The following is a 53,580-nucleotide window of genomic DNA, read 5'->3' as shown; positions in this document are numbered from 1 at the left end:
GAATGCCAGCACCACGCTGGCGGGCTTCCCCGGCGAGCGCTTCGCCGGCCGGGTGATCGCGATCCTGCCGACCACGCAGGCCGACAGCCGCACGCTCACCGTGCGGATCGAGCTGCCCAACCGGGACGGCCGGTTGCGGCCGGGCATGTTCGCCAGCGTCGCGCTTGGCGGCGATGCCAAGCCGGCGCTGCTGGTGCCGAGCGAAGCGGTGATCCGCACGGGCAGGCGCACGCTCGTCATGCTGGCCGCAGGCGACGGGCGCTATCATCCCGCCGAGGTCCGCATCGGCCGCGAGGCAGGCGGCGAGACCGAGATCCTTGCCGGCCTGTCGCCCGGCGAGAACGTCGTCGTCTCGGGGCAGTTCCTGATCGATTCCGAGGCGAGCCTGTCGGGAATCGAGGCGCGGCCGATCGGCGGCGGTGCGGCATCGGCGACCATCGCCGCGCCGGCGTCGAAAGCCACGCTGTACGAGACGACGGGCAAGATCGAGCGGATCACGGCCAATTCGGTGACGCTCAGCCACGAGCCCGTTCCCGCGCTCGACTGGCCGGCGATGACGATGACCTTCGCGCTCGCCAATCCGGGCATCGCGCGCGGCTTCAAGGCGGGTGACCGGGTCCGGTTCGGGTTCGACCGGCCCCGGCGGGACCGACGCTGCGGCATATGGCGAAGGTGGCGGGCCAGTGATCGCCCATCTCATCCGCTGGTCGGTGAGGAACCGCTTCTTCGTCGTGCTCGGCATGCTCGCGCTGGTCGGCGCGGGCCTGTGGGCGGTGCGCTCGACCCCGATCGACGCGCTGCCCGATCTTTCCGACGTGCAGGTCGTGATCCGCACTTCCTATCCGGGTCAGGCGCCGCAGATCGTCGAGAACCAGATCACCTATCCGCTCACCACCACCATGCTGTCGGTGCCCGGCGCCAAGACGGTGCGCGGCTATAGCTTCTTCGGCGACAGCTTCGTCTATGTGATCTTCGAGGACGGCACCGATCTCTACTGGGCGCGCAGCCGCGTGCTCGAATATCTCAACCAGGTCCAGGGTCGGTTGCCGGCCAGCGCCCGCAGCGCGCTCGGGCCGGACGCGACCGGGGTCGGCTGGGTCTATGAATATGCGCTGGTCGACCGCACCGGCCGGCACGATCTCTCGCAGCTTCGCGGGTTGCAGGACTGGTTCCTGCGCTACGAGCTGAAGACCGTGACCGGCGTGGCCGAAGTCGCCAGCATCGGCGGCATGGTCAAGCAGTACCAGGTGCTGCTCGATCCGGTGAAGCTCGCGGCCTACGGCGTAACCCACGCCCAGGCAGTGCAGGCGATCAGCCAAGCCAATCAGGAAGCCGGCGGCTCGGTGCTGGAAATGGCCGAGGCCGAATATATGGTCCGCGCCTCGGGCTATCTGAAAACGCTCGACGATTTCCGGGCAATCCCGCTCAAGACTGCGGCGGGCGGCGTGCCCGTCCGGCTCGGCGATGTCGCCACGATCCAGGTCGGCCCCGAGATGCGGCGCGGCATCGCCGAACTGAACGGCGAAGGCGAGGTCGCCGGCGGCGTCGTTATTCTTCGGTCAGGCAAGAACGCCCGTGAGACCATCGCGGCGGTCAAGGACAAGCTCGCCGATCTCAGGAAAAGCCTGCCGCCGGGCGTCGAGGTGGTCACGGTCTATGACCGCTCGCAGCTGATCGATCGCGCGGTCGAGAACCTCACCCGCAAGCTGGTCGAGGAGTTCATCGTCGTCGCATTGGTCTGCGCCCTGTTCCTCTGGCACGTCCGCTCGGCGCTGGTCGCGATCCTGACCTTGCCGCTCGGTGTGCTGGCCGCGTTCGTCGTAATGCGGTTCCAGGGGGTGAACGCCAACATCATGTCGCTGGGCGGCATCGCCATCGCCATCGGCGCGATGGTGGATGCGGCGGTCGTCATGATCGAGAACGCCCACAAGAGGATCGAACGCTGGGAGCAGGATCACCCGGACAGACATCTCGATGGCGAGATGCGCTGGATCGTCGTCACCGAGGCGGCGGCCGAGGTCGGGCCGGCGCTGTTCTTCAGCCTGCTGATCATCACGCTGTCGTTCATTCCGGTCTTCACCCTGGAGGCGCAGGAAGGCCGGCTGTTCGCGCCGCTCGCCTTCACCAAGACCTATGCGATGGGCGCGGCCGCGATCCTGTCGGTGACCCTGGTGCCGATCCTGATGGGCTGGCTGATCCGGGGCCGCATTCCGGCCGAGCAGGCCAATCCGGTCAATCGCTGGCTCACCAATATCTACCGGCCCGCGATCGACTGGACGATGAAGCGGCCCAAGGCAGTGCTGCTGATCGCGGCTCTGGTGTTCGCCACCACGGCCTGGCCGCTCAGCCGGCTCGGCGGCGAGTTCATGCCCAATCTCGACGAGGGCGACCTGCTCTACATGCCCTCGGCGCTGCCGGGCCTCTCGGCCGCCAAGGCGAGTGAGCTGCTCCAGCAGACCGACCGCCTGATCAAGACCGTGCCCGAAGTCGAAAGCGTGTTCGGCAAGGCCGGCCGCGCCGAGACCGCGACCGATCCCGCGCCGCTCGAAATGTTCGAGACGACGATCCAATTCAAGCCCCGCGACCAGTGGCGGTCGGGCATGACGCCCGAACGCCTTGTCGACGAGCTCGATCGCCGGGTGAAGCTTCCGGGTCTCGCCAATATCTGGGTGCCGCCGATCCGCAACCGCATCGACATGCTCGCGACGGGCATCAAGAGCCCGATCGGGGTCAAGGTGTCGGGCAGTGACCTCGCCGAGCTCGACCGCATCGCGCATGATGTCGAGACCGTGGCCAGGAGCGTGCCCGGCGTCAGCTCGGCGCTCGCCGAGCGGCTGACCGGCGGACGCTATGTCGATGTCGACATAGACCGCGCCGCCGCCGCGCGGTTCGGGCTCAACATCGCCGACGTCCAGGCCATCGTCTCCGGCGCGATCGGCGGCGAGACGATCGGCGAGACGGTCGAGGGCCTCGCCCGCTATCCGATCAGCGTGCGCTATCCGCGCGAATTGCGCGACAGCCTCGAAAGGCTGCGGGCGCTACCGATCCTGACGCCCGCGGGCCAGCAGATCACCTTGGGCACCGTGGCAAACGTCTCGATCGCCGAGGGACCGCCGATGCTCAAGACCGAGAATGCCCGGCCTTCGACCTGGGTCTACGTCGATGTGCGCGGGCGCGATCTTGCCTCGGTGGTCGGCGATCTGCAGCGTGCGGTGGCGAAACAGGTCAGGCTCTCGCCTGGGGTCAGCATCGCTTACTCTGGCCAGTTCGAATATCTCGAGCGCGCGGTCGACCGCTTGAAGCTGGTCGTGCCCGCGACGCTGCTGATCATCTTCGTGCTGCTCTACCTCATCTTCGGCCGCTTCGACGAGGCGGCGCTGATCATGGGGACGCTGCCGTTTGCGCTGACGGCGGCATCTGGACGCTTTATCTGCTGGGGTTCAACCAGTCGATCGCCACGGGGTCGGGTTCATCGCGCTCGCCGGCGTCTCCGCCGAGTTCGGGGTGGTGATGCTGATCTATCTCAAGAACGCGCTGGCCGAGCGCGGCGCACATCCGGACGCTGCCGAGGTCGAGGCCGCCGTGCGCGAAGGCGCGCTGCTGCGCGTCCGTCCCAAGGCGATGACGGTGGCGGTGATCCTGGCCGGCCTGCTGCCGATCCTGCTGGGATCAGGCGCGGGTTCGGAGGTCATGAGCCGGATTGCCGCGCCGATGATCGGCGGCATGCTGACCGCGCCCTTGCTCTCAATGTTCGTCCTGCCCGCCGCCTACCTGCTGTTGCGCCGGCCCAAGACCGATCCCATCCCTCAACCCGTTTCATCATGAAGGAGAAGACGATGAACCATGCACGACTGACCATTGCCCTCGGCCTCGCCGCCCTGACTGCCGCGTGCGGCAAGAAGGCGGAGGCCCCCGTTGCGACTGAGACCAACGAGGCGGCGCCCGCCGCGACCATGAGCGGCGACATGGGCAACATGTCGATGGCGCCTGACGCGAACGCCGCGATCAAGGCCAAGGGCCATGGCACCGTCACCGCGATCGACAAGGCGGCAGGCACGATCACGCTCGATCATGGTCCGATCCCGGAGGCCAAGTGGCCCGCGATGACGATGGCGTTCAAGGCCGCGCCGTCGATCACCGATGCGGTCAAGGTCGGCGACAAGGTCGATTTCGACCTCTCGCTCAAGGGCAGCGATGGCGAGGTCACCGCGATCGCAAAGCAGTGATCCGCTAAGTTCGACCGGAAAAAGCTGGTTGCGGCGCCGCTCCCGGGCGGCGACGCCCGTGCCGGCCGTCTGCCTGGCTGTGCGCCCGGTCGACGGTTGCGACCGGCAACGCCCAATGCCAGCGGCGTTTCCCTGCGCGATCACCGACAATTTGAGCACGCTTCGCGGATCGCACATTGAACGTGCAAGCCGCCCTTGCTCGCGATAGCCTGAACGGCAAGGAGCCCAGTTTAGATGACCCAGCCAGTATGACCTTGTTACCCGCGACACATCATGATCTCGTGAGCGAGCTTGTCCGTCGTTGGCGAGACGATCCCGGCGCCACCTATCGCTCCTGGTTTCTGTGGGACGAACGGCTGAAAAACTTCCGCTCCATCCGTCGCGGGCTGCAGCAGGTGGTCGCAGAAATCGAAAGTGGGCGGTTCGGCGTCGCCTATCGCGGCTCGTCACTGGAAACGGTTGTCCACTCGATCGCCGAACAGCGGCAGATCTTCAAGGGCGCCGACCATGCCTGGCTGTGGAAGCCCAAGCTGCGCATTCCAGACATCTACGAAAGCCCGGACAACCAGCGGGCGTTCGGTCGCCTGCTCGACAATTGCTCGTGCTGCGATACCGCCGAGGAGATCATCAGCCACATCCGCAGCATAGACGCGCTCAAGATCAAGGGGCTGGGGCCGGCGGCGGCCAACCTGCTCTATTTCCTTCACCCGACGCTGGTGCCGCCCTTCAATACCGCGATCGTCAAGGGCTACAATGCCGTCACCGGCGCCAAGGTGAAGCTCGGGTCATGGGATCATTTTCTCGCCATGCGCGCCGGCATCCTCGACCTCAACGACCGTTACCGCGAGTTGCTCTCCAACGATCTCGGCGCGATCGGCGGACTGTTGTTCGACATTGGCTCGGGCCGCTATCCCGCGCCACCGCTGGAGGATGACGCAACGGCGGCCGACGACTGGCTCGGCAGATTGGAACATGCCAGAGCGGAGGCAAGCCGGCTCGACAAGACAGCCGCCGCGCAGGGCGAAACCGATCGCACGCACGCCGAAATCCAGGCCTGGCTGCGCGACCTCGGCCATGCCCTCGGTTACGATGTGTGGATCGCCGCCAATGACCGCGGTCGACTTCACGCTGGCTGCCCGCTTGGACAGGGATGCCTCGAGCGCCTTCCAGACGCCATTGCGACCTCTCCCGGAGCGGACTCGATCCGCCTCATCGACGTGTTGTGGCTGGCGAAGGGTGGCGACGGCGTCGCCGCCGCGTTCGAGGTTGAACATTCGACCTCGATCTACTCGGGGATCGTGCGCATGCTCGATCTGGCGCTGTCGGGGAGCGATCTGCACGCTGCCGCCGGGCTATTCCTGGTCGCACCGAATGCGCGCGAGCAGGACGTTCGCGCGCAACTCCGTCGCCCGGCTTTCAGCCGTATTGCCGATCTCGACTTCGCCTATCTGCCCTATGGCGAGCTGGAGAGAAACAGGGACGCGATCGCTCGTTTTGGAACGGGATTGAAGGCCATCAAGGCGATCTCAAGCCCCCTTCCCTGAAAGGGGGCGTTTGCGGGAGGGGGCGGAATCCTACGCCAAGCTCGCCCAGATAGCCGGCGCGAGATCTTACTTGTTGCTGCCTTCTACGGTCGCGCCAGAAAGGCGACGGCTCATACCAACCTGCATTGATCACGACCCACGCGCCCATTTGCGGCGTCCGATCGTCATGATGCGCCACGGCTGATCGATCAGCCTGTTCCATGCTTCGCAGCAAAGGTCGATGATGTTGTCGTGGGAGGTGAAGATCCGGTTGGACAGCCAGTTGTCGCGCATGAACTGCCAGATATTTTCGACCGGGTTGAGTTCGGGGCATTTGGGCGGCAGCGGAATGATGCTGATATTCTCTGGCACTTCGAGCTTTCCGGTCATGTGCCACCCGGCTTGATCCATCAACAGAACGCCGTGGGCACGGGTTCGATAGCAAGCGATATCTCCGTCAGGTGCAGCGACATGGTCTGGGTGTTGCAGAACGGGAGGATCAGACCTGCTCCCTTGCCAAGCTCTGGGCAGATGGCGCCGAAGATGTAGGCTGATTTCGTCCTCTGGTCCTTGGGCGCCGACGGCCGGGTGCCCCGTCTGGCCCAGCGGCGAGTGATCTTGTTCTTTTGGCCGATCCGGGCTTCGTCCTGGAACCAGACTTCTATCGGCGTGCCGTGCGGGAGGGCGGCCTTGACCTTTGCCAGTTCGGCTGCAAAGCCCCCTTTTTGAAGTCCTCCATCGCATATTCGTTCTGGGCATGATGGCGCGGGCGTGCCGTCAGTTTGACATAGCCCAGCTTCTTCAGCTCCCGCCCCACAGTCGTTTCCGTCAGGGACACGCCAAACTCGTCATGGAGCCACCGCACCAGATCGATCAGCCGCCAGCGAACAACTCCATGGATCGCCGGGATCGGGCCGCTTTCAACGATCTCCGCAAGGGCCCGACGCTGGGCGTCGTTCAACAACGGGGGCTTGCCCGGCGCCTTCCCGTCAAGGAGTCCGTCCGGCCCCGGGCATTGAAGCGCACCACCCAGTCGCGCACGATCTGCAACGTCACGCCGCCGATGCGCGCGGCATCGCTGCGGCTTGCGCCATCATAAATTTCCGCCAATGCCAGCAACCGTCGTCCCTGGTTCGCGCTCCTCGTCGCACGCGCCATTCGCCTCAAGCCCACTGCGTCAAAGTCGTCCCGCATTCTGATCGCTGCACCCATGGCCACGCCCTCCAACCAGAAGCCATAGATTCAGAAATTCAGCGCCTTGGGAATCCCCATCGTGAGTCAGCTTCACTGAAGGTTGGTATCAGTTCTATCCGGCGATGGCTACGCATTTTGAAGGTGTCTGGCCCAACGCGCCGATACTCAATGAAGCCGAGAGAACGCCAAAATCGCTCTGCCGCTTCATTCGCTTCCAGCACGGCCAACCGAATCTCTGTGGCACCTCTCGCAGCGGCCCAGCTTTCGACCGTCGAGTAAATTGAGCGTCCGACGCCACGACCACGCTGTGCGGCATCTACGATCATGAAGCCGAGATACCATGTGCCATCACGCGGATAATCGCGGAGGATGGCCGCGATTGCATATAGGCCGCCAGGCCCCTTCCATCCCAGGACAGCTTGATTGTGGGCGCTCTTTTCGGGCGGCACATCGGAGAAAAGCTCGCGAGCATCGTCCAGCGTGGGCGCGGCCCCGTCCTGCAACAGGAAATAGTCGCTGCAACGGTTGTACAGGTCTGCAACGTCTGCGGCGTCCGCTTGGGTAAGTTTGATCGGGGCTCCCGTCATCATCATCGCGTTTTGGCAGCAAGCACGCGCTGACCGTAATCCGGAGTTCCCCGTTGGGACCGACATAGCGGTAGAGAGTGACGCGCTCGATCCCGAGTTCCTTGCAGAGGTCGGAAACGGACGTGTCGCGTTGGGCCATAGCAGCCTGAGCGAGCCGCACCTGGGCCTTGGAGAGGGCGAACTTGCGGCCACCCTTGCGTCCCCGCGCGCGGGCAGCGGCCAGGCCAGCCATGGTGCGCTCGCGGATCATATCCCGCTCAAACTCCGCCAGTGTGGCAAAAATGCCGAACACCATCCGGCCCGATGGCGTCGTGGTGTCGATCTGCGCGCCCTTGCCGGTGAGCACCCGCAGACCGATACCGCGATCCGACAGATTCTGCACCGTGCTGACCAGGTGGGTGAGCGTTCGGCCGAGCCGGTCGAGCTTCCAAACGATGAGGACATCGCCGTCGCGCAACGATTTCAGGCAGGCGGCAAGACCGGGGCGATCATCACGGCTACCGGATGCACGATCATCATAGATATTGCCTGGCTCGACACCGGCAGCGCGAAGGGCATCGTGCTGCAGGTCGAGCGACTGCGAGCCGTCGGCTTTGGACACGCGGGCGTAGCCGATCAGCATGGATCACAAACGAAGGTTTGAGGCGGTGACGAACATGAGCACATAAGATTGGGCTATTGTGTATCTTAACCAGCATCTCAATCAAGCTATCTCAAACCGTAGCTCGGAAAGAATAAGGAGCATGTATGCCGCGTCGCGTGACCCTGACCGATCGACAGCGCGAGGCGCTGCTTCACTTGCCGGTCGATCAAGGTGAGCTGCTGCGGCACTATACCCTCAGCGATGAGGATCTCGGGCATATCCGCCAGCGCCGGCGCGCCCACAATCGTTTTGGCTTCGCGCTGCAACTGTGCGTCCTGCGCTACCCGGGCGGGTGCTCGCTCCTGGCGAGTTGATCCCGGCGCAGGTATCGGATTTCATCGCGGCCCAGCTCGGCCTGACCAGCGACGATCTACTCCTCTATGCCGCGCGCGAGGAGACCCGGCACGAGCATCTGGCGGACCTTCGCCGAATCTACGGCTATCGCTCCTTTTCGGGGCGGGGCGCACGGGATTTGCGCGAATGGATCGCTCGGGAAGCCGAGGCGGCGACATCGAATGAGGATCTTGCCCGTCGCTTCGTTGCGGAGTGTCGCCGCACCCGCACGATCCTTCCCGGCTCCTCGACGATCGAGCGCCTTTGCGCCGATGCGCTGGTTGAGGCCGAGCGCCGGATCGAGGATCTTATCGCCCATCGCATCACGCCAACCCTGAGCGAGAATTTGGCTCACCTGTTGGAGGATACGGTGGATGGTCGCGTCACGCGCTTCGTATGGCTGCGACAGTTCGAGGTTGGCGCAAATTCAGCAGCCGCTAACCGGCTGATGGATCGACTGGAATATCTTCAAAGGTTCGATCTTCCGGCGGATTTGCTGGACGGCGTGCCGGCGCATCGTGTGACCCGGCTTCGCCGGCAGGGCGAGCGCTATTACGCCGACGGCATGCGTGATCTGCCCGAAGACAGGCGGCTTGCGATCCTCGCTGTCTGCACCCTGGAATGGCGGTCATCGCTGGCCGATGTCATCGTGGAGACCCACGATCGCATCGTAGGCCGTCTCTATCGGGCCTCCGAACGCCTTTGCAACACCAGGATCGCCGACGAAAAGGCGGCCGTTCGGGACACGCTGAAGTCCTTTGCCGAAATCGGTGGTGCTTTGCTTGGAGCGCAGGACGATGGCACGGCCCTGGACGGGATAATCGCCACCGGGCCTGGCTGGGAACGGTTCAGAACCCTTGTCGCCACGGCCTCCGCGCTGACCAACGTGCTCGCGGCCGACCCGCTCAGCCGTGTGCTGGACGGCTATCACCGTTTCCGCCTCTACGCGCCCAGGATGCTGCGCCTGCTCGACATGCAGGCGGCGCCGATCGCCACGCCTCTTCTGGCGGCCGTTGCGATGCTGCGTAACGGGATCAAGGTCGATCCGCCGGTGGATTTTCTACGTCCCAACTCGAAATGGCATCGTCATCTTCGCGCTGAGCCCAGCGGCGACCACCGGCTTTGGGAAATCGCGGTGCTGTTCCACATCCGCGACGCCTTCCGGTCCGGTGACATATGGTTGGCGGGATCGCGCCGCTATGGCGACCTCAAGCAGCTTCTGGTCCCGCCACAGGCGATAGAGCAGACCGCGCGGCTCGCCGTGCCGCTGCGGCCCGGCGAATGGCTGGCCGAGCGCAGGGCTCGACTGGATACACGGCTGAAGGAGTTTGGCCGCGCGGCGCGAACCGGCACGATCCCAGGCGGCATCATCGAGAACGGCAAGCTGCACATCGACAAGCTGAGGGCCGACACGCCCGAAGGGGCCGAGGATCTCGTGCTCGATCTCTATCAACAGCTCCCGCCCGCGAGGATCACCGATCTGTTGCTGGAAGTCGATGAGCGAACCGGATTTTCCGAGGCGTTCACGCATCTGCGCACCGGCGCGCCCTGCAGCGACCGGATCGGCCTGATGAACGTGTTGCTGGCGGAAGGCGTCAATCTCGGTTTGCGCAAGATGGCGGCGGCGACCAACACGCACAGCTTCTGGGAATTGCTGCGGATCGCGCGCTGGCATGTCGAAGGCAGCGCCTATGATCGGGCGCTCGCCATGATCGTGGAGGCCCACGCCGCCCTGCCCATGGCCGCCTTCTGGGGACAAGGGCAATCGGCATCCAGCGACGGGCAGTTCTTCCTTGCTACCGAGCAGGGCGAGGCGATGAATCTGATCAACGCGAAATATGGCAACGTCCCGGGCCTCAAGGGATACAGCCATGTGTCCGATCAATATGCGCCGTTCGCAACCCAGGTGATCCCGGCAACGGTCAGCGAGGCTCCCTATATCCTGGACGGGCTGCTCATGAATGACGCGGGCCGCCGCGTTCGCCAGCATTTTGCCGACACGGGCGGCTTCACCGATCATGTGTTCGCCGCCTGCGCCTTGCTCGGCTACAGGTTCGCCCCCCGTATCCGCGATCTCCCTCAGAAAAGACTCTATGCCTTCACGCCCAACGCGACGCCGGCCAATGTGCGAGCGCTGGTCGGAGGTAAGATCAATGAACCGCTCATCGAGCGCAACTGGCCCGACATCCTGCGCATCATGGCGACGATCGCAGCGGGGATCGTCGCCCCCAGCCAGATTCTTCGCAAGCTCGCCTCTTACCCGCGCCAGAATGAGCTGGCCCTCGCATTGCGAGAGGTGGGCCGCATCGAGCGAACCCTGTTCATGATCGACTGGATTCTTGATGCCGGCCTCCAGCGCCAGGCTCAGATCGGCCTCAACAAGGGTGAGGCCCACCACGCCCTAAAGCGCGCCATCAGCTTCCACCGCCGAGGTGAAATCCGGGATCGATCCGGCGAAGGCCAGCACTATCGCATCGCCGGAATGAACCTGCTCGCCGCCATCATCATATTCTGGAACACCATGAAGCTCGGCGAGGTCGTCAATACCCGGGCCGCCAGCGGTACCCATATCGCGCCTGATCTACTCGCCCACGTCTCGCCGTTGGGATGGGAACACATCAATCTAACCGGGGAATATCGCTGGCCCAAATCCTTAGCGTAGGATTCCGCCCCCTCCCGCAAACGCCCCCTTTACAGCCAGCATGGCGGCGAGGCAGCGCGCGCGATCGAGCGCGCCACCCCGCACCTGACGGCGGACGGCCGCCAGCTCGTCGCCAAGCCGCCGCCCCATGCTGGCGACTGGAATGATCTGTTGCGCGAGATCCGTTCGCTATGAAGCTGTTTCCCGGAGCGACGCGATTCCAGCGATGGACGATGGGCGCGACGTTCCTGATCGTAGCGACTTACGCGATTTCGCAGAACAAGCAGGCGCTTGTTGAAGTCTCGAAAACGCGGCTGACGTCGCCTAACCCGAGGATCATAGACGGCGATACAGTCGATTTTCCCAATGGACGGGTGCGGATCGTCGGGATCGATGCGCCGGACGACGATCTGCCGCAGCTCAAGACGATTTCCAGCGAGGCACTGAGCGAATTGGCGGTGCGCGATGGTGGAATGGACTGTTCGGTGTCGATGTTCGACTATGCGATGCGGCGGGAAAATCAGTGCCGGACGGACCCCAAAAGTTATGGACGTCTCAACCTCGCCTGCCGGTTTCCCGCCAATAAAGCGAGTGTCGGTGCGACAATGGTCGCCCAGGGATATGCGGTGGACTACCGCGTATTTTCTGGCGGGGCGTATGTTGATCTAATGCAGAAAGCAGCCGCTCGACGGGCCGGGTTATGGGGCGTTGATTATGAGCGGATGCGTCAACTCGCAGTTCGCCGGGCACAGGTGCCACAAGGATGCAGCGTCGGAACGATCAAGCAATAGGCCGGGCCTGCCTTCGGCCCGCGCTCTACTGCGCGCCGCTATCGCGGCGCTCCGCGGAACCCCGCCACCGGGTTTCCGCCCATCCGGGTGACGATCGGGCTAGGCCACAGCAGACCGCCCCTGCGGGCGGGCGGCGTTCATCGGGAAACAGCTCCAATGCTTGAACGCGGTTCCCCGGCGGCGATCCTGATCGGCCGTTGGGGCGCGGCGCTGTCGCTGGTCGTCGGCGCGGTCCTGATCGGCCGTGTCCTCCGTAATTACCCCTACCTGCTCCCGAACCGTCTTCCCGGCCTGGTCCTCCACGAGTTGGGGCCGGCGCTGATCCTCGCGCTCGTGATCGGCCCCGCCATTGCCATTACCGATGACGGCAGATCGCGCCCCGGCATCCCGGCGCGGCTCGCGCTGTTCGCGCTCGCCGCCCTGGTCGCCGGAGGCGCCGTCCTCGCCTACGAGTTCAGGGCCGGGCTTGGGGGGCAATGGCTGTGATCGAGCGGCCGCATATGTGCCACATGGCACACCCTGACCTGGATCTCGCAAGGACGTTAGCGGGCAATGCGCGCGGCTTTCTGGGCTATCCGTCGCCTGGGACGATTGATCGCCCCTTACAGGATCGCTTCTATCGGCTCGCTATCGCGCTCGAGCTGGCGCTGAAATGCTATCTCGTCATTCACGGTCATACCGACGAGAGCAACCGCGCTATCGGGCACGACCTGCGGCGTGCCACTACCGCTGCGGAAGCCGAAGGACTTATCCTCGCATCGCCGCTCTGTGCCCTGATCGACGACACGCACCCGTTCTTCATGCAGGGTGGCTTTCATCGGGAGCGGCGGACAGACTGGAACCATGAGCGCGCCGATCGCGCAACGTCCACCCTGGCATCGCTGCTCGATCAATTCGACGCGCTCTCCGGCGCGGCGTGACCCCGTGACGACACGGAGCCGTCCCCCGGACGCCACCGTTCGCGGGGAACACCAAGGGCGGCTGCCCTTTCGTTCCCGAACGACAATCTTACCGCCCGTGTAATCCGCCAAGCGCGGCGCTCGACCCCCTTGCAGGGCGTCGGCCGCGCTAGGGCGGCTCGCCCGCGCCAGCGGCAAAGATTCCCGCTCTCCCTCCCCATCCCGTTCCTCGCCGGAAAGGCAGAGCCGGTTGCTGTTGCGACCGGCTTTCAGCCTCAAAGGAAAGGAAAAATCATGGGACGTATCAACGACAACCGCGCCGACATCTATCAGGAGATCACCGACCAGATGATTGCCATGATCGAGGCAGGCACCCGGCCTTGGTCGAAGTCGTGGAACGGCCGCACCGCGCCGAATATCCCGCTGCGCTCGACCGGCGTGCCCTATCGCGGCATCAATGTCCTGTCTCTGTGGGTCGCCGCCATGACGAAGGGCTTTGCTTCCCCGCATTGGCTAACATTCAAGCAGGCGCTCGCGCTTGGCGGATGCGTCCGCAAGGGCGAAAAGGGCTCGACCGTCGTTTATGCCAACAAGATCGAAGTGGACGCCGACAAGGGCGAACGTGGCAGCGATCAGGGAGGCGAGGACGGCAAGCGTCAGGTGGCGTTTCTCAAGCGATACACCGTCTTCAATGCCGAGCAGATCGACGGCATCGAGGCGAAATATCCTACCCCAGCCCCGATCATCACCGCGACCAATCCCGACGAGCGGGACGCCGAACTGGATGCGCTCTTTGCCCGCGTACCCGTCACGGTGCGTCATCACGGCGCGCAGCCCTATTATCAGCCAAGCGGCGATCATGTCGTCATGCCGGAATTTGCCGACTTCCACACCAGCGATGACTATTATTCGACGCTCGCGCACGAGCTATGTCACGCCAGCGGCCATGTGGATCGGCTCGCCCGTTCGACCCTCATTTCCACGAAGCGCGAAGACTATGCCCGCGAGGAATTGGTGGCCGAGCTTGGGGCCGCGTTCATCAGCGCGACGATCGGAATCAAACTCCACGACCGCGAGGACCATGCCGCCTATCTGGCGAGCTGGCTGGCGGCCCTTCGCAATGACAAAAGGTGTATCTTCACCGCCGCGCGGCTCGCGCAGGATGCTTCCGACTGGCTGTTGAGCCGCATGGCGATCGAGACAGTCTCCGAATTGGATGCGGCGGCGTGATCGCCCTCCATGATCCCGGCCCGATGAGGGCCGGGGCGTGGCGGCGCGCCCAACCAGACCCCGGAAATCGCGCGCCGCTCGCCCGCTGGCGGGCGAGCGGCGCGGCATCTCGTCGAATCTTAATTGAAAATAGGGGCGAATCGATTAAATAGGATCGCGGAGGCTTTGTTCGCGGCGACGCGTGCATTGCCTTCTCTCGTTTCAGGCCAAGGGCCTTGGCCGTAGATCGTTGATCAGCTTCATCCCGTAGATCCGATCGCCCCCTTCCGTCTCCCGTTTGAATTGCAGTCGGTGGACAAGATCCACCAGCGGGCGCAGCTCCTCCCGCGCCGGTGCCGTCATGCGGCGTAGCCGCAGACCCCAACTGATGACGTAAGCCACAATATCAGCCGTCTGGATCAGCGTCGTCAGATCGCTATGCACAAAGAACGGCTCGGGAATGATGAGGCGTGAACGGCTTCGGCCGTTGCGCGTGTTCACGAAATAGCTCGATACCTGACCAAGCAGGATATGCGCGGCGCTGCGGTCCAGCTCGTCGAATACCATATAGCCCATCGGGTCGCCTGGAAGGCCGTTCAGGAAATAATAGAAGCGCTCGAACAGGAAAGCGTAATCCTTGCGCAGCGCGTCACTGCGGTCGGGCCGTGGCGCTTCGCGCGGGACGATCGTTGCAAAGACCCTCGCGCCATGACGCCGCGCCAGATCGAGGCTGAAACGGCAATATTCGATCTTTGCCTGCCCCAAGGCGGTCAGCCGATTGCGCGTCACCGCTGTCCCGTCGATCAGCAATTCGCGCGCGAGCTGGGTTCGCTCGGCATGCTCGAACGCATCGAGCTGCGCCGCATGCTTGAACGTCTTGCGATCAAGGAGCTTCTGCGCCTTGGCTTCCCGGCCATACGCCTCGAACAACCGCATTCCGAAGATATGCTGCTGTGCGTCGGACAGATCGCGGATCAGTGGCCATACCCGCCGATCCTCGATCGCGATGCCCGCAAGCACCTCATAGGGCGAATGGCGCTGATCCTGACCGGACTCATCAATGAACAGGGTCCAACTCATCGTCGCGCGCGCATTCCTCCCCGCATCATGGGGTGGGTAGCCCCGCATCAACGGCTTCGATCGAGAGAACCACGCTCAGTCCGGCAGACGCGGAGCTGACGCTAGAGCGGCAACGATCCCAAGACAACAAATTCGGGCGCGACCCTGCCGGGCACGGCTCTATCGGCGCTGCGCGCCGACCGAGCCACCGTGCCGGCGTCTCGTCCCAGGAGGGTGACGATCCTCGCGTGAGGTGTGCCATGTGGCACACCTAAGGCCGCGCAGGGCGCGGTGCTGGCCTGTTTGCGCCCACGGCCCTCCCCCGGAGGCCCGTCAGGCGCGAGGGAACACCAGGGCTGCTGCCCTTTCGTTCCCGAAGCAAAATCGACAGCCCCGTGTGGTCCGCCAAGCGCGGCACCCGACGCCTTGAAGGCGTCGGCCGCGCTAGGGCGGCCTGCCCGCACCAGGCCATCGATTTTCCTCCTCCCTCCCCGTCCCGCTCCTCGCCGGAGAGGCAACCCCGGTTGCAGCGGCAACCGGCTGCGCCTCGAAAGAAGGAGAAAGGACAATGGCTTACACTCGATACAAGGGCGACCCCTATTGGAAGCGGGCCAAGGTGGACGGGACCGGCGTGGACGGCACCCCCTACGCCAAGGGCGACCGGGTTTTCTTCTATCCCCGATCCGGCGCGACCTACGCGGGCGAAAGCGCCCAGCGCGCATCGGTCGAATTTGACGAACTCGCGAGCCTCGAAGGCTGACCCCTCCCCATCGATACAGATCATAGGAGTTTCATCATGGCTATCATCACCGTCAAGCTGTCGCAGCTTCGCCTTTCCCCCCTCAACAGCCGCCGCGTGAAGCCTTCCGCCATCGACAGCATGGCCGACGACATCGCCGCACATGGCCTGTTGCAGAACCTCGTCGTCTATGAGGAAGATGACCTTTTCTGGGTGTTCGCCGGAGGGCGGCGCTATCGGGCGCTCAAGGAATTGGTGAAGCGCAAGAAGGTCAGCAATAGCGATCTCTTCCCCGTCGAGATGCGGACCAAGGAAGAAGCCATCGAGCTTTCCTATGCCGAAAATGCGGCGCGCGAGGACATGCACCCCGCCGACGCGATCCGCGCGTTCGCAGGGATGCGCGACATCGGCATGGACCCCTCCGATATTGCTGCCCGGTTCGGCTATAGCGAAAGCCATGTTGCCCGGATGCTGCGGCTCTCCGCGCTCAATCCCAAGCTGATCGATATTCTCGCCAAGGATCAGTTGACCATCGACGCGGCCAAGGCGCTCACCCTCACCGGCGACCATGCCGAGCAGATGCGCGTTTTCAAGGCGTCGAACGGTCAGGCCCATACCATCCGCCGGATGCTCACCGAAGAAAAGCTGACGACCCAAAGCGGTGAGTTCCTGTTCGTCGGGCGCGACGCCTATGCCGATCAGGGCGGCACCATCACCCCGGACCTGTTCAGCCAAGGGGACGGCGGTTACGCCGATCAGCCCGAAATCGTGCAGGAACTTGCCGAAGCCAAGCTGGACGCGCTTGCTGCCGACTATCGTGCGATCGGTTGGTTCGAAGTCGGCGCGACCATCAGCCAGCCCTATGACCTCTACAACAAGGGCTATCTCTATCCCGGTGAGCGCGAGCCGTCCGAGACGGAGGCCGCACGGTTGGCGGAACTGGATGCCGAAATGGAAGCGATTGCCGAAGCCGAGGGCGAAGACAGCGACCGCATCGAACCGCTTATGGCGGAACGCGAAGCCATCACCGACGCGCTGCGCTTCTACAATGCCGAGCAGAAGGCCATTGGTGGCGTTGCGCTTTGGATCGAGCGGGACGGCTCGCTTGGCAAGCGCATCTATCGCGCCAAGGCGGAGAAGAAGCCCAAGGCGGGCGGCGCGCAGGGTGGCCCTGCCCCGCTCTATCCCAACAGCCTGTTCGCGGACCTGACCCGCATCAAGACGCAGATCGTGCAGGAAGCGGTTGCGGCCGACCCGGCGCTGGCGCTCGACATCATGCTGGACAGCCTCGCAGGCCAGTTGCTCCACGGCGCACATAGCTATCAGATGGCGATTGAAGTGCAGGCCAAGACCGTCACGACCGATGTGCCCGACGAGCTTATGGCAACCAGCGATGTTCGGCCCGTCGAGGATATGATGGCGACCCGGTTCGCGTCGATCCCCGCGCAGGGCCGCTTCGAGGCGATCCGCGCCATGAGCAGCGAGGACAAGATGGCGTTGCTGGCCGGACTGGTCGCCATGACGGTGGACGGGACGGTGTTTGCGGGCGGTTGCCCCGGTCAGCGGCATCATCAGTTCGAGCAGATCGCCCGTGCAAGCGGTGTGGACGTCGCCGCCCGTTGGAGCGCCCCCATCGCCCTGTTCGACAAGATGCGTCGGGCCGCGCTGATCGACCTGCTGCGCGAGGAATGCGGTGCCCCCAGCGCCGAAAATTGCGCCACCATCAAGAAGAAGAGCGACTTGGCGGTCAATGTATCGGAGCGGCTTCCGGCACACTGGCTCCCCGCGCCCATGCAGATCGGAGCGTTCGATCAGCCCGAGGGCGAGGCGGACGATTTCGATCCCGATATGGACGACGCCGACAGCGAGGCAGAGGATATGACCGACGAAATGGCATGACGAGTGGATGGGGGCCGGTTCCAATCGGCTCCCATCTTTCCGGTTTGCTAGAGCATCCGCATATCGAGCCCATCGCCGGCGCGCCCGCACCGCGATGCGGTGCGGGCGCGCTCACGGCCCTTTCAGGCCCGCGCGCGCCGCCCGCCCACAAGGGACGGGCGGCGCCTTGGCGATTATGCGCAGCGGCGACAGGTCACTGATACGGATAGGGGTGTGCCATGTGGCACACCCTGTTGGCGCTGCGTAGGGCGCGCCGAGAACATCGAGCAGATCGCCCAAGGCGCGGCGGCGATAGGCATTCAACCAGCGCCGGCGCCGATGTTCGGCCGCGTCATGGATCATATGGCATCGCTGACAAAGTGCGGCCAGGTTGCGCGCGGCATTGTCGGTGGGGTCATGATTGAGATGCGCGCAGGCCAGATAGACCCGCGTGATCCGCACGACTGCCGCAAGATCCGCACGCGGCACGCCCACCCGGCGCCCTCTCCCATCACGCCATTGCCGTGCAGCCGCGTCCCACCAGCGCCCATCGCCTAGATGAAATACATGACCGCCATGCGGGCGTCGGCAATGTTCGCAGCGCCCTTTAGCGCGGTCGAACCGGATAAGCCTCGACAGCTCGGGCCAGTCGATCGGGTAGAGCCAGCGATGTTCGGCCATGATCGGCATGACGATTCTATGAGTCAGTCCGAACGAGAACGAAAGCAGAATATCGCGAGTAGCAAACCTCGCTTGCCAAAGGCCGTGCGACATTCGCACCGCGCCTTTGTGCCGGTCGCGATCATCGCGTCGGCGGGGGGAACACCAAGGGCACCCTGCCCTTTCGTTCCCGAACGACAATCTTGCCGCCCGTGTAATCCGCCAAGCCCGGCACCCGACGCCCCTGCAGGTGTCGGCCGCGCTAGGGCGGCTCGCCCGCGCCAGCGGCGAAGATTCTCGCTCTCCCTCCCCATCCCGTTCCTCGCCGGAAAGGCAGGGCCGTGAGGCCCGAGTGGCCTTGCGGCCCATGCCAGCAGGAGGAACGATATGCATATCCCCGAACATCTAGATGCCATCCGTCGACTGAACGACGCGGCGCGGAGCCATCCTGGCACCGCTTCGATTGCCAACGTCACCTTAGGTTTTCAGGCACTCCCCGATGCGGACCGCTTTACGGCTCTGGCGGCGATTGTGAGCTACTCGCAATTCGAGAGCGACAACGACCCTTATGGCGAGCATGATTTCGGTGCGGTTTATCGCCTTGGATCAGGGCAATGGACGCAGGACCGGCCCGGCGACGACAAGGAGATTTGCGAAACCGTTTTCTGGAAGGTCGATTACTACGACGCCAGCCTGACCTATGGCAGTGAAGCGCCGTGGGATGAACAGCAGACAAAGCGGGTGCTGACGATCATGCTCGCGAGCGAATACTGATCGGCCGTCGCGAAACGCCGCGCCCATTCGGGCGCGGCGTGAGACGAGGGGAATGGCGATTTTGGCGAGTGATTTGTTGAGAAATCGCGCTGGAAGGCGTATTGGTTAACCGAAGAAAGGATGACGCGGTGGCTCAGATCGATCTTGAAAAGCTGCGCGAGCGCGTCCGGCAAATGGATTTCGAACGCGGCTCCCCCGAGCAGGTAGCGCTTTGGCGTGAAGATGTAGCGGAGGCGCGCGCCAATCTCGTCATCGAGGACATGACGCCGACCGGCGATGAAGATGCGATGTTCGCGATGATGCTCGACGAAGGCGTGCCACCTCCCCTCATGGCATCGATCATCCTCAGCCTTTATCAGCCCGGAACCCGCCAAATCGCTGCCTGACATTGGCAAGCGATCCCTACATCTATCCCGGCACCGAGACGCTTCGGAACAAGCTGGGGATCACCGATGATAAAATGCTCACCGAGGCCGAGCGGCGCTTGATGCTGGCGCGCGGGGCTGAGGCTGCGCGCCTGACGTTTCCGGCGACCGCTGAGGGCTATCGCGCGCTTCACAAGCATCTGTTTCAAGACCTCTACGATTGGGCGGGCCAGGACCGCACGGTGAACATAGCCAAGGGAGGATCGAGTTTTGCCGCCGTCCCTTACCTTGCGCGCGAACTCGACAAGCGGTTCGGGGACGTAGGCCAGCAGAATAGCTTTCGAGGCCTTCCGCGAGATGAGTTTTTCGACCGGCTTGGCAATCACATCAACGAGATCAACGCCATCCATCCCTTCCGCGAAGGCAATGGGCGCACGATGCGCCATCATGCGGCGCAGATCGCGCGCGAGGCGGGGCATCCGATCCGCGTCGCCGCGATCGACAAGGATAAATGGATGGAGGCGTCCCGCCACGGCTTCCTGACGGGCGATCATCGCGGCATGGCCGCCGTCCTCGCGGCCGCAGCAGTACGGCGCGACCTCGCGCCCGAAGCGCGCATCGGTCCCGCCGGGATCGCGATGCTCCCCAAGCGGGCGCCGCCCGAGGGGCAACGCTACCGCTTGACGCTGACCAAGGTGCGCGAGGAACTGGATCGCTATCTGCCCGCAGCGCGCCAGCAGGCGGCCGAGCGGCTGCGTGGCCTCATCAACGATGATGGGTCGTCGGCCGCTATCGCGAGCGCACGCACCGAGCTTGCCTATGTTCGCCACGCCAAGGGGCCGGTCTATCAATCGCACCTTCTGACCTACCTAGGGGTGCGGCAGGTCGATGCCATTATAAGCCCGCAGCAGACGCCGCTAGAGCGTGTGCGGGAGATTGGGGCCGCGCTTGGTATCCAGATCAATTCCCAACAGCAGGCGCAGCTACAGCGGGCGGTCCGAGCCTTGGAAAAGCCGGTTCTCCCGCCGGGGCATGCACCGGGCCAGGAACGGCTCGCCGCGGCATTTCTGAAGAACACTGCCGAGATGAATCACGCCGATCCTCGCCTTGCGCCGGCGCAGGCGATCGTCGATGCCGCCATGCAGACCGCGCGCGAGCGGGGCGAGAGCGCACGCATGGTCGGGACGATCGGAGAGTCGACCCGCCAGCTCGTCGCTGACCGGATCAAGTCGGGAGGCTCGCTGGACGCGGAAATAGGAAGCGCGGCGCCGCCGACGCAATCGCCGGCGCCGCGCGACAAAGATCGTAGCCGCTGACAGTGTTGAGGGCCGCAACAAGATCTGCAGCGTCACATGCTTGCACTGCATCTCGCGATGGAGCCGGGGCCAGTCGGGCTTCGGGGTACCGCCGATAGCCGGTCTTGTTGCCCGCTTCGCGGTTTAGCGCCAGCGCGCCGTCGCTCATCCCGTGCGGCAGCGGCCAGCTCAGCCCGGCCCCCCGTGCAGTGCGAACTCCCTATTGCATAGGCTCTCGCAATAAGTATACCGTACCGTACCGTAAACGGCTATAGGTGCCATTTTGCCTGTCTCTGAACCAGCCGTTCTTACCGAAAACAACGCAACGAAAATTTCGGGCGATTGGTTGGCCACTACGGTTCAATCGGTAGAAGAAAACGCCAATGGCCATGCGCTGGCAGCAGTTGATCAGATCGACTGGAGCCAATTAGGGCGGGTAGACAGTGCTGGCGCATTTGCGCTCCTTCATGCGCTTGGTGTCAGAGATTTAGGGGACAACGTCCCAGAGCAGCTTCGGCGTGTCTTAGACATCGTTGCCCCAGCGATGCAGGAACATGCGACTAAAAAGCCCAGGAAGTCCTACGGTTTTTTCACAGGCTTGGGCCGCAAAGTGGTTACAGCGCTGGGCGAGCTATATGGTAATATCGTGTTCCTGGGCCGCTCTGAGGTGGGCGTTGGAAGAGCGGTTATCAACCCTCGCAGGTTACGCGTACGAGCGCTAGTCAGCGTGATGCAGCAGGGAAGTCTCGAGGCGCTGCCAATCATCATGACGATGACATTCTTCATCGGGGCAGTGGTCGCATTGGTCGGCACGAACCTATTGCAGAACTTGGGCGCATCGGTCTTTACCGTTCAACTCGTTGGGGTGTCGGTATTGCGCGAGTTTGGGGTGCTAATACCGGCAATTCTTCTGGCTGGCCGATCGACGTCTACATTCGCTGCTCAAATCGGCGCTATGCGAATGAACCAAGAAACAGATGCAATGGTGGTCATGGGTGTCGATCTCACAGAGGCGCTTGTAACCCCACGCGTGCTGGCGATGATCATTACTCTCCCGCTATTATCAGTCGCAGCGATGATTGCCGGCATTCTTGGTGGCCTGCTTGTGAGCTGGGCTTCTTTGGATATTTCACCAGTGTTTTTCGTAGAGCGTCTTCGGCAGACGGTGGACCTCCAGCATTTCTGGCTTGGTCTGATCAAGACACCTGTAATGGCCATCATCATTGCACTCACTGGCTGCCGCCAAGGAATGGCCGTACGGGGCGACGTCGAGGTATTGGGTAGAAACGTCACGACCGCAGTCGTGCAGGCATTGTTCGCTATCATTCTTCTCGATGCGGCTTTCGCCCTCGTTTTCATGAAACTGGACCTGTGATGGCCGAGCGGGAAAGGGTGATCGAGGTACGCGACCTTAAAACAGCGTTCGGTAAAACGGTAATCCACGAAGATTTAGACCTCGACGTCTATCGCGGGGAGATTCTGGGAATAGTTGGTGCTTCGGGCGGAGGAAAGTCCGTTTTGCTCAATACGATGTTGGGATTACAGCGACCGATTTCTGGATCGGTAGTAGTAGGCGGTCAGGACATCTTCAATAATCCTGATCGAAAATGGCTTGCATCAAACATGGGCGTGATGTTTCAAAACGGCGCGCTATTTTCATCCCTGACGCTTCAGGAGAATGTCGAAGCGCCGTTTCTTGAACATACCGAGATCCGAGGCGAATTTCTAAGCCGATTGGCCCAGATGAAAATCTCTTTGGTCGGGCTTGCTAATGATGCCGCATATAAGCGGCCGGCAGAACTTTCAGGCGGCATGAAGAAACGCGCCGGCGTTGCACGTGCACTAGCGCTCGACCCGAAGCTTCTTTTTCTAGATGAGCCAACGGCAGGCCTGGATCCCCTCGCTGCTGCAGAATTTGACGACTTGATCGTATCGCTGCGTGATGCCTTGGAGTTGACTGTCGTCATGGTCACCCACGACCTGGACAGCCTGTTTCAAATCTCTGATCGAGTAGCAGTTCTGGCGGACAAAAAAATCGTCGCGTCTGACGCAGTCGAAAAACTACGTGATTCTGAAGACGAATGGACACGCTCTTATTTCCAAAGCCGAAGAGCACGGCGATTCAACTCGGGTGGCAACTAAATGGAGAGACATGCCAATTACGCTCTAGTAGGTAGTTTGACAGTTGGTCTGCTGGTCGCAGCGATCGTCTTCATTCTCTGGCTAGGTAATGACCAATTTGGTAAAGGCTTCGACCATTATCGAGCTGTTTTTGACGGACCTGTGCGCGGCCTAACCGAAGGTAGCGAAGTTGACTTTAATGGCATCAAGGTCGGGGAGATCACAAAGCTTCGTGTAGATCCATCAAACTCTCGCCGCGTGATTATCGATGTGAAGGTCGAAGAGGATACGCCGATAAGGGTAGATACATTTGCCTCAAAAGAGTCCCAAGGTGTGACAGGGGTCAGCATTATCCAGTTAACTCCTGGTTCGCCTACAAGGCCACTGCTTCGCGATGCGTCGCGTGAGCAGCCCCCGATAATAAGAGCGAAGCCCGGATCGTTGGATTCGGTGCTGGAGGCGGGAGGGCAGACCCTCGCTAAGGTTTCTGAATCATTCGATCGGGTCAATCGGGTACTTTCTGACCGAAATATCGCAAAGGTCGATGGCATGCTCGCTGACATCAGATCAGTGACGGCAGAACTTAACAGTCGAAAGGCAATGTTTGCGGATGCTCAAAATGCAATCCGTCGCCTTGATTCAGCGTCGGGTGACATCGAGCAGGCTGCGGCGGCTGCGAGAACCGCTATTCAGGGCGATGGTACGCAAGCCTTTGCAGACATCCGAGAAGCGGCCGCGAATGCGAAGAGCGCGACGAACGATGCTCGGGCTTTTATAGCTAAGTTGAACGCGAGTGCAGAAGGTCTTGAGGGGCCAGAAGGTAATCGCGTGGCGGGGGCTCTACGTGGGCTGGAAAAGGCTGCCGAGTCACTTGATCGACTTACCCGACAAATACAGCAAGATCCCCGCTCTGTTCTCGGAAGGGGGAAAGCGCGAGAAATGGAGCTGCCAAAGTGAAAAATACGTTGAAAATCTCTTCAGCGCTCCTCTTAGTCTCGCTGTCGGGCTGTGTTGGTGGGCTTCTGGGCGGAGGTAAGCCTGCGGACCTATATTCCTTTCGCAGTGAGCCCCCGCAAAGGCAGCCTGATGCCAATGCACGGGTTGTTGCTGTCCGCCAATTCTCATTTCCGAATAATCTACGGCCTGACAGCATTGAAACCAATGCCAACTCGCGGGTTGCTGCTCTCGCAAAAGCACGTTGGTCCCAACCCGTCCCGGAGATGTTCCGTCTAGCTCTGATTGACCAGCTGGAGCAGTCTTCCCGAACGCGAGTTGCGCGAAGCGACTTCCAAAAACCGGCGGACATCATGTCGGCGGAAATTTCGCAGTTCACGGCCACCTTTGATCAGGGACTGAAGGCTCCCCCATTGATCACTATTGTCGTGCGCGCAGAGGTTGCAAGCGGGGCAGCACGTGATGTGGCAGTGCGGTCCTTCGAATCTCGAACAAGAGCCACTGATGCTACAGTGACGTCCATCGTTGCAGCTTACCGTGCCGGTGTCTCCAATATCACACAAGAGATTACCCTGTGGTACAGGAATATCTGAATTTTATCATAGTAGATAGGGACAGATATGAGGAAAGTTTCAGCTGCCTTTACAATCTTGGTACTGACTTTTGCGTCTGCCGGCGCGGCTCAGGAGGGACACAAGGAATCCAAAAATACCGGACCGGATTCAGTTCGATCTATTGCCTCCCAACCAGCTAAAGACGTTGGAGCGGTAAAGCAGGATATCCCACCCGTTCTCTTAAGCGCTTCTTCTAACCCATACGATCGGGCATCGACCCGCACCTGCAACGAGATAAAGCGTAATATCGCTGAGTTGGACGATGTTCTCGGACCGGATTTCGATGTAGGAGCGGACCGTAACGAAAATCGTCTTGGTAAAGTAGCGGAAGCTGGTGGAAAGACGATTGTCAACTCGATCATACCCTTTCGTGGCTTGGTGAGGGAAATAACAGGCGCAGCCCCAGCGCAACGTCGCCTGAATACCGCAATCGATGCGGGGTTTGCGCGGCGGGGCTTTTTACGGGGAGCCGCCATATCCCGAGGCTGTCGTCTCTGATGAGCTCACGGCAACAAGCTCAGCATTAAAAGGTGGGTTAGAGGACGAGATACGAGGCGCGCCGCCAGATGTCCGGGAGCGATGCCGGCAGGAGCGCAGCCGTCCACAGATCGAGGACCTGCGCGTCGCGATCGACAATGCCCTTCGCCGCCTGTCGCCCAAATCGGCGATGGCCCAGGCGCTCGCTTATGGCCGCCGGCGCTGGGAGGCGCTCACCCGCTTCCTCGACGAGGGCACGGCCGAGATCGACAACAACATCGCCGAGCGGTAAGCGGTGTCTGAAGGCCGCATCTGCCACGTAGCGCGCTAAGCGAGGAGCTGTGGCTTCACGCGGTATATCGGGACGCGGCCCATCCGATGATTGCGCCGCCGATGATGCCACTGGCCAGGATGGGGACGTAGGATTTGGTGATAATGGCGTCTGGTAAGCTGATCAGCAATCCGACCAACACACCGACGGCAACAGGGGGGGATTGGCATCCTTATAAGCGGGATCAGAAATCCGATTGCAAAACGGCTGCAGAAAGCCGCGATGAGAGCGGCCTTCTTGTCCGGGAAGTCCATCGGCAGCATGAGGGCAACGTCAACGCAGCCGAAGAGGACGCCCGCTATTAATCCCACCAGGATCGGATTCATCGCTAGCTCCCTTCGCACGCGATCGTAGCGGACAGCTTACATGATCGTTTGACGCCCGCAATGAGCGGTTTTGCTGCGAGGTATCAGGCGGCTTGCGCGATCATCGGATCGCCAGGCTGCCAAGCCCACGGCATCAACTCATCCCAGCGCGATGCCGGCCAGAAGCACCATCGGCCGCCAACCTGAAAGGGATCGTCGAACGGCTCGACACGGTGCGCGACATCGGGATCGTGGCCATCGGGCACGACGCATCCATGCCGCCCGCTATGCCGTCATCGCGCGAACCGCCGGCATCGCCATCGTGCTATCACCAACTCGTGGCGCTACGGCAGTCCATCGCAGGTCTAAACGGAGGGGACACAAATGGGATCAGGCGGATCCCAAGAAGTCATCCGACGGCGCAGCGAGCGGCCGCACGCTTCGCGCGCCAGCTTCGCAGCAGTTCGATCTGTTTTGAGTGTGCATCATCAACGGGCGAAGGTTCATACCGAGGGGGCGAATCGACCGACAGGATCCGGGATGCTGTTCCCTTGGCTGGTACGCTGTTCGTTTGATCCAAGAGTGCGCGCAGCATCTGCCGCCCTCTCACCACGCGGCTTTTGATCGTGCCGACGGGAACCCGCTCGATTGTGGCCGCCTCCTCGTAGCTTAGCCCCTCGATCCCGATGAATCGAATGCACCGCTGCTGCTCAGGCGTCAGGCGCGGCCACACGCGGCGGACATCGCTCAACGTCACGACCGATTCCTGATTTGACGCCACCGGAACATCGATGAGTTCGGCGGTCTCGCCCGCTTGTCCTGCGCCTCGACGACGCACCTGTGACAGAAAGGAGTTGTGGAGGATACGGAAGGTCCAAGCCTTCAAATTCGTACCGGGCTCGAACGACGCGCGGCTGCGCCAGGCTTTCAGCAAGGTTTCCTGAACAAGGTCCTGTGCAGTATCGGGGTTTCTGGCCAGCGATCGCGCGTAGCTCGCCAGCCTGGGCATCAGGTCGCTCAGTGCAGCACCGAAGTCACGCCACTCCTCAGTCGGTACATGCAGTTCGTGATCCGGTTGTTCCGACACGCAAAAGCCCTTGCTCGATCGAACCAGGGGTGCCGATTATACACCGACTGGTTTACTTGTTCGGGAACGCCGCCTCCTTTGGATTGTTCCACTCCTCAGCGATGAAGCCCGATAGGCGAACGAGCGCGCGATAGGGCAAGGGTGGGGAATCGGGTATGCGGAAGGTTGGGCAGCAGGAAGTCAGCGCCTCTGCCTGCTCGAAAACCAAGCCCAGCCTGCAGGCAGCACCGCAGACGCCATCAACATTGCGCCGACAACATCATGGTCGCGCTGAAGGATCGCGCCAGCGACCAGCAGGCCGGCCGACAGGACGTTGGGATCGGCGCGCCGGGGCGATGCCGGAGTTGAGGAAACCGCGCCTCCCTGCAATTCGATCGGCAGCGCGCCCGACCGCGCAACCCGCTCGGCGAAGGCCACCAGCTCGGGCGAGGCGGCGGCCAGACGGCCAAGGCTCGTGGCCAGCCGGCGTCCGCCCCGCTTGAGGCCGGCGGGGCCGATCCGCTCCCGCAACAGTTCGCGCGCGATCGGTGCGGCGCGCGCCGCGATGTCGAAGCCGGGATCGAGCCGTCGCACGAAACCTTCGGCGATCAGCAGGGTGCGCAGCAGCAGGGCGAGGTCGGGTGGCAGCGCCAGGCGGTAGGTGCGCAGCAGCGCGAACACGCGTCCGAAGATGTCCGCCAGCTCGATCTGCCGGAGTACTGCCCCGCGGAACTGGCCGATCAGCGCGTCGAGGTCGCGGGTCAGCGCCTGGCGATCGACGTCGGTTTCGCCCGACCATTGAAGCAGCACGTCCGTCACCGATCGCGTGTCCTCGCTCGCGATGGCAAGGACGAGCGTGACAACCTCGTTCCGCCGGGCGGGACTGAGCACGCCGACCGCGCCAAAGTCGATGAACGCCAGCGACCCATCGGCCAGGACGAAGACGTTGCCGGGATGGGGGTCCGCGTGGAACCGGCCGTTGAAGATGATCATCCGCAGCACCGCATCGGCGTATCTGCTGGCGACGTCCGCACCGCCCTCACCCGCCCCGTCGAGGATCGCGCGGACCGGCATGCCGTTAAGCCGCTCCTGCACGTTCATCCGGCGGCCGACCTGATCCCAGTAGAAGGCGGGCGTGCGAACGCCGAGCGGCTGCAGGAAGGCGCCGATGCTCTCGCAGGCTGCTGCTTCGGCGCTGAGGTCCATTTCCTGCGACAGGCTCTCCGCGAAGAACCGGAGCAGGTCGTCGGGCTTGAGGCGGCGAATCTCCGGTGAGTGCCTCGCCGCGAGCCGCGCGACGCGGCGGAGCAGCTTCAGGTCGGCATCGACGCGTTCCGCGATCCCCGGCCGGCGCACCTTGACCACTACCTCGGTTCCGTCGAGCAGGGTGGCACCATGAACCTGCGCGATCGAGGCCGCGGCGATCGGCTCGCGGTCGAAGCTCGCGAACACGTCCGCGATCGGGGAGCCAAGCGCGGTCAGGATCGTCGACTCCAGCGCCTCGAACGGCAGCGGGGTAACCCGGTCCTGCAGCGTCGACAGCGCGCGCACCCATTCCGGCCCGAGCAGGTCTTCACGGGTCGCGAGCACCTGCCCCAGCTTGACCGCGACAGGTCCAAGGTCCCGCAGCAGCGCGACGACCCGCTCGGGCGTACCGACGTCCACCGGCTGCTCCGAGCGACCGGGCAGCAGACCCAAGCGCGAGGCGAGCCCGTTCAGGCCGTGGCGCCCCATGATCTGGATAAGCTCGGCCAGGCGCGCGCGCTCACCGATCTGAGGCTCGTCGTCCGTGGTGGGCATCACGCGCTGCAATCATCCCCCTGCCGCGGGCGGCAGCCATCAAGAAACAGGTCGATACCGCGTGTGACACGATCGCGCGCCGCCTCGTCATACGCTGGCGGAGACAACCCCAGCGCTGCACGGCGCATGGGGGCGACCACGACGAGCGTGACGAACTGCTCGGCAGCAAATACTGGGTCGGCCAGCGAAAGCTCTCCCTTGGCATTGGCATGGGCGAGAATCGATGCCACCCACTGGACGGCCCGCTGGTAACCGAAATCGTGGATGTTCGCCGCAAGCGCGGGAAAGCGCACGGCTTGCGCGATGACGACACGTTCCATGGAAGCGATCCGGGGCGTCAGGAGCCACTCGAGCAGGCGATCGGCGATCACGCGCAGTCGCGGGCCGATGTCGGGTTCATCACTGCCGGAGGGTTCGAGCGCGCGCAGCTGCGTGTCGATCTCGTCGAGGATCACCGCCTCAAACACGCGCGCCTTGCTGCCGAAGCGCGCGTACAGGGTCCGCTTGGAGATGCGCGCCTGTTCGGCGATCATGTCGGCACTGGCGCCGTCGAACCCGTGTTCGAAGAACAGTTCGCGGGCGCTCTTGAGGATGTGTGAGGTCAGGCGGAGCGCGGCCTCAGTCGTCGGTCTGCCCATCTTCCTTGGGCGCCGCCCCTTTCTATCTTCATCGCTCATCTCGTTCTCCTGGATCGAGGATAGCGCGATCCGGACCGGTTGACGAGAAATCACGCCGGGACGGCCGGCCGCCTGCCATCCCGAGCTCAGCCCAGGACTGTCCTATCGTCTCGCGGTCGATCACTGCCGTGACCCCGGCTTGTAGGTCGGGAGGGACGGAGCACCCACTCCCAGCCCCTCCTGATCGATGCGAACGGCCGTATCCCTGACAGCACCGACCTTGTTCCTTGCTGAACGAATGGTCTCACGCAGTTGGGCCTGTTTGGCAGTCGCGCTGCGGATCGTGGGCCGAACCGCCTCTACGCGCGCCGTAAATTGCTCAGCTCCGTCTCGAGCGTTCAGCAACGTGCGGTTCGCTTTCGCGAGAACGGTCGCGCGACGTTCGTCCAGGACAGCTCTCAACCGTTGTGCGCTGTCGCCGGATCGTTGCAAGGCGTTCCCTACGGCCACGACGCGACCGCGCGCGCCGGAAAGCTTATCGGACGCCCCTCCGGCCCTGTCTGCCCAACCGGCGGAACTCTCCGCGAGCGCCGCCAGCCGATCGCTGGCCCGCTGCTGCTGAGCGGCGCCGAGGTTGCGCGTGACAGAGTCCACGGTGCGGCTGATCTTCTCGACCAGTGCAACGGGGTCCCCTCCGCCGCTAAGGAGCCCGCCTTCCTTGGCGGGGATGACGGGAAGCTCCCCGTCGTTCGCCGCAACGATCGGGGGCGCACCAGACCGGGCGCCATCGAGGCTGATGTTCGCGGTTCCGGTAAGTGCCGATCGTGCGAGCGACGCTTTCACGCCTGCGACGACGGGGATTCGAGGCTCGAGGCTGACGGTCACGAGAACCGCTGACGGGTCCTCCTTGTCGAACCGTATCGACGTGACATGGCCGGCCGGAACGCCCGAGAAGGTCACCGGCGACCCCTTCTCCAGACCGGCAACGCTTCCAGTAAAGCGGATCAGATAGGGATTTCCGTCTCCATCGCGCGCATCGAACAACCACAGCGTGAAGATCAGGAGCGTGCCCAGCAGAAAGCCGGTCACCACGAGCACCAGAAATTTGTTCGACCGCGTTTCCATGGACGACGAACAGGATAGGTCGAGGTTCGAGAATGTAAACCGTACTGTTCCTTTGATAATCTCTTGATGTGCCGGGGCGACCAGGTGGAGACTACCGCTCGAGAGGAGCTAGCGCATGGGCGAGGATTGGATGCTGCAACCGGCCGGGATTCCGTGGAGCAACTGGCTCGCGATCGAGCTGATCTCGGCGGGTGACGGGTTAAGCTCGATGAGGATCGCCTGGCGTCAGGATCTGGCCGACGACGACGAGGTGCTTGCCTCCGGTGTCCTGACGAGCCTCATCGATCAGGCATGCGGCGTGGCGGTGATGTCCCGGCTGGGCAAGCGGCTGGCGATCTCGACGCTAAACCTGAAGGTGGACCACATCCGTCCCATTGCGACGCGATGTGCTGCAACGGCATGGGCGCACTGCTACGACGCAACCGACCATCTGGCGTTCGTCCGTACCGAGGTCTGGGACACCGACCCCTCCCATCTGACCGCGACAGCCCAGGGCGTGTTCTCGATCAACCGGGTCGCGCTGTGACGCCGGATCGCCCGCCGGCATGCCCGACGCCGGGCAGCTTCGCCCAGATGCTCGACGCCATGATGACGGAACGCGAGGGCCGTTTCGTGCTTGAGCCCGCAGGCGACCTGATCGGCAATCCGATGCTGCCCGCACTTCACGGTGGCGCGATCACCTCGTTCCTGGAGCTGTCGGCGGGGTTGACCCTGCTGCGCACGCTGGCTCTCTCGCGGCCTCCGCGGTTGATCAGCACCCATCTTCAGTTCTTCTCGGCGGCACGGCAGGCACCCCTGCGCACCGCCCCGGCGATCAGACGCGTCGGGCGACGCGTCGCGGCGATGGAGGCTGAAGCGTTCCAAGAGGGCAGAGCAGAGCCCGTCTGCACCGCGCAGTTTGAATTCGCCCTAGTTGCTTGAGGCCTTCAGGCGGCGGAAACCGAAAACACCAGCTTCTTCAGCCAGTCGATTGCTCCATCGGCCCGCCGGTCGTGCGTGGCCATGCTGAGCTGGATGGCGGGATTTGGGGTATTCTCCAGGTTCGCGAAACCGAACGGCTTTTCAGCCCGCGCTGTTCACTCTGGTGAAAGCGCGAGCGGCTATATCTGACCGTCACTCGCCTGTATGTGGCGGCCGCCGGGTGCTGGACCGCCCCCCCCGGCGATCTAGAAGGTGTAGGTCAGCCCGACCGCGGCGGCGAGCTGGTCAGCATCGCCCACGTCGCTGACTATAGGGCTGCGCTTGTACTTGCCCAGCATGCGACCATAGAGCACGCCGGCCCCGAGTCCGAAGCCGCGACGGAGGTCGCCACTCAGGCTTTGCAGGATGAAGGCGGACAGGTTGTACCGCTTCCAACCGCTGTCATTGATAGAATAGGTCCGCAAGCCGCTAGCGAGCGACCCTGCGGGCGTGACCGCGAAGTAGGTGCGGCCGTAGCCCTTCCCCACATGGCGTCACCTCAAGGTTTGTGCGCCAGACAACGATTTGGCGGACATAATGAGAACACTGGCTATGCCACGAGTTTGAGGCGGGCCATGGGATCGTTGAGGGTGCGGAACTCGCCAGGGGAGAGCCGGTTTGCCCTTTGCCACAGATAGTCGCCGGTCAAACTGATATGCACCCAGCCCATCGGCGAGAGATGGGCAAGCAGCGCATCATCGAAGGTGCCGCCGGATGATTGGAGATGCTGGGCGGCCCTGTCCATATAGACGGTGTTCCAGTAAGAAATCGCCGCGATCAGCAGATTGAGGCCCGATGCCCGATATTCCTGATTCTCGATCGAGCGATCGGTGAACCGCCCCTGTCGGTTGGTGTAGATCGCGGCGGCAAGGGTATGACGTGCTTCGCCTTTATTGAGGCCGGCCTGGCAGGCGCGACGCAAGTCGGGCTGTTCAAGCCAGTCGAGCGCAAATAGCGTCCGCTCGATGCGGCCGAGTTCGGCCAGCGCAAAATCCAGCCTGTTCTGGCGCTTGTAGGCGGCCAGCTTGCGCAGGATCGCGGAGGGCGCAACGGCTCCTTCCTTAATGGAGGCGACGATCCTGACGATGTCATCCCAATCGGCTTCGATCGCCGCCGTCTTGATCGTGCGGCCCATGAGGCTTTCGATGCCTTTGTAGGTCGAAGGCGCGGCGATCGAGCCGAGTTTCCGGTCGGCGATGTCGCGCAGACGGGGCACGAACCGGAAGCCGAGAAGATGGCAAAGGGCAAAGACATGGTCCGTCGCGCCGCCGGTATCAGTGTAATGCTCATGCAGCGGTAGCGCGCCGGCGCCGAGCATCAGGCCATCCAGCACGTAGGGGGCCTCGCCGGCGGTGGCCGACATGATCCGCGATCCGAACGAGGCAAAATGATCGGACAGGTGGGAGTAGATCTTCAGGCCCGGCTCGCTGCCATATTTCGCATTGATGTCGGCCGCCGCCGATCGGTTGCGGCCCGAGCGGAAGAACTGCCCATCGGAGGATGAACTAGTGCCGGCTCCCCAATGGCGCGTGAAAGGAAGATCATGGTGCGCGGCAACGATCATCCCCAACGCGGCCTGATAGTTTTCGGGCGACAAATACCAGTTGTGGGTCCAGGCAAGCTGGGCGTAGCTCACCCCGTCGCTGGCGTTGGCCATGCGCTCTAGACCCAGATTCGATCCATCAGCGAGAATGGCGGCGAGGATCGCGTGCGGGTTGTCATGCTCCTTGCCGGACCGAAGATCGCGAAATGCGCTCAGGAACCCGGTGCGCTCGGCCACCTCGACCAGGAGCTCGGTGATCCGCACGCGCGGAAGCAAGGCGTCGAGCCTGCGATCGAGAGCCTCCGCCTCGGGTGGAGTGATCGCCGGCATGGGTTGCAGCTTGAGCCGGTCGCGTTCGAGCGCCACGCCCGCGAGCCTGTTCGCCTTGAGTTGCTTGGCGAAACGGCGCAGCCGCCAGTCGAGCGTCCTTGCCCGCTCCTCCAGATAGGCGGCCGCATCGGTCTGGAATGGCAGGCTGTCGGCCACCTTATCGGCATCGCGTCGACTCAGCAAATAGGTGTCGAAGCGGCGATAATTGCGGGTTCCTTCGACCCATATGTCGCCGGCGCGCAACCGATCGCGCAGCGTGGCCATGATGGCCGTCTCGTATCGCCGGCGATCGACCTGGCCACCTTCGGTGATGAGGCGCTTCCACTGCCGGTTGGCGAATGGGAGCGGAACGCCCTCGGGCAGGCTGCGGGCCTTGCGGGCATTGGTATCGCGGATGACCTCGATGGCCTTGACCAGTTGCGATCCGCTCCCCGATGCCTTGAACGTGAATGTATCGAGGAAAGCCGGGCTGAACCGCCGCAGCGTCGCATAGCGACCAGTCGCCGCGACAAGCGCATCTTCGCCCGCCAGCTCGGCCAGCGCATCGACCTGCGATTTGGCTGCGACCAGTCTGTGCCAGCCTACCGCTTCGTCGATCAGTTCGAGCGGATTACCGCCATGTTCGACCGCCTCTCCCAGCGCGGCGATCGTCGCGCCGAACAGCCGCATAAGTTCGCCGACCGAGCGGATGCTGTCCTGATAGCGCCTTTCCCGCCCGCGCCGCGCCCGTGTGAACAGGCTTCCGACAAGCCTGTCGAACATCTGGATCGCACCATCGGCGAGCCTGGCATCGAGGTCGATGACCGCCGCGATCAGCGTCGCGCGGCGCCTGTTAAGGCTATAATCGGAGAGCAGGAACGCCGGCGCAACGCCACCTTCGCGCATGAACTGCGCGAACCGGAAGTCGGGGATTTTCGCGCCGATCGCCGGGTCGATGCCGATTCCGCGCACATAGCGTAGCCGTTCCAGCAGCCCGTTGATGTTCGCCGTGGTGGGCGCTTCCTCGAAATTGCGCAGCCAGGCCAGCGGCGTCATGCCGAAGTCGCTGTTGTTGACGATCAGATCATCGATCCGCGCCAGTTCGGCATGACCCAGGCTTTCGACAATGAGCGCCGCCGCGGCTTTGCGGGCGCGTGCCCTGCCGGCGAGGCCCGCACGTTCGAGCGTGTCTGCCGATGGAAGAATGAAGCGTTCCTGCTTCAGCCCCTCCATCAATGCGCGGACAATAGGTTCGCCCCGATCGGTCCGCTCCGCAGCTCTTGCGGCGAGATCGAGCGCGAGCGGTATATCCCCTCGCCGAAAAGGGTGTAGCCCCAGATGCCGTGCCGCAATGTCGGCATGATCGTTACGTGTTTGCGCGCGCTGGCCATAGTCGGCGAACGCATCAACATCGACGAAGAGCTGGGCGGCGAGATAGTGAAGGACCGCATCGGGGACGTCGACGTCGGGCTGCAAACCGAAGCCGGGATGCCGCATAAGCGCGATCTGCGTTGCCAGACCGAGGCGGTTGGCAGGGCGATAGCGGCGACCGACCAGTTCGAGATCCTCGGCGGCAAGGGTATAGTGGCCGACGATCGCGGTTTCGTCATGGGGGATATCGAACAGGCGACGCCTTTCTTCTCCGGTCAATAATCGCCGCCGCGCCATCCTGCCTCCATCCCGAGTCGAGAGCGACAGGCTAGCGTCAATCTGGAGTATAGCCTAACCGGACGTCAGGGCGCTACCGCGGTTTCTGTCAGATTAGGGTACTAAACGGAATTTGTTGACGAATGTCGTTGCGTATCATAGATTTCAACCTGACATTTTGATGGAGAGAGTGCGCAGTGAAGGGGCAACGGATCGGCTATGTCCGGGTCAGCACGTTCGATCAGAATGTGGATCGCCAATTGGAAGGTCAGTCGCTCGATCGGACCTTCACCGACAAGGCATCGGGCAAGGACGTCAACCGCCCCCAGCTTGAGGCTCTGCTCACTTTCGCCCGCGAAGGCGATACCGTCGTCGTCCACAGCATGGATCGGTTGGCCCGCAATCTGGATGACCTGCGCAAGCTGGTCCAGGGCCTCACCAAGCGAGGTATCCGGATCGAGTTTGAGAAGGAAAGCCTGTCCTTCTCGGGGGAGGACTCCCCGATGGCCAATCTGATGCTCTCGGTCATGGGTGCGTTTGCTGAGTTCGAGCGCGCCCTGATCCGCGAACGGCAACGCGAAGGCATTGCGATCGCTCGGCAGCGCGGCGCCTATCGGGGGCGGAAACGGTCGCTCTCGGATGAGATGATTGCCGATCTGCACCGCCGCGTTGCCGCCGGTGAACGCAAGGCGACCATCGCGCGCGACATGGGCATCAGCCGCGAAACCCTCTACCAGTACCTTCGCGCCGCTGCCTGACACCAATGTTCACATTATGTCCGGAAAATCGTTGTTCAGCGTACAAAGCTTGAGGTGACGCCTACTCGCCGGCCCCCGCTCGTGCGGGGTGGGGTCGCCACAATGCCGACGCGCTCGAAATAGCGGATCGTCTCGATGTTCACGCCGGTTCGGCGCGACAACTCGCCGATAGCTAGGCCTTTCTCATCCCTCATAATTCGCTTGCTCCTGTAGCCGCTACAGGAGGCATTAGGGGGTTATTCCGCCGGAGACGACTGATGAATAAAAGGATTTTGCCGCACGAAACCCTGGCCGCTTCCGCATCGCCACGCCGCGCCGACGCGGGGCTATCCGCCCTGGGTGCGCTGGCGAGCTTCGGCGCGGTCCTAGCCGCCGCATCCTGCTGCGTCTTGCCGCTCGCGCTGGCGGCGCTGGGCGTGGGGGCGGGCCTGTCGAGCACCTTCGCCGCGCTGATGCCTCTGCGCTGGGCCCTGACGGCGCTTTCCCTCGTCGGCCTGGCTGCCGGGTGGTGGGCGTATGTGCGGCGTCGGAGGACCTGCGCTGCGGATCGGTCCTGCACCGTGACCCTACCGTCCCGCGCAACTCCGATCATGCTCACGATCGGCACGACCCTGACGCTGACCGCGCTGATATGGGATCGCATTGAAGCGCCGCTTATAAAGGCGCTTTCCTGATGCAGCTCACCTCCACGCTGACCTGTCCCGAGTGCGGCGGTGTCGCGACCGAGACGATGCCCACCAACGCCTGCCAGTTCTTCTATGATTGCCGACATTGCGCGGCGGTGCTGCGGCCCCTGGCCGGCGACTGCTGCGTGTTCTGCTCGTTCGGCGATGTCCCATGCCCTCCGATTCAGGAGGCGAAGGCGAACGGGACCGTGGCGGGCTGCTGCGGGTGAGGGGGTATCGCACCTTTCAATCCGGGATGAGCGCGTAACCCCGGATTTGTAGATTCGCCAAGGTTGTAAGCGCCGAATCATCGATCTCAACGCCCGAAGCCACTTGGTTCGGCATGATCTCATTTCCGACCATGGCCTGACTGCAAACGCGGATTGAAACACCGGCTTTCTGGAGAGCGGCAATCAGCGCAGCGTTCGGGTTGGCCGCTACCTTCATACGCGCCGCATATGGCGCGTTCTGCAGGACGAGCGGGGTCGCGGGACCATGAATGATGACGGCGATGTCACCAGCCGGATGGACCTTGTCCGCGCCTAGCAGGTTCACGAAGCGCGCGACCTTCTCAAGGCTGGGATTCACTTTGTCGGGAGAGCTTGCGGCCTTGGTGACATTGAACAAGACGCGGTAGCGAAGCTTGGGATCGGGCCGCTCGGCAGCACTGGGCACGGCCACGATCCCGCCAAATCCCGGTATTACGGGATAAACCAGATTATCCTGTGCAGCTAGCGAGGTGCCGCCGGTCAGCATCGTTGCCGCGAGCAGAAATGTGGCGAAAGCTCTTTTTGGCAACCTTGCTCTCCTGTTGGACGGTAGGCGCTGCATAAACTCTCCAGAAGTGGGAGCCTACGCCTACGCAACACTGAACTGGCCCATCATTCCATTATCCTCATGTTCAAGGATATGGCAGTGATACATGAAGGGAGCGCTCTTGGCCGGCTGATCAAATCGGATGAGAAGCTCCACCGGTTCCTTGACGAGGACCGTGTCGCGCGGCCCCTGGTCGAGAACATCGGGCTGCCCGCCACCGCGGGTGAGAACATCAAAGTGGACGCCGTGAATATGGATCGGGTGGCGCATCATTTCGCCAGACACCTCCCATATTTCGGTGGAGCCTAGCTTCACCGTCTCATCGATGCGATTCATGTCGAATGGCTTGCCATTGATCGTAAGGCCGCCACCGCCGCTTCCTGAGCCCATCATGCCGCCCATGCCCATGTTGAGGCTCAGACGGCGACGGCGCACCGCCTTGCTGGCGTCGGGCCCAGTTCGTGATGCCAGAAGGGTCGGCACGACGCCGCTGGCACGAGCCTGTCCCAACGGCCGTGGTTCAAACCGCAGCACGGTCGCTGGTGCCGCGGCATCGGTCCTTCGGGCGCCACGCCCCATCATACCCATGCCGCCCATCATCGAGCTGTTGGTATCAGCCGCCGTCACCAGCGAGGCGGACCTACCGTCCGTGAAGTCCACGAGAAGCTCGGCACGTTGGCCCGGCGCCAAGGTTATGGCTTCCAATGCCACTGCGTGTTCGAGCAGCCCCCCTTCGGTTCCGATCCAGTGAAAGCTCCGCCGATCGGAAAACGACAGCTCATAAATCCGCGCGTTCGATGCGTTGACGAGCCGCAGGCGAACCAACCGATTTGGCACCGCCGCCAGCGGATTCACCGCGCCGTTCACAAGGATCGTGTCGCCGCGCCGGCCCTGCATGGCGACCATCATGCCGCCTGGCATGACAAGGCGACCATTTTCGAACTGGCGATCCTGGATGAGCAGGGGCAGATCGTCCACGCCATATTCTGACGGGAGCCCCAGGCCCTGCTCTTCGTCGTCGGTTACCAGCAACGCCCCAGCCAGGCCCGAATAGACTTGCTCGGCCGTCAACCCATGGACGTGTGAGTGATAAAGGAGGGTCGCTGCGGGCTGCCGGATCGGGAGCGTGGGCCGCCAGGTCGCGCCCGGCGCGATGATCTGATGGGGGCCGCCATCCAGCTCTCCGGGGATCAGAAGCCCGTGCCAATGCACAGTCGTGTCCGCGTTGAGCCCGTTGGTCACGACAGCCGCCACGTCGTCGCCACGGCGCACCCTGATCGTCGGTCCGAGATAGCTGCCATTATACCCGAGCGTGTCACTCGGCCGGCCTGGATAAAATGAAGTCGTTCCGGACTGGACCCGTAGCGCGAATGAGCGGCCAGGCCGTGCGTCCAACAGCGGCGGCATCGGAAGCGGGTTTGCACCTCCCCCGCCGAGGCCCGGCGTGGAGCGCGAGCAAGCGGTGGTTGTGGACCTATCGGCGTTCTCGAAAATCGGCATACTAATCAATATGTTGCAACAAGACACGGTGGGAGTGGAGCCGTTAATAGGGGTATGTAATTCGCCTCGACTAGTCGAAAATTCGGTGTGCCCGTGCCGATCCCGCAAGGGACCGGACCTACACGCTGATGCATGACTTTCATGACTCATCGCCACTGCAACAACAAGGGCTGACCTCCGATGAGCCTGCGGACCGCAGTCGTCAGGTTTCTGAGGCCAGCCCCCATCTCAATTAGTGTCGGCCTCAGATTGATCTGTGGCGGCAGACGCGAACGATACAGGCCGATAGCGCAGACCCGGATGCGATCACGCGCGCCGTGAGCGAGGCCGTCTCGGCGCTCGGTGGTCTTGATATTCTCGTCAATAGCGCGGCGATCGGCCATTCCGGTCTGATCGCCGACCTCGATGTGGCCGAGTATCAGAAGCTGATGGACGTCAACGTGCGAGCACCAGTGCTATTCGCGAAGGCCGCCATTCCGCATCTCTCCGCTGGGGGGCGCATAATCTCGATTGGGTCGGGGCTCGGCGAACGCGTCCCATTTCCGGGCGTAACGGCCTATGCGATGTCCAAGGCCGCGCTTACGTCCTTCACTCGCGGGTTGTCACGTGAACTCGGGCCGCAGGGCATCACCGTGAACCTCGTGCAGCCCGGATCTGTGGATACTGACGCGAACCCCGCAGACGGCCCGGCGGCAGATTTCCAACGGAGTTTGACGTCTCTGGGCCGCTTCGCCAAGCCGAGTGAAATCGCGAATGCGGTCGTGTTTCTATCAAGTCCCGCGGCGAGTGTAATTACAGGCGCCACCTTGACCGCCGACGCGGGCGCGATCGCCTGACAGCGGGCGCTCGGTAGCGGTTGGGCGCGAAATCGGCGTCAGGGGATCAGCACGATACGGCCGAGGACCTTGTTGTCCTCGGCATACCGATGGGCGGCCCCTGCCTCGGCGAGCGGAAACCTTCTGTCGATTGGCACGGTGAGACTGCCTTTCGCAACGTCGGCGAGCATCATGTCGATGGTTTGGCGCACCGCTGCACGTGACAGGACGGTTCCCATGAATACGCCGATGACCGTTTGATTTCGCTGCACCGCTGGCCAAAAATCCACTGTCAGAGCCCCGCCGCCGGCATTGCCCACGGACACCAAGACTCCTTCGTCGCGGAGCGCGGCGAGGGATGTCGCCAAGGTGGAACCTACCGGATCGACGATGAGGTCAACGCCTCGGCCGCCGGTGAGGTCACGGACCACGTCCACGACCGATTCGACGTTATGGTCGATTACACGCGATGCACCGAGCTCGATGACGCTGCGGACGCGATCCTCACCGCTAGCGACGGCGATTACGGTCGCGCCGGCCTGGCGGGCGAGCTGTACTGCCGCGACCCCGACACCCCCCGCTGCACCTTGGATGAGGACGGAGCTTCCGCTTGAGAGCCGCCCTCTCGCGAACAGGCAATGATGGGCAGTTCCGAAGCCGATCGGGATCGCCGCGGCTTCTGCTACGCCTGCGCCTGCGGGCAGCAGCCAAGTCTGATCTGTCGGAACTGCGCGGAGTTGGGCGTGGGATCCATCCAAGCCCCATGAGGTAACTCGGTCGCCGGGCTTGCGGTCCGTGACCGCGTCACCGATCGCCACCACCGTGCCCGCTGCGGCATAGCCGACGACATATGCGGGGTGCCCCGGCGGCGAACTGCGACGGTTGATCAGGTCTCCGCCCTCAACGGATATCGCCTCGACCTGGATCAGGACATCCCGCGAACGAATTTTGGGGTCGGGCACGTCCGTGTAGCGAAGGACTTCCGGTGGACCGTTATGATCGTAGACAGCCGCTTTCATCGTCGTTCCTTTCGATGCGCGACGGACCGAGGCGGTTGCGTAGGAATTGCTGGGACCGGAACGCAAATTTATCTGCATGTGGCACTGCCGATCACGATCCGGTAGCATCGGCGAACGTGCATCTGTGTTGCATAATCAGGAGCGCTGCCGCCGACATCAATCGCCATCGGTGGAGTTAGGTGCTTCCTCAGCGTGCGCAGCTGCTGTCATCAGTGTTCCCCTATCGGCGACGGAGTTTTCAGGACGCGGGACTACCGAGACGGTGTTGGCAACGCCAAACTCCGGCACAAAACGCGGCCGTCCGAAGCGGATATTGGCATGGGGGAGTGATGTTTGCCGAATATGATCTTGGATCTGCGAAATCTGCGCTGCGCGATCGCGGCGGCGGAAACTGGCAGTTTCGATGAGCGAGAGAGATGCTGGCATTGTCCCAATCGTCACTCAGCCGACGCATTCAGCATCTTGAGCACCGATTAGGCGTTCCCCTGTTCAAGCGAAGTCGAATTGGTGTTTCGCCCACAACGGCAGGCGCTGCCTTCTTGGAACGGGCAATGGCCGGCGCCCAGCAATTAGATCTCGCCGCTCGTTACGCAGTTGCTGTCGACAGTGGGGAGGCGGGGCAAGTCCGCATCGGAGTTACATCATCGCGCACCGGCGGGTTGTTTGGTGATGTGCTGCGTCAGTTTAAAGCTCTATTTCCATCGGTGAACATCACCCTCACGGAAGATACGACGAGTAGGACAAGCCATAACGTGGCCATGGGAACGCTCGACGTCGCCTTCGCTGATGATGCCGAACGAAAAGGTATCGATAATCACGTCCGTGGGTCCAGGTCCATCACGAGCGCAATGGTCCGCGCATTTTGCTGATCCATAGGTCCGTTCCTCGACCTGCGGCAAGGGGTCGAGAAACGGCCTACGCGTGGGTGGTCGTGATCTCCATTGCGAAAGCCTCTGGCCGAACAACAAGATTTGCTCACGCCAGTCCGAAATTGCCTTGGCTCGCGTCCGACGTGCTGCTTGTCGGGCGGAATATCGGCGGATGGCTCCTCGCAAATAGGCCCAGTCGGCCCGAAGCTGCGATTTTGGCCAGGTTGAAGAACGAACACTGAACGCTTGATTGATTCTACCAGGACCGTTGCTGACCACCGACCTCGTAGATATCGGCTTCCATGGAGCAATTGTAGCTCTCTGCGATGTTGAACATCTCGGAGAGGAGGCTTTGGATTTCCTCATCAAGGGAAATGCCATCCGGATCGGGGTCATAGGCGACGGTCAGTTTGTAATCACAATTGCCGTTTTTTACCATGGCGTAGTCGCGTTCCAGCATCGCCTCAATCCGCTCCCGAGCGGGTTTTCTACCTCTTCCACGCTTGTTGAAGTTCTCGATAATCAGATGCAGGGCGATGCTGGCAGTGGGCGGCTTTTCCGGCAGTTTGGTCTGTGACGGAATAATGTCGAGCGCCCGATAGACGGTCATTCGTGAGACCTTCAGGTCGCGGGCAACGCGGGCCTTGCTGGCGCCGGCGGCAAGGCGACGGCGGATTTCATCGTCATCGACGTTCTTCTTCCGGCCTTTGTAAACGCCTTCGGCGCGCGCCGCTTCGATCCCGGCGCGCTGACGATCCTTGATGAACTTCAGCTCCATATCGGCGACCATGCCGAGTATGGTGATGACCATTCGCCCCATGTCGCCCGCCGTCGTCACCTCTGGCTCAAGGATGCGCAGCGAAGCTCCCTTTTCATCAAGCTCATGCACCAGGTTCAGGACATCGCGCGTGGAGCGGCCGAGCCGGTCGAGCCGCAGCACGACCAGCTCGTCGCCGGTGTGCATAAACTGCATGATCGTTTCCAGTTCCGTGCGCCCGCTCCGCGAGGCCCCCGATCCGGTCTCGGAACGGATAATTTCGCAACCTGCATTCTTGAGGCGGCCAATCTGGATATCCAGATCCTGGTCCGTGGTGCTGACGCGGGCATATCCGATACGAGCCAAGTGCAAAATCCGTCACATTAGGGTGGCTCTTGCAGTGTATCGTCACATTGAGCGCAAACCCACCCTTTTGTGACAGACGAATGGTGTCACTCGGCCCTATCACTCTGGGGTGTACCCAAATGTTATAGGCCGATCAGCCGCCTCACGCTGCAAGCCGTCCAAAATCAATCCGGTCGTTCAGGTCGAGGTCGAAGCGGCCATAAGGGTTCACATGACTGTAGATCAACGGCGTGAGACCACGATAATCTTCCGGCGTCATCCGCCCCGCCCACTTCGGCTCAACCAGTACGGTCTGAAGCATGCGGGTGTTCACATACACCAGCGACGCTTGCAGGAGGTGTAGCGCCAGAACGGAGATTTCCTGCTCATGGATGCGGTTGGTGGCGATCTCGCCGCCCTTGCCGAAGAACACGAAACCATTAGCGCCGTTCCAGTTCTCAACCACATTCAGCCCTTCGTGGATCTCGCGGCGGAATGCCTCCTGACGCAAATACCGGCATAGGAAGATTGTTTTGACCGCGCGGCCGAGTTCACTCAGCGCCTTGTAGGTCGGGTGCATCACTTCGGCTCTGGCAAACCGGAGCAGGATCGCTTCCGGATCGGCGGTGCGCGATTGCATGGCAGCGGCATATTTGACCATTTCGTCATATTGTTGCTCGATCTCGTCCCAGTCGATCGGGCTGGAGAGGATCGGCAGTAAATTGGAAAGCCGCGTGCGCATGCCGGCTTGGGGAAGGGCCAGTTTCTGGCGTGCCACTGCTTTCAGCCGCGGGGCAAGCTCAAATCCAAGGAGTCGGCAGAACGCAAAGCCGACTGCGCTCTGGCCGTGGCTATCGACGTACTGGCGCTGGATTTCCATGTCGGTGCAATGGCGTAGCACGCCTTCGATCATGGAGGCGACCTCCGAGGAAGAGCACCGCTTGAGCTGGGAATAAACGCAGGTCGCGCGCTTCTCCACATGCCAGTAGATCATGACGCCACGGCCGCCATAGCGGGCGTGCCATTCCGTCATCAGGTTGCGGTCCCACGCGCCGAACTTCGTTGAATCGGACGCGCATGCCGTGCCCGCATCTCCCCATACTGCGGCATTGCGGATTGCCAGTGTCGCGTTTGCTACCCGCGCGCACGCCTCCCTCAGCGCTGGCGCGTGGATGAAACGGCGATGGACATGCAGCAATTCCTCGTAACTGACATCGGGTGTTGCGCCAGCGACCCGCTTGAGCCCGGCGTTCGTGCCCAAGCCATAGAGACACAGCAAAAGACGCTGAGCCAAGGCTGCTTTCGACAGGGTAACCCGCGAGGCCGACGTTTCGAAAGCATCCATCAATCCCGTGTCCAGAGCAGCCTCTTTCAACACGTCCAGCAGTCCGGTCATCGGCCAGCGCTGACCGATCTCGCTTTTGATCGAAGCGAGACCCTTCGGTTCGGGCAAGGGCTTGAACGGTGTAATCGATATCCGGTTGTCGCCGCGCCACAGGAGCCGGACCTTGTCGTTTTGTGGAATATTGGCATTGAGGAGCAACAGTTCCCGTTCAAGCTCCTCCCGGATCGAGGCGCAAAACGCCTGCGCATCTGGCGTCAGGCTGAGGCCGGAATAGTACGCATCTCGCCTGATCTCGAAGTCCTTGGGAAGATCGTCATCGGGATTGCGATAGCGATCCGCCCCGACCACCCAGATTTCTTTGGAGCGGATGCGGTCGCGCAGTTGCGTCAGGACGCAAAGCTCATAGCTGATCCGGTTTACCCGCCCATCGTCATCAATGACGGAACTGCGCCATCGCGCTGGAATCACCTCATCGATCGGAACATCCTGCAATGGCACGAAGCGGCATCCGCCATCCACCTTGCTCCTGATCCAGTCGAGGGCCGCCAGGACCGGCCGCCACACCGCGTTGTTCGACCGGAACTCAAGTACGGAAAGCAGGCTTGGCAGCATGCGCCGGTAATGATTGGCCCAGGAACCACGCATCACCTTGTAGATGCGCCGGTCCAGAGCGCCCTTCGCATGGCTCTCCTTGACGATCGCCGCCAGCTTGGCCTTACCGGCGATCGGGAAAATGACATCGCAGATGCGCCCCGATGGTTCATTGATCGAGGCGCTGGCGATCTCGACCAGCAGGCGCTCCTTTCCATAGACCCGCTCGATGTCTTTCGCGATATCGCCCACCACCTTGCGTTTCGAGCGCGTTCCGATCTTGTGAACGGTTTCGATCAGCAGGTCGATCATCGCGTCAGTGAGTTGCGCCTCCCGCGACATTAGATAAATCGCATAAAGGCCGAGCTGTCGCGCCGGCGCATGCCGGCGCATCTCCGAGGCCTTTTCACCGGCAACGCGGCGAACAATCTGATCGACCCATGGCTTGCCCGTAGCCGTCAGGAGATCATGGGGAAGATCAAGTCTCTGGATAAAGGCGAGTTTCTCGGTCACGTCGAGAATGTTGTCGAGCGTTGCCTGTCCGGCGTCACCCTTCATCCTGTTGAATCCGGTCGAGCTGTCCGGATCGGCAAGCGAGGCTTCCAATAACGCCACCGCATCTGACGAAAGCCGATCACTGGTTCCGATCAGCCAGGTGTCCAGATAATCTTGCCGTTGTGAGCGAACGACACGTTCAAGCTCCTTGCGCGACGGCCCATAAATACGCCGGTCCCGGCACCACAGGAAAACATGCTCAAGCATGGCATTGATCGACTGGCCGCCCGGGCACAGCTCGCCAGCAATCCATTCCGTCAATTGCGCGCGATCCACCCGCTTCATGCGGTGATATCCAAGATGGATCAGGATCTCCGCACAATGCCGTCGTGCTGTCCGACTGGAAAAGTCATAACCGGCTATCTCGCCAGCCTCGACACCGAGTTGCTCGGCCAGATACGAGAGGCCATCGGTAGGGATTGAGCCGGGATCGATCGCGAAAAACCCCAGGGAAGCGAAGAATTTCAGCTGCGCGGCGAGGCCAAGGCGCGTCAGGGCCGGCTTCGAATTTACAAAATCAATATCGGCAAAGCTCAGGCTCCATCGTCCGATCAAATCCCCGCCCGGAATACTCCGATCCATCAACCCACTCCCTATGATGGAGCGAACTGTCCTCTTCTATGATTTCCATCGTCAATACCGAATGCCACGTTCCCAAAACGTTCTCCGACTTGGCCAAAATCGCAGCTTGGGGCCGACTGGGCCAAATATGACAGGAGAGATAGCAATCCTGTTTTGATCGGCCTGGATGCCGAAGCTCTCGGTTTGATCCATCTGCCAAGGTGAAACCTGACGATACGGGTGTCCGAATACACCTGTTCTATTTCGTTACAGTTAGCTGAGACGCGTTCCCCCAACCGTGGTCATTTTCCAGCAGATTGGACAATCTCCGATTTGGCACGCTTTGTGCTTAGGGGTTACCAACTATGATATAATGGAGGGAGAGGATAATGGGTAATCTCAATAAAGGTTCGCTTTTGAAGGCGGCCCTGTGGGGAGGCGTTGCGTTGTGTACGCCGATGGCCAGCACGGCGGCATGGGCGACCGACGTTGATGCCGGCGACTATGTCGCACTGCCGCCGGGATCCAATCTGGCCATTGTCTATGCGCAATTTGCCGAGCGCGACGCCATTGAAGGCGGCCCTGTGGGGAGGCGTTGCGTTGTGTACGCCGATGGCCAGCACGGCGGCATGGGCGACCGACGTTGATGCCGGCGACTATGTCGCACTGCCGCCGGGATCCAATCTGGCCATTGTCTATGCGCAATTTGCCGAGCGCGACGCCATCTATGCCAAGGGCGACAAGCAGCCGGGTGATCCCGGATTTGGACTCGACCGTATTCATTCTGCGCGGCGTTCACTATATGGACATTGCCGGCCTGACGGTCGACCCGCAGTTTCTGCTTCCGCTCGGTCAGCTGGAAGGGAAGGGCGATACGCACGCTTTGGGTAAAAGCGGCGGCGCGGCCGGCGATCTTATCCTCGCAGCCACCGTTTGGCTGGTGAACAAGCCCAAGAGCAATACCTATTTCGGTATCACGCCATTCGTCTATGTGCCGACAGGATCATATGATCGCACCCGCCCCCTGAACCTGGGCGAGAACCGTTGGAAGTTCGTGCTCCAGGGCGGCTTCGTTAAGGGGGTCACGCCCAAGATCTCGATCGACCTCGTCGGCGACGTGACCTTCTATGGCAAGAATAACGACTTCGGCTCGTCTTCCGCGCGTCTGACGCAATCCGCAAGCGGGCAGTTCCAGGCTTTCGCCCGTTATCAGCTCAAGCCGAACCTCGATTTCCGCGTCGGCGGCTCGTTCGTCACGGGTGGCGAGACGAGGATCGATGGCATCAGGCAGCAGGATCAAGCGAGCAATTGGAAGGGCAATGTCGGAATGGCCTGGTTTCCGGCGAAGACCGTGCAATTGCTCGCCACCTACGGCCGCGACATTTCGGTGAGGAGCGGATTTCGGGAATCGAACCGCCTCAATTTGCGTCTTCTGAAGGTCTTCTAAGTATTTGAGAGAAAGAACAAAGACATGTCGATCATCTTTTTCGGGCGGGGAAAGCCGGGGCGAATGGCCCTTGTGGGGGCGGGCTTCCTCTTGCTGGGTACGACACTGAGTGGTTGCTCGCGGTCGAACGAAGCGAGCAACCGGGCACCCGTCGATACCTCGAAAATCGCCGGGAAAATTAACGGTGACTTTATTGTCAAGAACGCTGCGACTTCCGAGGAATGGCCCAGCTACGGCCTCGACTATTCGGAAACGCGCTTCAGCAAGCTGTCCCAGATATCCACTGACAATGTCGCCCGACTGGGTTTGGCCTGGACCTATGATCTGGGCTCGACCCGCGGCGTAGAGGCAACGCCGCTTGTTGTGGACGGGATCATGTACGTGACAGCATCCTGGAGCGTCGTGCATGCAATCAATGTACGGACGGGGAAGCAGTTGTGGACGTTCGATCCGCAAGTGCCGCGCAGCGCGGGCGGCAAGGGGTGCTGTGACGTCGTGAACCGGGGCGTGGCCGTCTATGAGGGAAAAGTCTTCGTCGGAGCCTTCGATGGTCGTCTCATCGCGCTTGATGCGGCGTCCGGCGCCAAATTGTGGGAAGAGGACACCAGACTATCGCCGGACTCGCCAGCCACCATCACCGGCGCGCCGCGTGTGTACAAGGGCAAGGTCATCATTGGTAACGGTGGCGCGGAGCTGGGGTTGCGTGGCTATATCACCGCCTATGATGCGTCGTCGGGCAAGAAGCTCTGGCGCTGGTTCACGGTCCCGGGAGATCCATCGAAGCCGTTTGAGAACAAGGCGATGGAAGCCGCCGCCAAGACCTGGGACCCCAGCGGACGCTATTGGGAGGCGGGCGGTGGCGGCACCGTCTGGAACAGCATGGCGTTCGATCCGCAGCTCAATCTCATGTATATCGGCGTCGGAAACGGGGCGCCTTGGTCGCGCAATCGCCGCAGTCCCAAGGGCGGCGACAATCTCTATCTCGGATCGATCGTCGCGCTCAATCCTGATACCGGCGAATATGTCTGGCACTATCAGGAGACGCCGGGGGACAACTGGGATTACACGTCGACGCAGGATATGATCCTGGCCGACATGACGGTCGACGGCGCGCCGCGCAAAGTGATCCTGCATGCGCCCAAGAACGGCTTCTTCTTCGTCATCGATCGGACAAACGGCAAATTCATCTCCGCGAAGAATTTCGTGCCGGTGAACTGGGCCTCGGGCTATGACAAGGCGGGCAGGCCTATCGAATTGCCCGGCGTCCGCTCGGCCACGCCCTATGAGATCATTCCCGGTCCTTTTGGCGGGCACAACTGGCATTCCATGTCGTTCAATCCGGCTTTGGGGCTGGCGTTCATTCCCGCGCAGCATGTGCCGCTTTCGCTGGCGGACGATCCGAAATGGAAATATCGCTCCAACATTCCAGGCCAGCCCATGAGCGGCATCGGTTGGAACACAGGCAGTTTGCTGGGAGGCGCGGCGACGAAGGCCAAACCCTTCGGTCGCCTGATCGCATGGGACCCGGTGCGCCAGAAGCAAGTCTGGAGTCAGGAACAAGTTTCGCCGTGGAATGGTGGCACGCTGACCACAGCGGGGAATCTGGTGTTCCAAGGAACCGCAGATGGGCATTTCGTAGCCTATGATGCGCGCAACGGCCATAAAATGTGGGAGTCGCCGGTAGGCAGTGGCGTCATCGCGGCTCCGATCACCTACCAGATCGATGGCAAGCAGTATGTCTCGATTGCGGTGGGTTGGGGCGGTGTTTTCGGTGAGTCCCAGCGCGCTACCGACCGCAGTTCGCCTGGTACGGTCTACACCTTCGTCATCGGCGGCAAGGCGCCGTTGCCGCAGTTCGGAAAATATGAGCAGGGGGAACTGCTCTCGGGCGTGCCCTATGACAAGAAGGACGTCGCTCCTGGAGGCGCACTCTACGTCAGCAACTGTCTGTTCTGCCATGGCGTTCCTGGCGTCGACAAGGGAGGCAATTTGCCCAACCTGGGTTATGCGCCCCGCGAGGCGATCGCCAATCTTGAAGCGTTCGTTTTCGAAGGTGCGATGGCCGAGCAGGGTATGCCCGATTTCAAGGGCAAGCTTACCGCAGAGGACGTCAAGAAGCTCAAGGCGTTCATTCAAGGCACTGCAGATTCTGTGCGCGGACAACCTGCCGCGAGCGCAAAACCGAAAAAATAGGCTCGCTTAGAGAGGATGACCGGCGGTTTCGGCGCCCGCCGCCGGTCATCCGATCCTTTGTGAAAAGGCGGCGACAAACGCTTGCGCCGGTCAGGACTGAAGACCGGCGACCATGGGGCGCTCTGGATGCCCTGCATATTCGATTTTCCCACGTATGTGGCTGGAGACAAGCATGTCTGATTATAAGTTGCTGATTGGGGGCCAACTCGTGGAGGGCGATGGCACGCTCGAGGTCATCAACCCCGCACTCGGCGAAGCGTTCGTGACCGTGCCGCGCGCTTCAGCGGCTCAGGCCGACGAAGCCATCAAAGCCGCCAAGGCAGCCTATCCCGGCTGGGCCGAGACGCCCTTCGCGCAGCGCCAGGCCAAGCTCATCGAGCTTGCCGATGCCATCGCGGCCGATGGCGACAATCTCGCGCGCCTGCTGGTGCAAGAACAGGGCAAGCCCTTTGCCGAGGCCCAGGGGAAGTTGCGTGGACGGAAGGATATCTCCGGCACTACGCCACTCTCGAGCTTCCCGACCGGGTCATACAGGACGATGAGCAGGCCCATATCGTCGTCAAGCATCGGCCGCTAGGCGTGGTCGTCGGGATCATCGCATGGAACTTCCCGCTGCTCGTCGCCTGCTGGAAGATCGGTCCCGCCGTGCTGGCGGGAAACAGCATCATCTTGAAGCCGGCCCCTACCACGCCCGTCACCGCCCTTGCATTAGGCGCGCTGTGCCGAGACATCTTCCCGGCGGGCGTGGTCAACATCATCACCGACGATAATGACCTGGGGCCGCATCTCACCGCCCATCCGGATGTCGCCAAAATTGGCTTCACGGGTTCGACCGCCACCGGCAAGCGGATCGCGGCGAGCAGCGCTGATACGCTCAAGCGCGTCACGCTCGAGCTGGGCGGCAACGATCCGGCCATCGTGCTGGAGGATGTCGATGTGCGTGAGACGGCGCTGGCGATCTTCAACGGCGCGTTCCTCAACTGCGGACAGGTCTGCCTGGCGGTGAAGCGGGCCTATGTGCATGAATCGATCTACGAGGCGATGTGCGACGAATTGGCAAGGCTGGCGCAGGAAGCCGTCGTCGATGACGGACTGAAGCAGGGAACGAATATCGGTCCGATCCAGAACCGCGCGCAATTTGAAAAGGTGAAGGGATTCCTGGAGGCGGCCCGGCGCGACGGCAAGATCATCGCCGGTGGCGAAGCCATGGAGCGAGCCGGCTATTTCATCCAACCGACCATCGTCCGGGATATCAGCGACGGCCATACGATCGTGGATGAAGAGCAATTCGGACCCATATTGCCGGTCATCGCCTTCTCGGATGTGGACGACGTGGTACGCTGCGTCAATTCCTCCGAATACGGCCTGGGTGGATCCATCTGGTCGAAAGATGTCGAGCGCGCCGCGGCGATCGCCGAGCGTATCGAAAGCGGTCAGATGTGGGTCAACCAGCATATCGCGATCGGCCCGCACATCCCCATGGCCGGCTTCAAAAATTCCGGCCTGGGTGTCGAGCAGTCCGTCGAGGGCCTCGCCGAATATACGCAGCTCCAAGTGATCAACATCAAGAGGTGACCGTGCTCTCAATTGCGAAAGGCGCGGCTGATGTTCCGCTGCTGGAGATGACGCTGGGAGAAGCCCTATCGGTGGCTGCCCGGCGCTGGGGGAGTGAACTGGCATTGGTTTCCCGGCATCAGAATATATGCTGGAGCTGGCAGGAACTGAACCGCGAAGCGGAACGGGTCGCGTGCGGACTGCTCGATCATGGGGTGCGTCGCGGCGATCGGGTCGGCATCTGGGCGCCCAATTGCGCCGAATGGACCGTGATTCAATTCGCGACCGCCAAGATCGGCGCGATCCTGGTAAACATCAATCCTGCCTATCGTGTCAGCGAAATCGAGTATGCGCTCGCAAAGGTCGGCTGCAGCGTGCTGGTGACGGCATCTGCCTTCAAAAGCAGTAACTACATCGCCATGCTACGCGAGATCGGGACGCGTAGTTTACCTGACCTTCGCCTGGTGATTTCGCTTGGTGAGCAGGCACATGACGGTTTCATTCCTTGGGAGCAACTGCGCGTGTCGGCGGATCCCCTGCTGCTGGGCGCGGCATCGGAAAGTCTGCGACCGGACGATGCCATCAACATACAATTCACCAGCGGCACGACGGGTTTTCCAAAGGGGGCAACGCTTACGCATCGCAACATTCTCAACAATGGTTATTTTTCGGGACAAACCATCAATCTCACCGTCAAGGACCGCATCTGCATTCCGGTTCCGCTCTATCATTGCTTCGGCATGGTCCTGGGTAATCTTGCATCCGTGACGAGCGGGGCTGCGATGATCTACCCCGGAGAGGCTTATGATGCGCGGATGACACTTGAGGCGGTGCGAGATGAACGTTGTACGGCGCTTTACGGAGTGCCGACCATGCTGATCACGATCCTCAACCATCCGGACCTCGATCAGTTCGACGTCTCGTCCTTGCGCACCGGGATCATGGCGGGCGCCCCTTGCCCGGCGGCCATGATGGAGCAGATCATGGATCGGTTGAACATGCGCGAGGTGACTATCGGCTATGGCATGACCGAAACCAGTCCCCTGACGACGCAGACGTCGATAGACGATCCCGTCGCAGAGCGAGTGGCGACGGTGGGCCGCGTCCACCCTCATGCCGAAGCAAAGATCGTAGGGTTGAACGGCGAGACATTGCAGGTGAACCAACAGGGCGAATATTGCTCGCGCGGATATGCGGTGATGCAGGGATATTGGAACGATCCGGAAAAGACCGACGATGCCATCGACGCGGAAGGATGGATGCACTCGGGCGATCTCGCGGTGATGGATGAGCGGGGCTATGTTCGCATTACCGGCCGCATCAAGGACATGATCATCCGGGGCGGCGAGAATATCTATCCGCGCGAGCTCGAGGAATTCCTGCTTGGCCACCCGTTGATCGTCGATGTGCAGGTCTTTGGCGTCAGCGACGCTAAATTTGGTGAGGAAGTCTGCGCATGGGTCATAGCGCGAGCCGGCCATCGGCTGAGCGCCGACGATGTGATTGCCCACTGCCGGGGTAAGATCGCCCACTACAAGGTTCCCCGCTATGTCCGCATCGTCGAGGGCTTCGCTATGACGGTCACGGGCAAGGCGCAGAAGTTCGAGATGCGCAAGACGATGGAAGCTGAACTGGGCTTGGTGGCTTGAGTATTCCTCTCCCCTTGAGCCACTATGGTCGGCCAGGCGCATGTGTCGCCTGGCCGACCATTTTTGTGATCGCCAGGCATCGATCTGTTTCGGCACGATCGGATCTTCCAGAGAAGGAGAGATGGTTGTTCGCGTCCGTCGAACAAGCTAGCATGACGGGCGATAAAGATGTTCGAATGGAGAGAGGGATCAGCGCCGTCCGGTCCAGGCGCCGGGCACCCCACCGTTCGGAAAGACAACGGTACGAGAGGCAATCCATGAATCTGGAACAGGTCCGCCAGACAAGGAGGGCACGAGATCTTTTCTTCTCGGGCGAGAGTATCGTGTCGCAGTGGGTGCCCGAGCCGATCACGCGTTCCTGGGAGCGATCAAGACGCCTGGGTTTGAGCGCGTCCGACAAGAGGTTGTTCGACATGGCGGCGCCTGGCGAACGCCGGATCGCCACAGAAAGGGGTGAACGGCTCATTCGCTATGCGATGCCGGAGATGACACGGCTTTACAAAGCGTTTCACACGCAGGATTGGGTGCTGGCCTGCCTTGACGTCAGCGGATTTGTCATTTGCTCGATCGGCGACGCCGAAGGGCCGTGCCGCGAACTGGAGAGTCTTTTCCGGAACGGGGTTTCCCTCAGCGAAAGTGCGATCGGCACCGGAGCGCCGGGATGCGCGCTCGTGGAACAGAAACCCTTTATTGTCCACGCCAACGAGCATTTCCTTGACGAGATTCATGGCTATTCTTGCGCGGCCGTTCCTCTGTTCGACGTTAACGGGGACCTGATCGGCGTCTTGAATGCCACCTGCCGCAGCGGCAGGGATCTGTCATCAGTTTGCGAGGCGTTGCGGGTTGCCGCCCGAGCCATAGAAAATCATATGCTGCTTGACCTTCCGGGCGCTCTGCACGTCTCGTTACATTATCACCCTGACCTGCTTCGCACGCCCTTGGCTGCCGTTCTCGCTTTCTCGGAACATGGGCAATTGCTCGGTGGGAACCAGATCGCGCGCAAGCTGCTTGGGCATACGCGTTCGGCGACAGAGTTCGATCACATGTTCGACCTGCCTTTTGCGCGTGCGGTTGACGAGCTTAGCGGCCGCAATGCCGAACCGATCGTGACAGACACGCCGGCCGGCATCCGCGTCCACCTCAGTCTCGCCCGCCATGCAGATGACGTTATGCGGGTTGGTAAGGCGCTCTTGCCGCCGCCCTCGGGCAAGCGTTCGTCTCATGCCTCTTCTGACATGTTCTGTTCCGATCCCGCCCTGCTGGACACCATTGGCGACGCGAAGCTGGCGTTCGCTCGTGATATTCCTGTTCTCCTAACCGGCGAGACGGGAACTGGAAAGGAGGTTCTTGCGCGGGAGCTGCACGCCTCAGGGCCGCGGCGAAACGGGCCGTTCGTGCCGGTAAATTGTGCGTCCATTCCCGACGGACTGATCGAGGCCGAATTGTTCGGATATGT

General features: G+C 62.1%; 47 protein-coding genes and 7 pseudogenes (1 of these 54 running past the window's edge). 35 read left to right on the top strand and 19 right to left on the bottom strand.

What is annotated here, in order from left to right:
- Nucleotides 1-52: 52 nt before the first annotated feature.
- The 4 genes and pseudogenes from ACFOKF_RS01240 to ACFOKF_RS01225 all read left to right on the top strand — a co-directional run.
- Nucleotides 53-580: pseudogene (locus tag ACFOKF_RS01240) on the top strand (copper-binding protein); the annotation flags it as partial.
- A gap of 103 nt (nucleotides 581-683) precedes the next feature.
- Nucleotides 684-3,825: pseudogene (locus tag ACFOKF_RS01235) on the top strand (efflux RND transporter permease subunit).
- On the top strand, nucleotides 3,822-4,226 hold the full coding sequence (locus tag ACFOKF_RS01230) for a copper-binding protein (RefSeq protein ID WP_007406376.1): 405 nt from the start codon (nucleotides 3,822-3,824) through the stop codon (nucleotides 4,224-4,226). The pseudogene ACFOKF_RS01235 and the gene ACFOKF_RS01230 overlap by 4 nt, the downstream one beginning before the upstream one ends.
- Before the next feature lie 281 nt (nucleotides 4,227-4,507).
- Entirely contained in the window at nucleotides 4,508-5,770 is a 1,263-nt protein-coding gene (locus ACFOKF_RS01225) for a hypothetical protein (RefSeq protein ID WP_007683327.1), read from the top strand.
- A gap of 129 nt (nucleotides 5,771-5,899) precedes the next feature.
- Here the strand turns inward: ACFOKF_RS01225 and ACFOKF_RS01220 are convergent.
- The 3 genes and pseudogenes from ACFOKF_RS01220 to ACFOKF_RS25640 all read right to left on the bottom strand — a co-directional run.
- Nucleotides 5,900-6,961, bottom strand: a pseudogene (locus tag ACFOKF_RS01220) (IS630 family transposase).
- Nucleotides 6,962-6,999: 38 nt separating this feature from the next.
- Entirely contained in the window at nucleotides 7,000-7,536 is a 537-nt protein-coding gene (locus ACFOKF_RS01215; protein ID WP_380792234.1) for a GNAT family N-acetyltransferase, read from the bottom strand.
- 250 nt (nucleotides 7,537-7,786) lie between these two features.
- Nucleotides 7,787-8,152, bottom strand: a pseudogene (locus tag ACFOKF_RS25640) (recombinase family protein); the annotation flags it as partial.
- Between the two features lie 125 nt (nucleotides 8,153-8,277).
- Between ACFOKF_RS25640 and ACFOKF_RS01205 the strand changes: the two are divergent.
- From ACFOKF_RS01205 to ACFOKF_RS01185, 5 genes and pseudogenes are all read left to right on the top strand, one after another.
- Nucleotides 8,278-11,168 (top strand): annotated as a pseudogene (locus ACFOKF_RS01205) (Tn3 family transposase).
- Nucleotides 11,169-11,338: 170 nt separating this feature from the next.
- Nucleotides 11,339-11,938 (top strand): thermonuclease family protein, encoded by a 600-nt coding sequence (locus ACFOKF_RS01200; protein ID WP_379489111.1) that lies wholly within the window; start codon nucleotides 11,339-11,341, stop codon nucleotides 11,936-11,938.
- A 156-nt stretch (nucleotides 11,939-12,094) separates the two neighbouring features.
- Nucleotides 12,095-12,424, top strand: coding sequence for a hypothetical protein (locus ACFOKF_RS01195; RefSeq protein WP_214202507.1), 330 nt, complete (start codon nucleotides 12,095-12,097; stop codon nucleotides 12,422-12,424).
- Nucleotides 12,415-12,858, top strand: coding sequence for a hypothetical protein (locus tag ACFOKF_RS01190; protein WP_214202508.1), 444 nt, complete (start codon nucleotides 12,415-12,417; stop codon nucleotides 12,856-12,858). Before ACFOKF_RS01195 ends, ACFOKF_RS01190 begins: the two co-directional genes overlap by 10 nt.
- Nucleotides 12,859-13,131: 273 nt before the next feature.
- Complete coding sequence (locus ACFOKF_RS01185; protein ID WP_214202509.1) at nucleotides 13,132-14,067, top strand: ArdC family protein; 936 nt, start codon at nucleotides 13,132-13,134, stop codon at nucleotides 14,065-14,067.
- Between the two features lie 201 nt (nucleotides 14,068-14,268).
- Here the strand turns inward: ACFOKF_RS01185 and ACFOKF_RS01180 are convergent, their stop codons facing one another.
- Nucleotides 14,269-15,126, bottom strand: a complete 858-nt coding sequence (locus tag ACFOKF_RS01180; protein ID WP_214202510.1) for a DUF3800 domain-containing protein — start codon at nucleotides 15,124-15,126, stop codon at nucleotides 14,269-14,271.
- Between the two features lie 547 nt (nucleotides 15,127-15,673).
- On the opposite strand from ACFOKF_RS01180, the gene ACFOKF_RS01175 reads away from it, so the two are divergent.
- Together ACFOKF_RS01175 and ACFOKF_RS01170 are read left to right on the top strand one after the other, a co-directional pair.
- Nucleotides 15,674-15,865 carry a hypothetical protein gene (locus tag ACFOKF_RS01175; RefSeq protein WP_214202511.1) on the top strand — a complete coding sequence of 64 codons (192 nt, stop codon included), beginning with the start codon at nucleotides 15,674-15,676 and terminating at the stop codon, nucleotides 15,863-15,865.
- 36 nt (nucleotides 15,866-15,901) lie between these two features.
- Nucleotides 15,902-17,743: a ParB/RepB/Spo0J family partition protein gene (locus tag ACFOKF_RS01170; protein WP_214202512.1), complete on the top strand. Its 1,842-nt coding sequence runs from the start codon at nucleotides 15,902-15,904 to the stop codon at nucleotides 17,741-17,743.
- A gap of 111 nt (nucleotides 17,744-17,854) precedes the next feature.
- Here the strand turns inward: ACFOKF_RS01170 and ACFOKF_RS01165 are convergent, their stop codons facing one another.
- Nucleotides 17,855-18,496 carry a hypothetical protein gene (locus ACFOKF_RS01165; protein ID WP_246544411.1) on the bottom strand — a complete coding sequence of 214 codons (642 nt, stop codon included), beginning with the start codon at nucleotides 18,494-18,496 and terminating at the stop codon, nucleotides 17,855-17,857.
- A gap of 273 nt (nucleotides 18,497-18,769) precedes the next feature.
- Between ACFOKF_RS01165 and ACFOKF_RS01160 the strand changes: the two genes are divergently transcribed.
- The 9 genes and pseudogenes from ACFOKF_RS01160 (at nucleotide 18,770) to ACFOKF_RS01120 (ending at nucleotide 25,618) form a co-directional block, all read left to right on the top strand.
- Nucleotides 18,770-19,156, top strand: a complete 387-nt coding sequence (locus ACFOKF_RS01160) for a DUF3768 domain-containing protein (protein WP_214202513.1) — start codon at nucleotides 18,770-18,772, stop codon at nucleotides 19,154-19,156.
- A gap of 128 nt (nucleotides 19,157-19,284) precedes the next feature.
- On the top strand, nucleotides 19,285-19,542 hold the full coding sequence (locus tag ACFOKF_RS01155; protein ID WP_214202514.1) for a hypothetical protein: 258 nt from the start codon (nucleotides 19,285-19,287) through the stop codon (nucleotides 19,540-19,542).
- 2 nt (nucleotides 19,543-19,544) lie between these two features.
- Nucleotides 19,545-20,837: a Fic/DOC family protein gene (locus ACFOKF_RS01150; protein WP_214202515.1), complete on the top strand. Its 1,293-nt coding sequence runs from the start codon at nucleotides 19,545-19,547 to the stop codon at nucleotides 20,835-20,837.
- Nucleotides 20,838-21,099: 262 nt separating this feature from the next.
- Entirely contained in the window at nucleotides 21,100-22,191 is a 1,092-nt protein-coding gene (locus ACFOKF_RS01145) for an MlaE family ABC transporter permease (RefSeq protein ID WP_246544413.1), read from the top strand.
- The gene (locus ACFOKF_RS01140; protein ID WP_214202516.1) at nucleotides 22,191-22,958 is read left to right on the top strand and encodes an ABC transporter ATP-binding protein; all 768 of its coding nucleotides are present in this window, start codon (nucleotides 22,191-22,193) and stop codon (nucleotides 22,956-22,958) included. Before ACFOKF_RS01145 ends, ACFOKF_RS01140 begins: the two co-directional genes overlap by 1 nt.
- Nucleotides 22,959-22,994: 36 nt before the next feature.
- A complete protein-coding gene (locus ACFOKF_RS01135) occupies nucleotides 22,995-23,894 on the top strand; it encodes an MlaD family protein (protein ID WP_379556474.1) in 900 nt (299 codons plus the stop codon).
- Nucleotides 23,891-24,484 (top strand): ABC-type transport auxiliary lipoprotein family protein, encoded by a 594-nt coding sequence (locus tag ACFOKF_RS01130; RefSeq protein ID WP_214202518.1) that lies wholly within the window; start codon nucleotides 23,891-23,893, stop codon nucleotides 24,482-24,484. Before ACFOKF_RS01135 ends, ACFOKF_RS01130 begins: the two co-directional genes overlap by 4 nt.
- A gap of 556 nt (nucleotides 24,485-25,040) precedes the next feature.
- Nucleotides 25,041-25,271: pseudogene (locus ACFOKF_RS01125) on the top strand (IS66 family transposase); the annotation flags it as partial.
- Between the two features lie 146 nt (nucleotides 25,272-25,417).
- Nucleotides 25,418-25,618, top strand: coding sequence for a hypothetical protein (locus ACFOKF_RS01120; RefSeq protein WP_214202519.1), 201 nt, complete (start codon nucleotides 25,418-25,420; stop codon nucleotides 25,616-25,618).
- 104 nt (nucleotides 25,619-25,722) lie between these two features.
- On the opposite strand, the gene ACFOKF_RS01115 is transcribed toward ACFOKF_RS01120, so the two are convergent.
- The 5 genes from ACFOKF_RS01115 to ACFOKF_RS01095 form a co-directional block, all read right to left on the bottom strand.
- Nucleotides 25,723-25,884: a hypothetical protein gene (locus ACFOKF_RS01115; RefSeq protein WP_214202520.1), complete on the bottom strand. Its 162-nt coding sequence runs from the start codon at nucleotides 25,882-25,884 to the stop codon at nucleotides 25,723-25,725.
- Between the two features lie 143 nt (nucleotides 25,885-26,027).
- Nucleotides 26,028-26,705 carry a sigma-70 family RNA polymerase sigma factor gene (locus tag ACFOKF_RS01110; protein ID WP_343222314.1) on the bottom strand — a complete coding sequence of 226 codons (678 nt, stop codon included), beginning with the start codon at nucleotides 26,703-26,705 and terminating at the stop codon, nucleotides 26,028-26,030.
- Between the two features lie 180 nt (nucleotides 26,706-26,885).
- Nucleotides 26,886-28,487 carry an ABC1 kinase family protein gene (locus tag ACFOKF_RS01105; protein WP_380792364.1) on the bottom strand — a complete coding sequence of 534 codons (1,602 nt, stop codon included), beginning with the start codon at nucleotides 28,485-28,487 and terminating at the stop codon, nucleotides 26,886-26,888.
- Nucleotides 28,484-29,161 (bottom strand): TetR/AcrR family transcriptional regulator, encoded by a 678-nt coding sequence (locus ACFOKF_RS01100; protein ID WP_214202522.1) that lies wholly within the window; start codon nucleotides 29,159-29,161, stop codon nucleotides 28,484-28,486. Before ACFOKF_RS01100 ends, ACFOKF_RS01105 begins: the two co-directional genes overlap by 4 nt.
- A gap of 120 nt (nucleotides 29,162-29,281) precedes the next feature.
- Entirely contained in the window at nucleotides 29,282-30,226 is a 945-nt protein-coding gene (locus ACFOKF_RS01095) for an MlaD family protein (RefSeq protein ID WP_214202523.1), read from the bottom strand.
- A gap of 115 nt (nucleotides 30,227-30,341) precedes the next feature.
- Here ACFOKF_RS01095 and ACFOKF_RS01090 point away from each other — a divergent pair, with 115 nt between their 5' ends.
- Together ACFOKF_RS01090 and ACFOKF_RS01085 are read left to right on the top strand one after the other, a co-directional pair.
- Nucleotides 30,342-30,752, top strand: a complete 411-nt coding sequence (locus tag ACFOKF_RS01090; RefSeq protein ID WP_214202524.1) for a PaaI family thioesterase — start codon at nucleotides 30,342-30,344, stop codon at nucleotides 30,750-30,752.
- Nucleotides 30,749-31,147 (top strand): PaaI family thioesterase, encoded by a 399-nt coding sequence (locus ACFOKF_RS01085; RefSeq protein ID WP_380792345.1) that lies wholly within the window; start codon nucleotides 30,749-30,751, stop codon nucleotides 31,145-31,147. Before ACFOKF_RS01090 ends, ACFOKF_RS01085 begins: the two co-directional genes overlap by 4 nt.
- 245 nt (nucleotides 31,148-31,392) lie before the next feature.
- Here the strand turns inward: ACFOKF_RS01085 and ACFOKF_RS01080 are convergent, their stop codons facing one another.
- Both ACFOKF_RS01080 and ACFOKF_RS01075 read right to left on the bottom strand, forming a co-directional pair.
- Nucleotides 31,393-31,674, bottom strand: a complete 282-nt coding sequence (locus tag ACFOKF_RS01080) for a MipA/OmpV family protein (RefSeq protein ID WP_380792342.1) — start codon at nucleotides 31,672-31,674, stop codon at nucleotides 31,393-31,395.
- Between the two features lie 62 nt (nucleotides 31,675-31,736).
- Entirely contained in the window at nucleotides 31,737-34,706 is a 2,970-nt protein-coding gene (locus ACFOKF_RS01075) for a Tn3 family transposase (protein WP_008603805.1), read from the bottom strand.
- 176 nt (nucleotides 34,707-34,882) lie between these two features.
- Between ACFOKF_RS01075 and ACFOKF_RS01070 the strand changes: the two genes are divergently transcribed.
- The gene (locus ACFOKF_RS01070) at nucleotides 34,883-35,443 is read left to right on the top strand and encodes a recombinase family protein (RefSeq protein WP_004213255.1); all 561 of its coding nucleotides are present in this window, start codon (nucleotides 34,883-34,885) and stop codon (nucleotides 35,441-35,443) included.
- Between the two features lie 35 nt (nucleotides 35,444-35,478).
- Here ACFOKF_RS01070 and ACFOKF_RS01065 read toward each other — a convergent pair whose 3' ends face one another.
- Nucleotides 35,479-35,637, bottom strand: a complete 159-nt coding sequence (locus ACFOKF_RS01065; RefSeq protein ID WP_004213256.1) for a MerR family DNA-binding transcriptional regulator — start codon at nucleotides 35,635-35,637, stop codon at nucleotides 35,479-35,481.
- A 63-nt stretch (nucleotides 35,638-35,700) separates the two neighbouring features.
- On the opposite strand from ACFOKF_RS01065, the gene ACFOKF_RS01060 reads away from it, so the two are divergent.
- Together ACFOKF_RS01060 and ACFOKF_RS01055 are read left to right on the top strand one after the other, a co-directional pair.
- Nucleotides 35,701-36,117: a mercuric transporter MerT family protein gene (locus ACFOKF_RS01060; RefSeq protein ID WP_004213257.1), complete on the top strand. Its 417-nt coding sequence runs from the start codon at nucleotides 35,701-35,703 to the stop codon at nucleotides 36,115-36,117.
- Complete coding sequence (locus ACFOKF_RS01055) at nucleotides 36,117-36,338, top strand: GDCCVxC domain-containing (seleno)protein (RefSeq protein ID WP_004213258.1); 222 nt, start codon at nucleotides 36,117-36,119, stop codon at nucleotides 36,336-36,338. Before ACFOKF_RS01060 ends, ACFOKF_RS01055 begins: the two co-directional genes overlap by 1 nt.
- Nucleotides 36,339-36,354: 16 nt before the next feature.
- On the opposite strand, the gene ACFOKF_RS01050 is transcribed toward ACFOKF_RS01055, so the two are convergent.
- A complete protein-coding gene (locus ACFOKF_RS01050) occupies nucleotides 36,355-36,939 on the bottom strand; it encodes a DsrE family protein (RefSeq protein ID WP_004213260.1) in 585 nt (194 codons plus the stop codon).
- Between the two features lie 27 nt (nucleotides 36,940-36,966).
- On the bottom strand, nucleotides 36,967-38,424 hold the full coding sequence (locus tag ACFOKF_RS01045) for a multicopper oxidase family protein (RefSeq protein ID WP_037555777.1): 1,458 nt from the start codon (nucleotides 38,422-38,424) through the stop codon (nucleotides 36,967-36,969).
- A 248-nt stretch (nucleotides 38,425-38,672) separates the two neighbouring features.
- Here ACFOKF_RS01045 and ACFOKF_RS01040 point away from each other — a divergent pair, with 248 nt between their 5' ends.
- Complete coding sequence (locus ACFOKF_RS01040; RefSeq protein ID WP_082734528.1) at nucleotides 38,673-39,260, top strand: SDR family NAD(P)-dependent oxidoreductase; 588 nt, start codon at nucleotides 38,673-38,675, stop codon at nucleotides 39,258-39,260.
- Nucleotides 39,261-39,298: 38 nt separating this feature from the next.
- Here the strand turns inward: ACFOKF_RS01040 and ACFOKF_RS01035 are convergent, their stop codons facing one another.
- Both ACFOKF_RS01035 and ACFOKF_RS01030 read right to left on the bottom strand, forming a co-directional pair.
- Nucleotides 39,299-40,258, bottom strand: coding sequence for a quinone oxidoreductase family protein (locus tag ACFOKF_RS01035; protein WP_030540911.1), 960 nt, complete (start codon nucleotides 40,256-40,258; stop codon nucleotides 39,299-39,301).
- 156 nt (nucleotides 40,259-40,414) lie between these two features.
- On the bottom strand, nucleotides 40,415-40,684 hold the full coding sequence (locus ACFOKF_RS01030; RefSeq protein WP_125723807.1) for a hypothetical protein: 270 nt from the start codon (nucleotides 40,682-40,684) through the stop codon (nucleotides 40,415-40,417).
- On the opposite strand from ACFOKF_RS01030, the pseudogene ACFOKF_RS01025 reads away from it, so the two are divergent.
- A pseudogene (locus tag ACFOKF_RS01025) lies at nucleotides 40,675-40,734 on the top strand (hypothetical protein); the annotation flags it as partial. The gene ACFOKF_RS01030 and the pseudogene ACFOKF_RS01025 sit on opposite strands and share 10 nt — an antisense overlap.
- A 75-nt stretch (nucleotides 40,735-40,809) precedes the next feature.
- On the top strand, nucleotides 40,810-41,127 hold the full coding sequence (locus tag ACFOKF_RS01020; protein WP_048939645.1) for a LysR family transcriptional regulator substrate-binding protein: 318 nt from the start codon (nucleotides 40,810-40,812) through the stop codon (nucleotides 41,125-41,127).
- A 256-nt stretch (nucleotides 41,128-41,383) separates the two neighbouring features.
- On the opposite strand, the gene ACFOKF_RS01015 is transcribed toward ACFOKF_RS01020, so the two are convergent.
- Nucleotides 41,384-42,250 (bottom strand): recombinase family protein, encoded by an 867-nt coding sequence (locus ACFOKF_RS01015; RefSeq protein ID WP_006953933.1) that lies wholly within the window; start codon nucleotides 42,248-42,250, stop codon nucleotides 41,384-41,386.
- A gap of 142 nt (nucleotides 42,251-42,392) precedes the next feature.
- On the bottom strand, nucleotides 42,393-45,302 hold the full coding sequence (locus ACFOKF_RS01010) for a Tn3 family transposase (RefSeq protein ID WP_048938210.1): 2,910 nt from the start codon (nucleotides 45,300-45,302) through the stop codon (nucleotides 42,393-42,395).
- Between the two features lie 368 nt (nucleotides 45,303-45,670).
- Here ACFOKF_RS01010 and ACFOKF_RS01005 point away from each other — a divergent pair, with 368 nt between their 5' ends.
- From ACFOKF_RS01005 to ACFOKF_RS00975, 7 genes are all read left to right on the top strand, one after another.
- Nucleotides 45,671-45,928: a hypothetical protein gene (locus ACFOKF_RS01005; RefSeq protein ID WP_139797613.1), complete on the top strand. Its 258-nt coding sequence runs from the start codon at nucleotides 45,671-45,673 to the stop codon at nucleotides 45,926-45,928.
- Nucleotides 45,928-46,728: a transporter gene (locus ACFOKF_RS01000; RefSeq protein WP_380792333.1), complete on the top strand. Its 801-nt coding sequence runs from the start codon at nucleotides 45,928-45,930 to the stop codon at nucleotides 46,726-46,728. Before ACFOKF_RS01005 ends, ACFOKF_RS01000 begins: the two co-directional genes overlap by 1 nt.
- 24 nt (nucleotides 46,729-46,752) lie before the next feature.
- The gene (locus tag ACFOKF_RS00995) at nucleotides 46,753-48,921 is read left to right on the top strand and encodes a PQQ-dependent dehydrogenase, methanol/ethanol family (RefSeq protein WP_107917704.1); all 2,169 of its coding nucleotides are present in this window, start codon (nucleotides 46,753-46,755) and stop codon (nucleotides 48,919-48,921) included.
- A gap of 172 nt (nucleotides 48,922-49,093) precedes the next feature.
- The gene (locus tag ACFOKF_RS00990) at nucleotides 49,094-49,498 is read left to right on the top strand and encodes an aldehyde dehydrogenase family protein (protein ID WP_380792330.1); all 405 of its coding nucleotides are present in this window, start codon (nucleotides 49,094-49,096) and stop codon (nucleotides 49,496-49,498) included.
- Nucleotides 49,450-50,496 carry an aldehyde dehydrogenase family protein gene (locus ACFOKF_RS00985; RefSeq protein WP_380792361.1) on the top strand — a complete coding sequence of 349 codons (1,047 nt, stop codon included), beginning with the start codon at nucleotides 49,450-49,452 and terminating at the stop codon, nucleotides 50,494-50,496. Before ACFOKF_RS00990 ends, ACFOKF_RS00985 begins: the two co-directional genes overlap by 49 nt.
- A gap of 47 nt (nucleotides 50,497-50,543) precedes the next feature.
- Complete coding sequence (locus ACFOKF_RS00980; protein ID WP_049771327.1) at nucleotides 50,544-52,124, top strand: AMP-binding protein; 1,581 nt, start codon at nucleotides 50,544-50,546, stop codon at nucleotides 52,122-52,124.
- Nucleotides 52,125-52,381: 257 nt separating this feature from the next.
- On the top strand, nucleotides 52,382-53,580 hold the 5' portion of the coding sequence (locus tag ACFOKF_RS00975; RefSeq protein WP_030540404.1) for a sigma-54-dependent Fis family transcriptional regulator. It continues 712 nt past the right edge of the window; only the first 1,199 of its 1,911 coding nucleotides appear in the window; it begins with the start codon at nucleotides 52,382-52,384; its stop codon lies beyond the right edge, outside the window.

It is taken from the genome of Sphingobium rhizovicinum, from assembly GCF_042647625.1.
Lineage (GTDB): Bacteria > Pseudomonadota > Alphaproteobacteria > Sphingomonadales > Sphingomonadaceae > Sphingobium > Sphingobium rhizovicinum.
Note: the sequence above shows the minus strand (reverse complement) of the source record. Positions and strands in the feature narration are given on the sequence as shown.

Bases quoted from the DNA above. Each gene is read 5' to 3' on its own strand.
- ACFOKF_RS01230 (WP_007406376.1), top strand. From the start codon at position 3,822: ATGAAGGAGAAGACGATGAACCATGCACGACTGACCATTGCCCTCGGC.
- ACFOKF_RS01215 (WP_380792234.1), bottom strand. From the start codon at position 7,536: ATGATGATGACGGGAGCCCCGATCAAACTTACCCAAGCGGACGCCGCA.
- ACFOKF_RS01200 (WP_379489111.1), top strand. From the start codon at position 11,339: ATGAAGCTGTTTCCCGGAGCGACGCGATTCCAGCGATGGACGATGGGC.
- ACFOKF_RS01195 (WP_214202507.1), top strand. From the start codon at position 12,095: ATGCTTGAACGCGGTTCCCCGGCGGCGATCCTGATCGGCCGTTGGGGC.
- ACFOKF_RS01190 (WP_214202508.1), top strand. From the start codon at position 12,415: ATGGCTGTGATCGAGCGGCCGCATATGTGCCACATGGCACACCCTGAC.
- ACFOKF_RS01185 (WP_214202509.1), top strand. From the start codon at position 13,132: ATGGGACGTATCAACGACAACCGCGCCGACATCTATCAGGAGATCACC.
- ACFOKF_RS01180 (WP_214202510.1), bottom strand. From the start codon at position 15,126: ATGAGTTGGACCCTGTTCATTGATGAGTCCGGTCAGGATCAGCGCCAT.
- ACFOKF_RS01175 (WP_214202511.1), top strand. From the start codon at position 15,674: ATGGCTTACACTCGATACAAGGGCGACCCCTATTGGAAGCGGGCCAAG.
- ACFOKF_RS01170 (WP_214202512.1), top strand. From the start codon at position 15,902: ATGGCTATCATCACCGTCAAGCTGTCGCAGCTTCGCCTTTCCCCCCTC.
- ACFOKF_RS01165 (WP_246544411.1), bottom strand. From the start codon at position 18,496: ATGTCGCACGGCCTTTGGCAAGCGAGGTTTGCTACTCGCGATATTCTG.
- ACFOKF_RS01160 (WP_214202513.1), top strand. From the start codon at position 18,770: ATGCATATCCCCGAACATCTAGATGCCATCCGTCGACTGAACGACGCG.
- ACFOKF_RS01140 (WP_214202516.1), top strand. From the start codon at position 22,191: ATGGCCGAGCGGGAAAGGGTGATCGAGGTACGCGACCTTAAAACAGCG.
- ACFOKF_RS01120 (WP_214202519.1), top strand. From the start codon at position 25,418: ATGGCGTCTGGTAAGCTGATCAGCAATCCGACCAACACACCGACGGCA.
- ACFOKF_RS01100 (WP_214202522.1), bottom strand. From the start codon at position 29,161: ATGAGCGATGAAGATAGAAAGGGGCGGCGCCCAAGGAAGATGGGCAGA.
- ACFOKF_RS01095 (WP_214202523.1), bottom strand. From the start codon at position 30,226: ATGGAAACGCGGTCGAACAAATTTCTGGTGCTCGTGGTGACCGGCTTT.
- ACFOKF_RS01090 (WP_214202524.1), top strand. From the start codon at position 30,342: ATGGGCGAGGATTGGATGCTGCAACCGGCCGGGATTCCGTGGAGCAAC.
- ACFOKF_RS01075 (WP_008603805.1), bottom strand. From the start codon at position 34,706: ATGGCGCGGCGGCGATTATTGACCGGAGAAGAAAGGCGTCGCCTGTTC.
- ACFOKF_RS01065 (WP_004213256.1), bottom strand. From the start codon at position 35,637: ATGAGGGATGAGAAAGGCCTAGCTATCGGCGAGTTGTCGCGCCGAACC.
- ACFOKF_RS01060 (WP_004213257.1), top strand. From the start codon at position 35,701: ATGAATAAAAGGATTTTGCCGCACGAAACCCTGGCCGCTTCCGCATCG.
- ACFOKF_RS01055 (WP_004213258.1), top strand. From the start codon at position 36,117: ATGCAGCTCACCTCCACGCTGACCTGTCCCGAGTGCGGCGGTGTCGCG.
- ACFOKF_RS01050 (WP_004213260.1), bottom strand. From the start codon at position 36,939: ATGCAGCGCCTACCGTCCAACAGGAGAGCAAGGTTGCCAAAAAGAGCT.
- ACFOKF_RS01045 (WP_037555777.1), bottom strand. From the start codon at position 38,424: ATGCCGATTTTCGAGAACGCCGATAGGTCCACAACCACCGCTTGCTCG.
- ACFOKF_RS01035 (WP_030540911.1), bottom strand. From the start codon at position 40,258: ATGAAAGCGGCTGTCTACGATCATAACGGTCCACCGGAAGTCCTTCGC.
- ACFOKF_RS01030 (WP_125723807.1), bottom strand. From the start codon at position 40,684: ATGCCAGCATCTCTCTCGCTCATCGAAACTGCCAGTTTCCGCCGCCGC.
- ACFOKF_RS01020 (WP_048939645.1), top strand. From the start codon at position 40,810: ATGGCCGGCGCCCAGCAATTAGATCTCGCCGCTCGTTACGCAGTTGCT.
- ACFOKF_RS01010 (WP_048938210.1), bottom strand. From the start codon at position 45,302: ATGGATCGGAGTATTCCGGGCGGGGATTTGATCGGACGATGGAGCCTG.
- ACFOKF_RS01005 (WP_139797613.1), top strand. From the start codon at position 45,671: ATGGGTAATCTCAATAAAGGTTCGCTTTTGAAGGCGGCCCTGTGGGGA.
- ACFOKF_RS01000 (WP_380792333.1), top strand. From the start codon at position 45,928: ATGCCGGCGACTATGTCGCACTGCCGCCGGGATCCAATCTGGCCATTG.
- ACFOKF_RS00995 (WP_107917704.1), top strand. From the start codon at position 46,753: ATGTCGATCATCTTTTTCGGGCGGGGAAAGCCGGGGCGAATGGCCCTT.
- ACFOKF_RS00990 (WP_380792330.1), top strand. From the start codon at position 49,094: ATGTCTGATTATAAGTTGCTGATTGGGGGCCAACTCGTGGAGGGCGAT.
- ACFOKF_RS00980 (WP_049771327.1), top strand. From the start codon at position 50,544: ATGACGCTGGGAGAAGCCCTATCGGTGGCTGCCCGGCGCTGGGGGAGT.